Origin of the sequence: Comamonas endophytica, from assembly GCF_023634805.2 — a bacterium.
Taxonomy (GTDB): Bacteria; Pseudomonadota; Gammaproteobacteria; order Burkholderiales; family Burkholderiaceae_C; genus Comamonas; species Comamonas endophytica.
Genome location: NZ_CP106881.1, coordinates 3,574,585 through 3,631,146, shown reverse-complemented (window position 1 = coordinate 3,631,146; position 56,562 = coordinate 3,574,585). Strand labels below are relative to the sequence as shown.

The window sequence follows — 56,562 nt, the reverse complement described above, 5'->3', positions numbered from 1 at the left end:
GCACAGTCCTACAAGGGATGGAGTGCCGCATCGGCTCAGTCCTGCACGGAAGGCGCGGTACGCGCCAGCGCCATCACCTCGCGCGCCGGCAGGCCCTTGAGCCGGTGGTCGCTCCAGGCCTGGCGCCAGCGGCGCGCGCCCGGCAGGCCGTGGCGCAGGCCGAGCATGTGGCGCGCGATGCTGTACCAATGGGTGCCATGCTCGCGCGCCTCGCGTTCCATGTACTCGACCATCAGCTCCTCCACGGCTTCGCGCGTCAGCGCGCTCGGGGCCGCGCCGTAGAACTCCTCGTCCCACCCCGCCAGCCACCAGGGATTGTGATAGGCCTCGCGGCCGACCATCACGCCATCGACCACGGCCAGCTGCCCGGCCACTGCCGCGCTGTCCTTGAAGCCGCCGTTGATGGCGATGGTGAGACCCGGAAAATCGCGCTTGAGGCGCGCCACGACCTCGTAGCGCAGCGGCGGCACCTCGCGGTTTTCCTTGGGCGACAGCCCCTTGAGCCAGGCATTGCGCGCATGCACGATGAACACTTCGCAGCCGGCCCCGGCCACGGTGCCGATGAAGTCGCGCACGAAGTCGTAGCTCTCGTCCTTGTCGATGCCGATGCGGTGCTTCACGGTGACGGCAATGTCCACTGCATCGCGCATGGCCTTGACCCCATCGGCCACCAGCGGCGCCTCATTCATCAGGCAGGCGCCAAAGGCGCCGCGCTGCACGCGCTCGCTCGGGCAGCCGCAGTTCAGGTTGATCTCGTCGTAGCCCCAGTGCGCGCCCAGCCGCGCGGCGCGCGCCAGGTCCGCCGGCTCGCTGCCGCCGAGCTGCAGCGCCAGCGGATGTTCCTCGGCATTGAAGCGCAGATGGCGCGGCACGTCGCCATGCAGCAGCGCGCCGGTAGTGACCATCTCGGTATAGAGCAGCGTGTGGCGCGTGAGCAGCCGGTGGAGGTAACGGCAATGCCTGTCGGTCCAGTCCATCATCGGCGCGACGGACATGCGCCAGTTGAGCGCAATGGGTTGATTTTCTTGGGTTTCGTGCGAGTTCATGGGCAATATCCGGGGCCTGTAGCACCGCCTGTGGCACTGCGGTGGTCGACGCCTGGCCCCCCTTGTGGACGTGAGGCAGCGCGGCAGGCAAGGGCGGTATTGTGCACATGGAGACGCAAACCCCGATGCCCAAGGCTTTGACCCTGGCGCGTCGATGGCTGATCGGGCGGCAATTTGCCAGTGGGGCATCGCCGACTTGGCCGGCCCCCAACCCTGCCTCGAGCCCGCATTGCAGCTTTGGCCGCCGGCATGCCGGAGCACTGCGACAATGCTGCCCACTGCCGGTGCGCCGAAATCCACCATCTCGACTGCGAAGTACGCTGACGTCGATGTCGACGGTGCACGTATGGAGGGTGTGTGCGGTGCGCAGGCCAGGGCCGTGGTTACCCGCCCGGGTGCGCAAAGATTTTCATATTCCAAGCGAGTCAAGCTGATGCAAAAATTATCGGATATCGAAGGTTTGATCAGAAAGTCTGGGAATGTCAGCTTTGATGTTGCCGGGACTTCAATTTCCTTTGATTTGAGCAACAGGCATGAGCGTGCCTATGCGGCGCGCTTGCTGCTCGACGTCTGCCATCCGCAGGCGGATATCGATTTGTTCTTGTTTCAGCATTTCCTGAGGCCGTCCGACACCGTGCTCGATGCAGGAGCGAATATCGGGATGACTGCCCTGGAATGCCTTGAAGCCGGAGCCGGGAAAGTGGTTGCGGTCGAAGCACTGCCCGTTTTGTACGAACGCTTGAAAAAGTTGAATCCGCCTGGATTGATTGCAGTCAACAAGGCAATATCCTCCTCCCCAGGCAAGGCTGACTTCTATATATCCACTGCGCACAACCAAGGTTCCAGCCTGAATTCGGAAATGATCGGGATATTTCCGTCGGTATTTGGCGAGGTGGTGAAGAAAACCGAGGTTGAACTCACCACCATCGATGAGCTGGTGGAGAGTTTTGGCGCATTCGACGTGTGGAAACTTGATATCGAGGGCGCGGAGTTGGACGCGGTGAGAGGGGCGCAAAAGACACTCGGGAAGTGTCCGCCGCGCATAGTCATCGTGGAGCTGTACGATGATTTCTATGACGATTTTCGTTCCGGCATGATCGATTCCCATCCTTTTGTGGGCAGGGCATTCCTATCGATCGATGGCTATGAACTGAAAATCTTGCCTCCAGTCAAGGGGTTTCCCGAGGGTTATCACGTCACCAGTCCCATGTACGTGTTCTCGAGGTTTCCCCTCGAATGATCAGCGCGGCACGAATTCGATGCCCGTGCGCCGCACCAGCTCCTCGTAGCTGATCGGCTCGCTGACCTGGCGCCGCGGGGCATTGGGCTGCCAGTGGACCCAGCTTCTGCCGCTGCTCGGGTCATACACCAGCTTGTAGAAGTACTGCGGCACGCGCACCCGTCCTGCCCCGATGGAGGGGGCGGCCTGCGAATACACCGGCCCGGTGAATACATAGACATCGGCCTGGGCACGCCGCACATATCTGCGCGTGTCTTGCTCGATGTCGTTCCAGGCGCCGTTGTTGAGCTCCACATCCTGCGGCGCCATGTTCGCCAGGCTGAAGCTCTGGGCCTTGGCCGCAGCGGTGCCCATGTCGCCTGCGGGAGCCATATGGCCGAGCGAATAGCCCGAATGGCGATAGTCGGCCGCCTCCGCGCGCTCCTCGGCGGGAAGCCGCGCTTCGGCATAGAAATGGTTGCTGCGCCGCAGCCTGCCCGCTTGCTGAAGCACAGACCGGTCCAGATGCTCGGCAACGAAAACCGGGGTCTTGGTCTGCCCGTCGTGCAGGATGGCGAAGCCGTCGAAGCACAGCTCGCGCTGCAGCGGCGCCTTTGGCACGACGGGAGGCAGGCCTGCCGGAAAGAAATGCTTGCATTGCGCGAATTCGGTCCATACGCGCTCTGCAGGCGCCGCGCTGCGCAGCGCACTGGGCGCGTTCAGAGCCAACAGCACCGTGGCAAGAAACGGCCACCATCCGGGGTTGCGGCGCGGGAGCGCGCCGGTAGGGCGGGCCATGGTGCAGCTCCTTGGAGTGGGCGTGGCTCCAATGTGCACCCGGGCCCGCGCGCGCCAAGCCGGGTGCGCGCGGTATGGGATGTAGGCACCGCGGTTGCCGCCCGGGCATTGCGGCCAGCCGGCCCCCTCAGGGATGCACCGCCTCGCCCAGATTGAGCATCAGCCTGTTGGCCCACGCGAAGATCGCCGCTGCATGCAGCGCGTCGAGGATCTCCAGGTGGCTCAGGCCGGCTTCGCGCAGGGCCTGCAGGCGCTGGCCGCTCAGCTGGTTCGGGGCTTCGGTCAGGTCGATGGCGAACTGCACCAGCGCCTTCTCGCGCGCGTTGGTGCCGGCCGTGTGCGGGTTCTCGAAGACCTGGGCGATCACGTCGTTGCGCTTGGCCAGCTGCTCGAAGCGCTGGGCGTGGACCGAAGCGCAGTAGACGCAGCCGTTGATGCGCGAGACCACCGCGCTGACCAGCTCGCGCTCCGCGCGCGACAGCCCACCCGGCGCATACATGATGGCGTTGAAGACCACCGAGCGCTCCTGCAGGATCTGCGGCTGGTGGATCAGCGCCAGGTAATAGTCGCTGGTCTTGGCCGACGGATGGCTGGCTTCGAGAATGGCCAGCTGCTCGGGCGTGGCTTCGTCGAGTTTGACCACCGGCACCCAGGCCTTCCAGCCCAGCGTCTCGCTGGTGAAGCCATTGATGCGCAGGACTTCACCGGGCTTGGGCAGGTGGTGCGGGTGCACGAAGGGCTCGTCAGGGGACGCGGCGGCTGGCGCTGCCAGCAGGTCCTCGCCCAGCGCGTCCAGCGCCTGCAGGCCGGCCACCACGCGGATCTGGTAGCTGAGGAAGGCAATGAGCTGCGCCAGTGCGATGATTTCCGCCGGCTGCAGGCCCGCGGCCAGCAGCGCGTCGATGCTGCTGCGGTCGCCTTCGACGGGCTTGTGTGTCAGCAGCGTGGCAAAGCGCTGTAGCGCGGCTTCGCGCGCTTCGTTCGCGGGCGCGGGCTGCTGCTCCAGCGCCCGGGTGTAATGCTGCAGCAGGGACTGGCTGCCGCTGAGCCGGCAAATGGTCTGCGCAACGCGCAGGCGCTCGCCCAGCGTCAGGCCGGGCAGGGACGGGTCGAAGAGCTGGCGGTAGCTGCCTTGGGTGGCGTCGACGACCTTGTTGCGCTGGTGGCGTATGGCGTGGACGGGGGAGGATGGGTCCAGGTGGGCCAAGGTATCGATGAGGTCGAGGTGCGAGAGGTCAGTCATAACAGAAAAGAGAAATTGCTTGGCTTGAGGTCGGGCCATCCATCCTTCGACAAGCTCAGGACGAACGGAAACACCGCTGGTGGCGGATCAATCCGTTCGTGGTGAGCCTGTCGAACCATGAACGTCCTCGCTATAGGACCGCGATGATCATCCGCAGCGCTCTGCGCGAACGTGGGTTCTGGCTGCATGCGCCGCAGTAGCCCGCGCCAAAAACGCCTGCACCGCCGCCCACGATTCCTCGTTGGCTTGCGCGTTGATCGCCGGAGTGCCCCCCGTGGTGCTCAGCCGCTTCGACACCGGATGGGCATAGACCAGATGGGTGGTGGGCACATACGGGAACAGGATCGCATGCCCCCCGCCCTCCCAGTCGTGGTGTTCGACCGGATAGGGATGGCCGTGCGCGGCCAGGTGCTCCTTGACCATCCTGCCGTAGAGCGAGGAGGGCCAGGAGCCATCGTCGGTGGCCGACAGCAGCAGCAGCGGTCCGTCGATGCGCTCCACGCGGATGCGTGCGCGCTCCACGGCCTCGGGGTCCTGCAGTGCCGTGAGGATGGCGGCGGTATGGCGGCGCGGTTCGGGTCCGTCGTCCCAGGGGGCCCAGGTCGCGGTGCGGTTGCCGCTCCAGACATGGGGCACGGGCTGGCCGCGGAAGATCCATGCCGGGCCTTCGCGGCCGGTGGCGGGATCGCAGGCGTTCTGCGCGCAGTGCACCACGGCCCCGGGCACGTAGCCGATGACGGCCTTGACCAGTTCAGGGAACAGCGAGCCCAGCAGCAGCACCAGCTCGCCGCCGCGCGACTGGCCGCTGAGCGCGACGAAGCCGTCCCGGGGTTGCAGCTCGCGGTGGATCCAGTGCAGCGCGGTCTCGAAGTATTCGAGGTGCGTGTCGGAAATGTAGTCCGAACGGCCCGGGCACTTGAAGTAGCCCACGGCCAGCGCCGCGTAGCCGCGCGAGGCATAGAGCGCGGCGCGCGGCTCGTTGATGCCGCCGCCCGATCCATTGAGCACCATCACCACGGGATGCGGGCCTGGCGTGGCCGGGGTGAACAGCACGGCCGACAGGCCCTCGTCGCGCACCTCGCGGCGCGTGACGCCCTCGGCGGCGAGCTGCTGCACGAAACGGGCGGTGAGCACCGGCCCGTCATCGGACAGCAGTGCGCGCACCTCGGTAAGCAGCGCAGCGGCTGGCTCTGCTGCAAAGGGCTCGGCCGAAGCGTTGGCATCGGCTTTGGTCTGCGACCAGACCAGGCCCATGGCCGATACGCCGCTGTAGCTGCCAGCCACGGGCGCATCCCGCGTGAGATCCACGCAGCCTTCGGCGTCCGCGATGAAGCTGGCCTCGGAAGTCCACTGCACCTGCGGGCCGCGCACGGTGCGCGATTGCAGCGTGACGCGCTGGCCCGGTGGCAGGCCGCGCAGCGCGATGCGCCGCGGCACGTCGATGAGCGCCGTCTGCGGCGTGATCTCGAGTTCGGGATGCATCGTGCAGGCGCCTTACTTGGTGCCCGTGACCTGCAGCGCGGTCGTCCGGTCGCTCAGGATCGGAACGACCTTCAGGCCCTTCTTCGCCGCCCAGATGTTCTTGTAGTGGAACAGCGGGATCTGGCCGACATCGTCCGTGACCAGCTTGGCGGCGTGGCGGAAGATGGCTTCGCGGCGCTTGGCGTCGAACTCGATGGTCGCGGCGTCCAGCGCCTTGTCCACGTTCTCGTTGCTGTAGCGGCCCCAGTTGTTGGCGCCGCGGCCGGCCTTGGCATCGTTGGTCGCGAGGGTCTGCAGCAGGCCGTAGCCGGCCTCGCCCGTGCCGTTGCCCCAGGCAATGACGCTCACGGCGTATTCGTTCTTGCCGGCGCGGCTGGCGTACACCGACCACGGCACCACCTCCAGCTTGGTCTTCACGCCGATGCGCGTCCAGAACTGGGCCACGGCCTGCATGGCTTCGGGGGCCTGCGGATAGCGGTCGCCAGGCACGTGGATGGTCAGCTGGAAGCCCTGCGGGAATCCGGCATCGGCCAGCAGCTTCTTGGCCTTCTCGGCGTCATAGGGCGTGGCGGGGATGTCGGGGTTGTAGCCGAAGGAGCCCTTGGGCATCCACTGATTGGCTTCGGTGGCGGTGCCCTGCAGGATGCGGTCGGTGATCGCCTTGCGGTTGATGGCGATGTTCAGCGCCGAGCGCACGCGCTGGTCGGTCAGCGGGTTCTCGGCGAGGGGCTTGCCGGCGTTGTCGGTGATGAATTCGTTGCTGCCCTTGCGCAGGCTCGGCTGGATCAGCAGCGCGCGCAGGCCGGGATATTCATAGACGCTGACGGAAGAGGTCTTCTTGAGCTTGGCGACGTCGGTCACGGCCACCTTGTCGATCACGTCCACATCGCCGGACAGCAGCGCCGCGGTGCGCGCCGCGCCATTGTTGATGTAGCGGTAGGTGACCTTGTCCCAGGGTTGCTGCGGGCCGTAATACGTGGGGTTGCGCTCCATCACCGTGCGGTCGCCGGGGGTGTACGACACGAACTTGTAGGGGCCGGTGCCGACGCTGGCCTTGCCCGCGTTGTAGTCCTCGCTCTTGGCCGACGCGCCCACGTGCTTGCTCACGATGTAGATCGAGGCGATCTCCAGCGGCAGCATGGGGTTGGCCACGGTGGTCTTGACGATCACGGTATGCGGGTCCTTGGCCGTCGTGGAGGCCACGGTGCGCAGCGCGCCGCGGTAGGAGGCCACCGAGCCGGGCACGTTGCGCGCGCGGTCGAAGGAGAACACGATGTCGTCGGCCGTGAAAGGCTTGCCATCCTGCCACTTGATGTCCTTGCGCAGCTTGAATTCCCAGGTCTTGTCGTCCAGCGTCTTCCAGCTCTCGGCCAGGCCCGGCTCGAGCTTGCCGCCGTCGCGCGAGTTCACCAGCGAGTCGTAGAAGTGCAGGGCCAGCGAGCGGTCGCCGGCGTGGTTGTTGAGCTGCGGATCGGTCGAGGAGATCGGATCGGCGAAGCCGATGCTCAGCTCCTTGGCGCTGGCGCCGGACACGGCAAGCAGGGCGGCCATGGCGATGGCGGAAAGGGAAGCAGTGTGCATGGTGTGCTTTCTGTCAGGGGTGGAAATGGGGTTCAGGCGCCGGGCAGGTCGTTGAGATGGCAGGCACTCTCGTGCGCGATGGCAATGCCCTTGAGCCGCGGCACCTCGACGCTGCAGCGCGGCATCGCGTGCGGGCAGCGCGGGTGGAAGTGGCAGCCGCTGGGCGGCGCCATCGGGCTCGGAATCTCGCCGCGGATGGTCTGGAAGCTGGCGCGGCGATGGTCCAGGCGCGGGATCTCCGCCAGCAGCGCCCGGGTGTAGGGATGCTGCGGGTTGGCAAACAGCTCCTCGACCGGCGCGGTCTCGACGATGCGGCCCAGGTACATCACGGCCACGCGGTCGCACACATGGCGGATCACGCCCAGGTCGTGGCTGATGAAAAGGTAGGCCAGGCCCAACTCGTCGCGCAGATCCATGAACAGGTTCAGGATCTGCGCCTGGATGGAGACGTCGAGCGCGGCCACCGCCTCGTCGCAGACCAGCATCTTCGGCTGCACCGCCAGCGCGCGCGCGATGCCGATGCGCTGGCGCTGGCCGCCGCTGAACTGGTGCGGATAGCGAAAGCGCAGGCGCGGATCGAGCCCGGCGCGCTCGAGCTGCCGACAGACATACTCGTCCTCATGCTCGGCATCGACCAGGCCGTGCAGGCGCGCGGCCTCGCCGACGATGCGGTTGACGCGCAGGCGCGGGTTCAGGCTGGACTGCGGATCCTGGAAGATCATCTGGATGCCCAGGCGCGCCTGCAGCGTTTCCTCGGCGCTGAGTTGCGTGCGGTCCTTGCCCATGACCGCCACGCTGCCGTCGGTAGGGTTCAGAAGGCCAGTGGCAATGCGGCCCAGCGTGGACTTGCCGCAGCCCGATTCGCCGACCAGGCCCACGACCTCGCCAGGGCGCACCTGCAGGTCCACGCCATCGAGCGCATGCGTCACGACGGGGGCTTTTTGCAGGCCGATCTGGCGCATGAAGCGGCCCCAACGTCTGGGCGCGGGCTGCTGGCCGAAGCGTTTGGTGATCCCCTGCAGGTCGAGCAGCGGGGCGGTGTTTGCGGTGTCGCTCATGCGGCGCTCCGGGAAAGTTCAGGGGCGGCCCCGGGGAAGAAGCAGCGCACCGTATGGACGGTGGCCGTGGTGTCGCCCGCGGCCGCGACCGGCTCGAGCGCCGGCGGCTCCTGGCAGCGCGGCTGCGCGCGCGGGCAGCGCGGCGCGAAGGCGCAGCCCGGCGGCAGATCCAGCAGGTTGGGCGCCATGCCCGAGATCTGCTGCAGGCGGCGCTGGCGCTGGTTTGCGCTGGGCAGGCTGCCGATCAGGCCCTGGGTGTAGGGGTGCTGCGGGTTGTCGAGCACGTCATCGACGCTGCCATGCTCGACGATGCGGCCGGCATACATGACGGCGATGTCGTCGGCCAGGCCCGCGACCACCGACAGGTCGTGGCTGATCCAGATCATCGCGGTGCCGGTTTCGCGCACCAGCTGCTGCATCTCCGACAGGATCTGCGCCTGGATGGTCACGTCGAGCGCCGTGGTCGGCTCGTCGGCGATGATCAGCTCCGGGTCGTTGAGCAGCGCGATGGCAATGGCCACGCGCTGGCGCATGCCGCCCGAGAGCTGGTGCGGATAGGCCTTCAGCCGCTCGGCGGGGCTGGGAATGCCCATGCGCGCCAGCGTCTTGCGGCAGTGCTCGAGCGCCTCGAGCTTGCCCATCCTGCGGTGCGCGCGGATGGTCTCCAGCATCTGCACGTCGATGCGCAGCACCGGGTTGAGCGTGGCCATCGGGTCCTGGAAGATCATTGCCATGCGGTTGCCGCGCAGGCTGCGCAGCGCGCGCGCATCGAGCTTTGCCAGATCCTGCCCCTGGAACAGCACCTCGCCCGCGCTGATGCGCCCGGCTGCGTCCAGCAGGCCCATGATGGAGAAGCCGGTGACCGACTTGCCCGAGCCGGACTCGCCGACCAGGCCCAGCACCTTGCCCTTGTGCAGGCGAAAACCCACGCCATTGACGACCGGCAGCACGCCGGCGCGGGTGTCGAACTGGGTGTGCAGGTCCTTGACCTCGAGCACGGGGGCTGCCTCATGGGGCAGCGCGGAAGCGATGGAATCGTGGGACATCGTGCGGGGCATCATTTCTGCAGGCGCGGGTTGAGCACATCGCGCAGTTGGTCGCCCACCAGGTTGATGGCGACGATCGTCAGCAGCAGCGCAACGCCGGGGAAGAAGCTGATCCAGTATTCATTGGACAGCAGATACTGGTAGCCATTGGAGATCAACAGGCCCAGCGAGGGCTCGGTGATCGGCACGCCCAGGCCCAGGAAAGACAGCGTGGCCTCGAGCGTGATGGCGCGCGCCACCTGCAGCGCGGCAATGACCAGCAGCGGCGGCAGGCAATTGGGCAGGATATGGCCCAGAAGGATGCGCCACTGCGCAATGCCCTGGCCGCGCGCGGCATCGACATACTCGCGCCGCGTCTCGACCAGCGCCTGGCCGCGGGCCGTGCGCGCGTAGTAGGCCCATTCGACCAGCACCAGGGTCAGGATCACATTGCCGATGCCCTTGCCCATGTAGGCCAGGATCATCAGCGCCATCAGGATGGTGGGGAAGGACAGCAGCAGGTCGACCACGCGCATGATCAGCGCATCGACGCGGCCGCCCGCATAGGCCGCGATCAGGCCGATGACGGTGCCGACCACGGCAGCGATCGCCGCCGAGCCCACGCCCACCAGCAGGCTGATGCGCAGGCCGTAGACGATGGCCGAGTACAGGTCGCGCCCCTGGCCGTCGGTGCCCAGCCAGTAGGTGTAGCCATGCTCCATGCTCTGGCTGCCCGGCACCAGCCGCGCATCGAGCACATCGAGCTGCATCAGGTCATAGGGGTTCTGCGGCGTGAGGTAGGGCGCGAACAGCGCCATCAGCACCACGAGCAGGAGGATGACCAGGCCGAAGATGGCCGGCTTGGAGCGTAGGAAATCGTGCGCGATCTGGGCCCAGATCGACTGCACCTTGCCCGGGTCGGCGGCCGCACGCGCGGCCAGGGGAGAAGCGGTGGAACGCGGGTTCATTGCGCGGACTCCAGGCGGACACGCGGGTCCAGCAGTTTGTAGAGCAGGTCGACGATCAGGTTGAGCGTCACGAAAATCACCACCACGACCATCAGATAGGCCACCACGACGGGGCGGTCCAGCGAATTGATGCTGTCCAGGATCAGCTTGCCGGCCCCCGGCCAGGCGAAGATCGACTCCGTGACGACGGCATAGGCAATGGTCGAGCCCAGCTCGAGCCCGAGCACCGTGACCAGCGGGATCATGGTGTTGCGCAGCACGTGCATGCACATCACGCGGGTCTCGGACAAGCCCTTGGCGCGCGCGAACTTCACGAAGTCCTGCGGCAGCACCTCGCGCACGCCGGCGCGCGTGAGCCGCAGCACCAGCGAGATCTTGAACAGCGCCAGGTTGAAGGCCGGCAGCAGCAGATGGTGCAGGCCGTCGAGCGTCAGGAAGGACCATTCGATGCCGAACAGCGTGCGCGTGTCGCCGCGGCCGCTCGAAGGCATCCAGCCGAGCTGCACGCTGAACACCATGATCAGCATCAGCGCGACCCAGAAGGCGGGCAGCGAGAAGCCCAGGATCGAGCCGCTGACCAGCAGCTTGGACACCGGGCTCTCGGGCTTCATGCCCGCGTACATGCCCAGCGGCACGCCCAGCACGATGGCCATCAGCATGCCGACGACGGCGAGCTCCAGCGTGGCGGGCAGGCGGTCGAGGATCAGGCCGATGGCCGGCTCGTTGTAGACGAAGCTCGTGCCCAGGTCGCCCCGCAGCGCGTTCGAGAGGAAACTGAAGTACTGCTGCAGCAGCGGCTTGTCCAGACCCAGGTGGGCGATGGCTTCCAGCCGCTCCTGCTGGTTCAGGTCCTCGCCGATGAGGATGTCGATGGGATTGCCGATCGCGTGCAGGCCGGCGAAGACGATGACGGTCATGGCCAGCACCACCAGCGCGGCCTGGCCAATGCGGCGCAGCAGCCAGCCGATCATGCTTGCACCTCTTCATAGGCGGGAAGCGGCGAGTCGCTCCATTCATGGCCCTCGAGCTCGGGCTCGCTGTAGCGCTCCATCGCTGCGTAGTGGTGCGCGATGTCCTCGGCATACAACGACCCGGCCAGGCCCTGCGAGAGGCGGCGCGCGCCATCGCTGATCTGCGGGATGTCGCCCGAGATCGTGCCGAGCGAGAGCGCCGCGGGGTAGCTGAAGCAGTGGATACGGTCCAGCCCGGGGCAGCTGCCCGGCGTCTTTTCCTGGAACTCGAACAGCGCGCCCAGGTCCGGCGACAGGTTCAGTTCGCTGTCTTCCTGGCCGGCTGGCGGCGTGAAGCGATCCTGCCACAGGCGCACGTGGGGGGCGAAGGGCGCGAACTCGGGGCGCAGTTGCCAGTCGGGGCGAAAGCCCGTGCAGAAGACCACGAAGTCGGCCGCGATCGGGCCCTGCGTGGTGTCGATGCGCAACCTGCCATCGGCGCGCACCTGCGCGGCTTCGATGCCGGTGCCCAGATGGAAGAAGGCATTGCGGTGGCGCGACACGCGCAGCGTGCTGCCTTGCGGCGGGGGCACCTGCTGGCGGTTGATGTAGTTGCGCACCTGCCACTTCTGTTCGTCGGTGAGGCGTGCAAAGCCGTGGGCCGCGCCGGGATTGCCTGCGCCCTTGCCCTTGTTCACGGTGGGCAGCTGCTTGCGGCGGATCAGCAGATGCACCGCGGTGGCGCCGTTCTCCAGCGCGGTGGCAGCACTGTCCATGGCGGAGGCACCGCCACCGACCACCACCACGGTCTTGCCCGCGAAGGCATCGTTGGCCCACCGATCGGACGAATGTGCCCAGCGCTCGCGCGGCAACTGGTGCGCGACTTCAGGCACCCAGGGTCCGCCCAGGCCGTCGCGGCCCGTGGCCAGCACCACGTGGCGCGCCAGCACCGTGTAGGGGCGGTCGCCATCCTGCATGTCGACCAGGTCCAGCTGCGCCGTCTGGTCGGCGCGCGGGCGCACGGCCGTCACGCGCTGGCCGTTGTGCAGCACCACGCCGGTGGTCTCGCGGTACCAGCGCAGGTAGTCCATCCACTGCAGGCGTGGGATCTTGTCGAGCCTGGCCCAGGCTTCGTCGCCCCATTGGGCCTCGAACCAGGCACGGAAGGTCAATGCCGCAAAGCCCAGCGCCGGACCCGTGAGTTCCTTGGGCGAGCGCAGGGTCTCCATGCGCGCGGTCGTGGCCCAGGGGCCTTCGTAGCCAGGCGGGCTTTGGTCGAAAATCTCGGCGCGGATGCCGAGGTGGCGCAGCGCCGTGGTCAGCGCCAGACCGCCCATGCCGCCGCCGACGACGGCGACGTCCAGCACGGTCTGGCCATCACGCGTGATCGTGGGGGTCCAGTGCCTGGCGGGCAGGGCCAGCAGCTGCAGGTCGCGCCGATAGCGTTCCTGCAGTGCGTCAAGGTTCGGTGTCAAGGGGGAAAGCAGACTGTTCATGAAGAAGGCGGTGCCTTGCGCCCGGACGGGCCCGGCGCGCTGGTGGGAGGCGATGAAAGAGGGGAAAGGCAGATGCCGGCCATGGCCTGGGCATCGTGCAGCTGGCATTGGTCGAGCGCAGCGGCGTGGTCGCGCAGCGCTTCGAGCAGCTGCAGCGCCGGCGCCGTCAGGTTTTTTCCCTGGGCGCTGATCGCGCCGAAGTGAAACGGGATGCGCACGTCGAGATCGCGGTAGGCCAGGCCGACCAGCGGTGCGCCCAGCAGCGTGATCGGGTCGAGCACGGCGACGCCCAGGCCCGCGCGCACCAGCGCCTGGGCATTCATCGAGGAATTGGTTTCGATCTCGGCCTGCATTGCGCCGGCGCCGGCCTGGCGCAGCGCGGTATCGATATGTTGCTTCAGCCGGTGCGGGTTGTGCATGCCGATCATGCGCTCGCGTGCCAGCGCTTCGATGGGCACGACCTCATGCGCGGCCAGCGGGTGGTTTTCAGGCAGCACGGCCTTGCACGGCACCTCGGCAACCCAGTGCACGCAGATCTGCTGATGGTCCACCGGCAGGCTGCATACACCCAGGTCGGCCATGCCATGCAGCACGTCGCGCACCACCTTTTCCGGACGCACGGACAGCAGCTCGATCTTGCCGGCGGCAAGCAACGGGCGGCAGGCAGCCAGGGCGGGAGCCACCACACCCAGCGACAGCGCAGAAGTGGCGGAAACCAGCAGCGGCGGGCTGGGCACGGGAGCCGCGCGATGCGCATGCTGCTGGATGCGCCGCACGCCATTGACGATGCGCTCCGCTTCCTCATAGAGGACATAGCCCAGCTCGGTCGGCGTCACTTTGGGACCGTGGCGGTGCAGCAGCGCCTGGCCCAGGCCCAATTCCAGCTCCTGGATCTGCCGCGTGATGGCCGGCTGCGAGCGCTCGAGCAGCTTGGCAGCACCTGTGATGCTGCCAATCGTCATGACCGCAACAAAGGCTTCAAGCTGGCGAATGTCCATGCGTGGGATTATGCAAAACGCGAATGATGACGCATTTGGCATGCGCTTGTGAAATATTAAATCCGCATTTGCTTATGAGGGAACGTACATTCGACCCCAACCCGCCGGTCGACCCGCTCGTCCCGAGCTAGTCGCAGGGCATCCTGTCGAAGATGAACGGCCTATCCTCCAGTTCCTGCCATCCGCTGCAGCCACTGCGAAAACAGCTGCACCACGCCCGATGGCGGCTGCGCCGGCGTGATCAGGTAATAGCTGCGCTCCTGGCGCAAGGACAGCGAACAGGCCACGACCAGATCGCCGCGCGCCAGCTCGGCCTCGACCAGCATCGGCGGAATCAGCGCCACGCCCATGCCATGCGTGGCTGCCATGGCCAGCATGGAAAACAGCTCATAGCGCGGGCCGTCGAGCGCGCGTGCCGGCGCGAGCCCCGCCGCCTGGAACCACTGCTGCCAGCCATAGGGCCGGGTGCTCTGCTGCAGCAGCGGCAGCTGGGCAATGGCTGCGGGCGCCGCGGTCTGCCAAGCCCGGCCCAGGCCGCGCGGGGCGGCCTGGGCGAGCAGGGCAGGGCTGCACATCGGCACCACCTGCTCGTCCATCAGCCACTGCGCATGGATGCCTGGCCATTGCGTCACCTGCTCCGGCGTGCCGGCGTAGAGCGCAGCGTCGAAGCCCGTGTCGGCAAAGAGGAAAGGGCGGGTCTGCGTGTCTATATGCACCGTGATGCCCGGGTGCTCCTTGGCCAGCAGCGGCAGGCGCGGCAGCAGCCAGCGCGTGGCAAACGTCGGCACTGCCGCCAGGCTCAGCGCACCGCCTTCGCCCTGGCGCGCCATGATGTCCAGCGTGTCGCGCTCGAGGCCCTGCAGCCAGGCGCGCACCTTGCGCGCATAGCTGGTGCCCGCCGGCGTGAGCTCCATGCCATGGCGCGTACGGCGGAACAGGGCGACTCCCACGAATTCCTCCAGCGCAATGATCTGCCGCGATACCGCGCTCTGCGTCAGCGAAAGCTCCTGCGCCGCGCGCGTATAGCTGCGGTGGCGCGCGCAGGCCTCGAAGCATGCCAGGGCTTGGGTGGAGGGAATGGCGCGGCGCATGGTTCCAGTGCAGATGGGGCAGGTCGCGGGAATTAGGCCATAGAAAGTGGATGGAATGCGGATGGGCCAGGGCAAATGCCTGCCGTGGGGCCATAGCGCGACCGGGCGGCTGTGGCAGCGAATCCAAATGCGGCGGTCCTTGCTGGCCACGGGGTGCAGCCGTCCGATCCTGGCCCTCGGGCACATGCTTTCGTCCAGTCAATTCATCCACATCGGTTCATGGCCAGATTTGAATCCAGCTTACATGAAACAAACATCCAATCTCGAAACTGACCGATCCAGTGGCACCAGTCCACAAGAAAGAAACTTGCCCATCAAAAGGATCGGGCCCTCTGTGCCAGGGCGGTGCGCGCTTCCTCCGTCACGAGGTCGCGCAGGTGCAGCAAGCCGTTGACATTCTTCAGCCCGGCGCGTTCCACGACCTCGGCCAGTGGCATGCCCGCGTTCAGCCAGCGCACGATGGCCGTATTGCGCACGATCTGCGGCCCCAGCCGTGCCGGCGTGGGCAGGCCCGCCGAGCGGGCCGCTTCGGCCAGGGTCTTGGTCACCAGATGCAGCAACGTGTGGTTGGAAAGCGTGCGCGACTTGCGCGAGCAGAACAGCGAGGGCTCGCCCTGCATGGCAGGGTACTGCGCGCGCGCGCGCAGCCAGTGCGCCAGGCCTTGCGCCAGGGCAATGCTCACCGACAGCTTGCGCTGCTGGTTGTCGCGCTGGCCCTCCACATGCACGCCGATGATCTGCTTTTCGCCGCTGCCTTCGAGCGGCTCGCTGTAGAGGATATTGTCCACGCGCAGCATGCGCAGTTCCTCGGGCGCCAGGCCCAGCTCGAACAGCAGCATCAGCACCGCGCGGTCGCGCGCGCCCACCAGATCATCGCCCGCTGGGATCTGGGCGATACCCGCCTGCCACATCGCTTCGGACAGGATCGCGCCCTTGGGATCCTCACTGGGCGGGCGCTCGCCGCGCGCCACCGCATGCACCGGGTTGACCTCGATCCAGCCATTGAGCAGGGCATGGTCATAAACGCGGTCCAGCACGCGCCAATAGCGCCGGCGGGTGATGTCGCTGACCTTGCGACCCTTGACGGTCTGGGGAATGTGGTTGATGAAATGCAGCACCTGCACCGCGCTGGCGTCGTGCCATGCCACCGGCGGCACCAGCTGGCCCGCCAGGTATTTGCTCCATGCGCCCCAGATGAAGCGGTAGGGCTTGGCAGCCTCCGCCGTCAGCGGCGTCCAGGCATCGTTGCCGCGCGCCGCCAGCCAATGGTCGAACAGTGCCTCGGCATGGGGCACAGTGGCGGTATCGGGCGTGGATTCAGGGTGGGCGGCAGTGGGCATGGTGCGAAGATAACTTGAAAACACGGCGTGGCACCGGATGTCTTCCCGCGAAACCGCAAAGCGGCCTCGGGGCCCGAGGATTGACCGTGCGTGGCGGGCCCATCGAGCCATGAACAGGCCCTTGGTTTGCTCAAGGCACCGCCGCCACCAGCCCGTTGGCAAAGTGCTGCTGCATCGCCGCACGCGCGCCTTCGGGCGAGCGCTCGAGCAGCGCCTGCATGATCAGCGCGTGTTCCTGGAACGATTCGTCGATGCGCCCCTGGCGGAACAGCGACTTGTGCCGGTTGAGCTTCATGACCTTGCGCAGATCGGCCACCACCTGGTCGCACCAGCGGTTGTTGGCCAGCGTCAGCAGGCGTGTGTGAAAGCGCTCGTTGATGGCGAAGAACAGCTGGGCGTCGCCCCGCTGCGCCGCCAGATCGTCGTGCAGGGCCTTCAGCGAGGCCAGTTCCTCATCGCTGGCCGATGCCGCCACGGCCGCGGCGGCATCGCTTTCGAGCAGTGCCAGCAGGTGGTAGACATCGCGCACGTCCTTGGCCGAAACTTCGGTCACGTAGGCGCCGCGCCGCACCTTCATGGTGACCAGGCCCTCGGCCGCGAGGACCTTCAGCGCCTCGCGCAGCGGCGTGCGGCTGATGCCAAGCTCCTCGGCGATCTTGAGCTCGTCGATCCAGGTGCCGGGCTCGAGCACATGCTGGAAAATGCGTTGGCGCAGCTGCTCGGCCACCTGTTGGTAGAGCGCGGAAGGGGCTAGGGTAATCACTGACATGAATCTTGGATTGTAGTCTGGATTATTTTGAATCAATAATTATGAATCATGTACACTGATTTGGTCACAACCTACCGTGGTCTCACCGATGGACAAGCCTACCGATATGCGCCAAAGCGCGCCGAACGCTGCTGAACCGGAATTTGCCCCAGCCGATCTGAATGCCTGGGCCAAGGCCGCAGCCAAGTCGGCCCCCGGTGGCGATATGCAGGCCCTGAACTGGATCACTCCCGACGGCATCACCGTCAAGCCCCTTTATACCGCCGCCGACACCGCGCAGCTGCCCCATGCCGATACGCTGCCCGGCTTCGAGCCCTATGTGCGCGGCCCGCAGGCCACGATGTATGCGGTGCGGCCCTGGACCATCCGCCAGTACGCGGGCTTCTCGACGGCCGAGGAATCCAATGCCTTCTACCGCAAGGCGCTGGCGGCGGGCGGGCAGGGGGTGTCGGTGGCATTCGATCTGGCAACGCACCGCGGCTATGACTCCGACCATCCGCGTGTCACCGGCGACGTCGGCAAGGCCGGAGTGGCCATCGACTCGGTCGAGGACATGAAGGTCCTGTTCGACCAGATCCCGCTCGACAAGGTGTCGGTCTCGATGACCATGAACGGCGCGGTGCTGCCGGTGCTCGCCGGCTATGTCGTGGCCGCCGAGGAGCAGGGCGTGCGCCAGGATCAGCTCTCGGGCACGATCCAGAACGACATCCTCAAAGAGTTCATGGTGCGCAACACCTATATCTACCCGCCCAAGCCATCGATGCGCATCATCGGCGACATCATCGAGTACACGAGTCTGAACATGCCCAAGTTCAACTCGATCTCGATCTCCGGCTACCACATGCAGGAAGCCGGCGCCAACCAGGCGCTCGAGCTGGCCTTCACGCTGGCCGACGGCAAGGAATATGTGAAGACCGCCACCTCCAAGGGCATGGATGTCGATGCGTTCGCCGGCCGCCTGTCCTTCTTCTGGGCGATCGGCATGAATTTCTACCTCGAGATCGCCAAGATGCGCGCCGCGCGGCTGCTGTGGTGCCGCATCATGAAGGAGTTCGGCGCGAAGAACCCCAAGAGCCTGATGCTGCGCACGCATTGCCAGACCTCGGGCTGGTCGCTGACCGAGCAGGACCCCTACAACAACGTGGTGCGCACCACCATCGAGGCGATGGCGGCGGTGTTCGGCGGCACCCAGTCGCTGCACACCAACAGCTTCGACGAAGCCATTGCGCTGCCCACTGAATTCTCGGCCCGCATCGCGCGCAATACCCAGCTGATCATCCAGGAAGAAACGCATATTCCCAGCGTCATCGACCCCTGGGCCGGCTCCTACATGATGGAGAAGCTCACCCAGGACATGGCCGACGCGGCCTGGGCGATCATCGAGGAGGTCGAGGCCATGGGCGGCATGACCCAGGCGGTGGACAGCGGCTGGGCCAAGCTCAAGATCGAGGCTGCCGCGGCAGAGAAGCAGGCGCGCATCGATTCGGGCAAGGACGTGATCGTCGGCGTCAACAAATACAAGCTGGCCAAGGAAGATCCGATCGACATTCTCGAGATAGACAACGTCAAGGTGCGCGACGGCCAGATCGAGCGGCTGAAGAAAATCCGCGCCGAGCGCGATGCAGCCAAGGTGCAGCAGGCGCTCGACGCGCTCACGGCCGCGGCCGAAAGCGGCGAAGGCAACCTGCTGGACCTGTCGATCCAGGCGGTGCGCCTGCGCGCCACCGTGGGCGAGGTCAGCGATGCGCTGGAGAAGGTCTACAGCCGCCACCGCGCCGATACGCAGAAGGTGACCGGCGTCTACGCCGCGGCCTATGACTCGGCCGAAGGCTGGGACAAGCTCAAGACCGAAATCAACGCACTTTCCGAAGAGCTGGGCCGGCGTCCGCGCGTCATGATCGCCAAGCTGGGCCAGGACGGGCACGACCGCGGCGCCAAGGTCGTGGCCACGGCCTTTGCCGATCTGGGCTTCGACGTGGACATGGGCCCGCTGTTCCAGACCCCCGAGGAATGCGCGCGCCAGGCCATCGAGAACGACGTGCATGCGGTGGGCGTCTCCACGCTGGCCGCGGGCCACAAGACCCTGGTGCCGGCGATCATCGCGGAGCTGAAGAAGCAGGGCGCCGACGACATCATCGTGTTCGTCGGCGGCGTGGTGCCCGCGCAGGACTATGAATTCCTCTACCAGGCGGGCGTCAAGGGGGTGTACGGCCCGGGCACGCCGATCCCGGCCAGCGCCAAGGACGTTCTCGAGCAGATCCGCCAGGCCGCCGCGCTCTGACAACGGCATGACTCCATCCGAACTGCTCGATGGCATCCTGCATGGCGGGCCGGCGCAGCAGCGCCGCGCCATGGCCAAGGCCATCACGCTGCTGGAATCCACGCGCGCCGACCACCGCGCCCAGGCCGACGCCCTGCTCACCGAGCTGCTGCCGCACACCGGCAAGGCCTTCAGGCTGGGCATCAGCGGCGTGCCGGGCGTGGGCAAGTCCACCTTCATCGAGACTCTGGGGCTGTATCTGATCGGGCTGGGCCACCGCGTGGCGGTGCTGGCGATCGACCCGTCCTCCACCGTCTCGGGCGGCTCGATACTGGGCGACAAGACGCGCATGGAGCATCTGTCGGTCAACCCCCAGGCCTATATCCGGCCCAGCCCCTCGAGCGGCACGCTGGGCGGCGTGGCCGAGAAGACACGCGAGGCGATGCTGGTCTGCGAAGCCGCGGCCTACGACGTGGTGATCGTCGAGACCGTGGGCGTGGGCCAGAGCGAGACCGCCGTGAACGGCATGACCGACATGTTCGTGCTGCTGCAGCTGCCCAATGCGGGCGACGACCTGCAGGCCATCAAGAAGGGCGTGATGGAGCTGGCCGATCTGGTCGTCATCAACAAGGCCGACATCGACCGCAACGCCGCGACGCGCGCCGAGGCGCAGATCACCTCGAGCCTGCGCCTGCTGGGCATGCACGGCAACCCCGACCATGCCACGCACGGCGCGCTGTGGCAGCCGCGCGTGCTGCAGATCAGCGCGCTGCTGGGCCAGGGCGTCGAGGCGTTCTGGCAGGCGGTGGGCCAGTTCCGCGACTTGCAGACCGCCAACGGCCGGCTGGCGGCGCGGCGCGAAAAACAATCGCTGGCATGGATGTGGGAGCGCATCGATGCCGGGCTGAAGCAGGCGTTTCGCCAGCATCCGCAGGTGCAGGCCTTGCTGCCGCAGATGCTGGAAGCCGTGGGCCAGGGCCGATTGCCGGCCTCGGCCGCGGCGCGCAGCCTGCTGGCGGCGCAGTCGCAGCCGCCTGTGCCACCATAGACACCGATACGCAGGCTTTTTCCTTGTTTCCCAGAAGTGCGCGCACCCTCGGGCCGGCGCAGACCCAGAAAGAAAGACAGGCACCATGCAGGACATTCTCGAGCGACTTGAACAGCAGCGTGAACGCGCGCGACTCGGCGGGGGCCAAAAGCGCATCGACGCGCAGCACAAAAAGGGCAAGCTGACGGCACGCGAGCGCATCGAGCTGCTGCTCGACGACGGCACCTTCGAGGAATGGGACATGTTCGTCGAACACCGCTGCACCGACTTCGGCATGCAGGACAACAAGATCCCGGGCGATGGCGTCGTGACCGGCTACGGCATGATCAACGGCCGGCTGGTGTTCGTCTTCAGCCAGGACTTCACGGTGTTCGGCGGCGCCCTGAGCGAAACCCACGCCGAGAAGATCTGCAAGGTCATGGACCAGGCCATGAAGGTCGGCGCGCCGGTCATCGGCCTCAACGACTCGGGCGGCGCGCGCATCCAGGAGGGCGTGGCCAGCCTGGGCGGCTATGCCGATGTGTTCCAGAAGAACGTGCTGGCCAGCGGCGTGGTGCCGCAGATCAGCATGATCATGGGCCCCTGCGCCGGCGGCGCGGTGTATTCGCCGGCGATGACCGACTTCATCTTCATGGTCAAGGACTCGTCGTACATGTTCGTCACGGGCCCCGAAGTGGTCAAGACCGTGACGCACGAGGAAGTGACGGCCGAGGAGCTCGGCGGCGCCATCACCCACACCACGCGCAGCGGCGTGGCCGACATGGCCTTCGACAACGACGTGGAGGCGCTGATGATGCTGCGCCGCCTCTACAACTACCTGCCGCTGAACAACCGCGAGAAGGCTCCGCTGCGCGCCACCACCGACCCCTCGGACCGTGCCGACCTGTCGCTCGACACGCTGGTGCCAGAGAACCCGAACAAGCCCTACGACATGAAGGAGCTGATCGCCAAGACCGTGGACGATGGCGACTTCTTCGAGCTGCAGCCCGACTACGCGAAGAACATCCTGATCGGCTTTGCGCGCATGGCCGGCCAGACGGTGGGCATCGTGGCGAATCAGCCGCTGGTGCTTGCCGGCTGCCTGGACATCAAGAGCTCGATCAAGGCGGCGCGCTTCGTGCGCTTCTGCGATGCGTTCAACATCCCGGTGCTGACCTTTGTCGACGTGCCCGGCTTCATGCCCGGCACCAGCCAGGAGTACGGCGGCATCATCAAGCATGGCGCCAAGCTGCTGTATGCGTATGCCGAGGCGACGGTGCCCAAGATCACCATCATCACGCGCAAGGCCTACGGCGGCGCGTACGACGTGATGGCCTCGAAGCACCTGCGCGGCGACGTGAACCTGGCCTGGCCGCAGGCCGAGATCGCCGTCATGGGCGCCAAGGGCGCCGTGGAGATCATCTTCCGCGAGGACAAGAACGACCCTGAAAAACTCGCCGCGCGCGAAGCCGAATACAAGGCGCGCTTCGCCAACCCGTTCGTCGCCGGCGCGCGCGGCTTCATCGACGACGTGATCCTGCCGCACGAAACGCGCAAGCGCATCTGCCGCAGCCTGACGATGCTGCAGAACAAGCAGCTCGAGAACCCGTGGCGCAAGCACGGCAACATCCCGCTCTGACAACGATCGCGCCAGGAAAAACCATGTTCACCAAGATTCTGATTGCCAACCGCGGCGAGATCGCCTGCCGCGTGATCGCCACTGCCCGCAAGATGGGCATCGCCACCGTCGCCGTGTATTCCGACGCCGACAAGGACGCGCGCCATGTGCAGCTGGCCGACGAGGCGGTGCATATCGGCGCTGCGCCGAGCCGCGAGTCCTACCTGCAGGCCGACCGCATCATCGAGGCCTGCAGGAAGACCGGCGCCGAGGCCGTGCACCCGGGCTACGGCTTCCTCAGCGAGAACGAGGCCTTCGCGCGGCGCGTCGAGGAGGAGGGCATTGCCTTCATCGGCCCCAAGCACCATGCGATCGCGGCCATGGGCGACAAGATCGCTTCCAAGAAGCTCGCGGCCGAGGCCAAGGTCAACACCATTCCCGGCTACAACGATGCGATCTCGGGCGCCGAGCAGGCCGTGGAGATCGCGCGCGGCATCGGCTATCCCGTCATGATCAAGGCCAGCGCCGGCGGCGGCGGCAAGGGCCTGCGCGTGGCCTACAACGACCAGGAAGCCTTCGACGGCTTCGCCAGCTGCCAGAACGAGGCGCGCAACAGCTTCGGCGACGACCGCGTGTTCATCGAGAAGTTCGTCGAGGAGCCACGCCACATCGAGATCCAGGTGCTGGGCGATGCGCACGGCAACGTGGTGTTCCTCAACGAGCGCGAATGCTCGATCCAGCGCCGGCACCAGAAGGTGATCGAGGAGGCGCCGTCGCCCTTCATCTCCGAGGAGACGCGCGCCGCGATGGGCGCGCAGGCCGTGGCCCTGGCGAAGGCCGTGCAGTACCAGAGCGCGGGCACGGTGGAATTCGTGGTCGGCAAGGACCAGTCCTTCTACTTCCTGGAAATGAACACCCGGCTGCAGGTCGAGCACCCCGTGACCGAAGCCATCACCGGCCTGGACCTGGTCGAGCAGATGATCCGCGTGGCGGCCGGCGAGAAGCTGTCCTTCGCGCAGGCCGATGTGCGCCGCGACGGCTGGGCCATCGAATGCCGCATCAACGCCGAGGACCCGTTCCGCAACTTCCTGCCCTCGACGGGCCGGCTGGTGCGCTTCCAGCCTCCCGCGCAGAGCATGTGGCAGGGTGACACGGAACACCTGCACGGAGTGCGTGTCGATACCGGCGTGTACGAGGGCGGCGAGATCCCGATGTTCTACGACTCGATGATCGCCAAGCTGATCGTGCACGGCAAGGACCGCGCCGAGGCCATCGCCAAGATGCGCGAGGCGCTCAATGCCTTCGTGATCCGCGGCATCAGCTCGAACATTCCCTTCCAGGCCGCGCTGCTGGCCCATCCGAAGTTCATCAGCGGCGACTTCAACACCGGCTTCATTGCCGAGCACTACGCCGGCGGCTTCCACGCCGAGGACGTGCCGCACAGCGATCCGCAGTTCCTGGTGGCGCTTGCCGCCTATATGAACCGCCGCTACCGCGAGCGCGCCTCGACCATCACCGGCCAGATGCAGGGCCACGAGCTGCAGCTGGGCCTGCAATACACCGTGGTCACCCTGGGCGCGGAGGGCCGCCACCGCCACACGGCGGTGCGCGTGGAGGATTTCGATCTTTCGCGCCATGCCAGCAAGGTGACGGTGCAGGACGAGGACGCAGGCCGGGTCTACGAGATCAGCAGCGCCAGCCATCTGCGCGACACGCGCATCGAAGGGCTGGTCAACGGCCGGCCCTTCACCGTGCAGATCGAGCGCGGCACGGGCAAGAACCCGCTGGCCCTGCGCATCGCGCACAACGGCACGCAGATCGAGGCCCTGGTGCTCTCGCCGCGCGGCGCCGAGCTGCACCAGCTGATGCCCTACAAGGCGCCGCCGGACCTGTCGAAGTTCCTGCTCTCGCCCATGCCGGGCCTGCTGATCGATATCGCCGTGCAGCCCGGCCAGAAAGTGCAGGCGGGGGAGAAGCTGGCGGTGATCGAGGCGATGAAGATGGAGAACATCCTGTTTGCGACGCAGGATGGGGTGGTGGGGAAGATCAGCGCCAGCAAGGGGGATTCGCTGGCTGTTGATGAGGTGATATTGGAGTTCGTTTAACGGGTGACCCAGGGCGTGCGCATAACCAGTTCGCGCGGGGCATATCGAAGTGCACTTGAGAACTAGAGAACAGGCCGCTCATCCTTCGACAAGCTCAGGACGAACGAGAGAGTGGAGCGATCGCCTTGAACGTGCCTGAGCGCCCCGTCTGCTAAGTCTGCTAAAACCGTTCGTCCTGAGCCTGTCGAAGGATGAAGGGCCTGTCCTCCAGTTTCGCGACATGTCCCAGCCACGCCCCCATGAAAACCGACACCCTCACCATCCAGCTGGCCCTGGCCATCGCCGAGGAAGGCAGCATCTCCCGCGCCGCCGACAAGCTGCAGCTCGCCGTGGCGGCCGCCTCCAAGCGGCTCACGGATCTGGAGCGCCAGCTGGGCACGCCGCTTTTCAAGCGGGTGCCGCATGGCGTGAAACTCACCGAATCGGGCACCAAGCTGCTGGCCCATATCCGCCAGATCGACAGCCTGATCGGCCGCCTGGGCGACGATGCGCATTCGATGCGCGAAGGGCAGGACGGGCGCATCATCATCGGCGCGCCCAAGGCCGCGATCATCGAATTTCTCGCGCGCGATCTGGCGCGGGTGCAGCGCAGGTACCCGCAGATCACGCTGCAGATCATCGAGGAGAACAGCAAGATCATCCAGCAGCTGCTGCGCGACAAGGTGATCGACATCGGCATCTACGAGAAGAAAAGCGGCTTCATCGACATGGAGAAGCACGATTACCGCGCCGACGAGCTGGTGGCGGTCTATAGCCGCGCGCATTTTTCCTTCGAAGACGCACCGCTCGAAGCCGACCCGCTGCTGGACTCCCCGCTCGTGAGCCTGGGCGAAGGCTCGGCCGTCCTGGCCAGCCTGCAGCGGCTGCACCAGAGCCGGGGCCGCGCGCTGGGCCGGCATTTCACCGTGAGCGGCTTCGACACCATGCTGGCCCTGGTGCGCCATGGCCTGGGCGTGGGGCTGATGCCGCCGGCGGTGCTCGACAGCCTGCATCCGGAGCCCGGCATTGGCCGGGCGACGCTGGCGGGCGACTGGCACCAGCGCTCCTATGTGCTGTCGAGCGTGCAGGGCCGCGCGCAGGAGCAGACGCTGCGCAATGTCGTGGCGCAGCTGCTCGAATCCTGAAAAGTCGTCCGGACAGCTTTTTTGTTTTTGGGGTTTACCCCATCTGGATTTCGCAAAACGCGAAGCCAGGCATGCTGATTGCGGTCTTGCCGGTGACCCCGCGCTCGGCGAGCATTGCTCCAAACAGAACATTGGAGACAAGCATGAAACGTCGCGACTTCATCGCCGGCAGCGCGGCTGCACTGGCGGCCCCCTGGGCCATGGCTGCCGCCGAGCTGCCCAAGGGCCCGGTCAAGATCCTCGTGGGCTGGGCACCCGGCGGCGGCACCGATGTGTTCGCGCGCATCGTCGGCCAGAAGCTCACGGAGATGTGGGGCCGCTCGGTCATCGTCGAGAACAAGCCAGGCGCCACCGGCGCCCTGGCGGCCGACTATTTCGCCAAGACGCGCTTCCACGACGGCCTGACGCTGCTCATGGCGCACGTCAACACCCATGCGATCTCGCCGCAGATCTTCAAGAGCATCACCTACGATCCCCTCAAGGATTTCGCTCCCATCGTGCTGATCGGCGCCACGCCGCATGTGCTCGTGACCAGCCACAAGAACAGCTATGCCTCCGTCAAGGAGGTGGTCGAGCTGTGCAAGAAGAACCCCGGCAAGATCAGCTTCGGCTCCTCGGGCACGGGCTCGGTGCAGCATCTGGCGGCGGAAATGTTCAACATGGCCGCCGGCGTGAAGACCATCCACGTGCCCTACAAGGGGTCGGGCCCGATGCAGACCGACCTGATCGGCGGCCAGATCGATTTCAGCTTCGACACCATGACGGCCGCCACGGCCCAGGTCAAGGCCAAGAAGATGAACGCCATCGCCCAGACCCGCGTGAACCGCGCCAAGGGCTTCCCTGAAGTGGTCACCATGGACGAGCAGGGCTTCAAGGGCTTCGACGCGTCGAGCTGGTACGGCCTGGTGGGCCCCAAGGACATGTCGAAGGAGTTGGCCCAGCGCATCAACGCCGACGTCAACAAGGTGCTGGCGATGCCTGATGTCATCGCGCGCTTCGATGGCTTTGGCGTCGAGGACGGCGGCGGCAGCGTCGAGAAGTTCGCGGCCTTCATGGCCACCGAATACAAGAAGTGGGGCGAAGTCGTGCGCATCGCCAAAGTGACCGAGGAAAGCTGATATGAGCCAACAAAACACCCAACTGCCGCTGCAAGGCATCCGCGTTCTCGATGTGAGCCAGGTGATGGCCGGCCCCTTTGCCTGCATGCTGCTGGCCGACCTGGGCGCCGACGTGATCAAGGTCGAGCCTCCGACGGGTGACCAGACGCGCGGCGCCATGGGCTTCAAGATGAAGGGCCCCGACAGCATGGGCTTCCTGAACATGAACCGCAACAAGCGCTCGCTGACGCTGGACCTCAAGAGCGAGGAGGGCCGCGAGTTCTTCTACAAGCTGGCCGAGACGGCCGACGTGATCGTCGAGAACTACCGCCCCGGCGCCGTGCAGCGCATGAAGATCGACTACGAGACGATCCGCAAGATCAATCCGAAGATCGTCTACGTGAGCATCTCCGGCTTCGGCCAGAGCGGCCCCTGGGCCACGCGCCCGGGCTTCGACCTGATGGCCCAGGCCATGTCGGGCGTGATGAGCGTCACCGGCTACAAGGGCGAGAAGCCCGTCAAGGCCGGCGTGCCGGTGGCCGATATCGGCTGCGCACTGTTCGCCACCTACGGCTTGCTGTCGGCCTACATCGGCGCGCAGAAGACGGGCCAGGGCCAGCATATCGATGCCTCGCTGTTCGACTCGGCCATGGCCTTCTCGATCTGGGACATGTCCGATTACTGGGGGACGGGCGTTCCCCCGTCGCCGCTGGGCACCAGCAACAAGATGAGCGCGCCCTACCAGGCGGTGAAGGCGCGCGACGGCTATTTCGTGATGGGCGCCACCAACCAGAAGCTCTGGGCCAAGCTGTGTGCGCTGCTCGAGCGCCCGGAACTGGTCGAGCACCCGGATTACGCCACCGTGGCGCTGCGCCTGAAGAACCGCGAAGCGCTGATCGAGGAGATCGAGAAGAGCTTTGCCGCGCGCGACAGCGCCGACTGGGTGGACACCATGCTGGAAGCCGGCATTCCGGCCGGCCCGCTGCTGACCTACCCCGAGGCCTTCGAGGGCGAGCACGGCACGCACCGCAAGATGTGCATGGAGATCGACCATCCCATCGAGGGCAAGGTCAAGAACATTGGTTTCCCCGTGAAGATGCTGGGCACGCCTCAGCAGGTGCGCCGCCATCCACCGCTGCTGGGCGAGCACAACGAGGAAATCATGGCCGAAATCTACGCTTTGTCGGCATGAGCGAGCAGGTCCAACTCACCCTGCAGCCCTCGGGCGCGGCGGAGATCACCATCCACCGCCCCGAGCGCCACAATGCGATGACGCAGGCGATGTACGAGTCGCTGCTCGAGCGCATTGCCGAGTGCGGGGCCAACCCGAAGGTGCGCGCTGTCGTGTTCCGCGGCGCAGGCGGCAAGTCCTTCATCTCGGGCACAGACATCGCGCATTTCGCCGAGTTCCGGCAGGGCGAGCAGGGCGTTGCCTATGAAGCCTTTGTCGAGCAGGTGGTCGGCAGCGTCGAGCGCATTGCCGTGCCGACGATCGCGGTGATCGACGGCTGGGCCGTAGGCGGCGGCTTGGCCCTGGCCACGGTCTGCGACTTCCGCATCTGCAGCAACGGTGCGCGCTTTGGCGTGCCCATTGCCAAGACGCTGTCCAATACCCTGTCGTCGCGCAACCTGGCGCGCCTGCAGGCCGCCTTCGGTGCGCCGCGCGTCAAGAGGATGCTGCTGCTGGCCGAATATATCGATGCCGCCGAGGCGCTGTCCTGTGGCTATGTATATGAAACCTGCACGACCGAGCAGCTGGGCGAGCGCGCCGACGCGCTGGCCGAACGGCTGATCGGCTTGTCGGCCGTGACCCAGGCCGCGGTCAAGGAAAGCCTGCGGCGCATTCTTGTCGAGCAAAGCCTCGAAGACGATGACCTGGTGCATCGGGTCTATGGCAGCGAAGCCTTCAGGCAGGGGGTAGCCGGATTCCTCAAGCGCTGACACAGCGCGCTTCATGGTTTTTCCACCGCCGCCTGCATTTGCGCAGCGGCGGTTTTTTCATGCGCGTGCAGGCATTTCCCGCAAAATGGCTGGACGGCATCAAAACAACATGAGGAGCAATATGACGGCAGCGCAGCAGCGCCCATTCAAGGTTTTGGGCATCCAGCAGGTGGCCATTGGCGGCACAGACAAGAGCCGCATGAAAAAGCTCTGGGTCGACATGCTCGGCCTGGAGCAGACCGGCACCTTCCAGAGCGAGCGGGAGAATGTGGATGAGGACATCCTGTCCATGGGCCGCGGCGCCATGAAGGTCGAGGTCGACATCATGCAGCCGCTGGATCTGGACAAGAAGCCAGCGGTGCACACCACGCCGCTCAACCATATCGGCCTGTGGATCGATGATCTGCCGCGGGCCGTCGAGTGGCTGACCGCCCAGGGCGTGCGCTTTGCGCCGGGCGGCATCCGCCCGGGTGCGGCCGGCTATGACATCTGTTTTCTGCACCCCAAGAGCAACGACGAATTCCCCATTGCGGGCGAGGGCGTGCTGATCGAGCTGGTGCAGGCGCCGGCGGATGTCATCGCGGCGCTGGGCTGAGAAGCCTCAATGGCAGCCCCGGCAGGGCGCCGGGGCCTCGGCTGGCTCAGGCCAGAGTCAGGTTCACGTCGATGTTGCCGCGCGTGGCGTTGGAGTAGGGGCAGACCTGGTGCGCGTCGTCGACCAGCTTCTGCGCCTGCTCCTTGTCCATGCCGGGCAGCTTCACGGCCAGGCGCACGGCAATGCCAAAGGCCTGGCCCACGGGGCCCAGGTCGACTTCGGCGGCGATCGACGTGTCCTCGGGCAGCGTTACGTTCTGGCGTTTTGCCACGGCCTTGAGCGCGCCGATGAAGCAGGCCGAATAGCCGGCCGCGAACAGTTGCTCGGGGTTCGTGCCCTTGCCGGCGCCACCGGGCGACGACAGGTCGATGTCCAGGCGGCCGTCGTCGCTGCTGGAGGCGCCGTCGCGGCCACCGGTGGTGTTGGTACGGGCGGTGTAGAGAACTTTGTCGAGCGATGCCATGGAACGGACTCCTTCTAGGGTCAAAAAAGCTTCCGGGGAAGCAAGTATAAAGCACGGCGGTCGCGGCGGTTGTGCCGCAGACCGATGCCGGGATGGTTCGAGGGTAGCAGCCTTCGCGCCTGCCAGGCGTCAGCGCATGCCGTAATTCCGGGGACGTGATGCATTCAGCCGGCTGGACGCAATGCTGCACCGGCGGCCTTGTGCGAGAGCCAGGCGCCGCGCACGAAAGGGTCGGTGACGCAATACATGCCATGGCTCTTGCGCATGATGAGGTTGGCGTTGCGCAGGTCATCGGCGACGCGCTGCACCTGGTCCGTGCTCACCTCATGCCCTACTAGCGCGCCATAGGCAGCGATGGACTCCGCCGAAAACAACCCGCGCACGCCTTCTTCCTCCGCCGCCACGCGCCCGAAAACGGCCATTGCCAGCAGGCCCAGGTCCTCGATCTTGCGCAGTTCCACATCGGCGGCGGCCGTCTTCAGCGTCAATGCAATCACTGGAAAGAACGCGTCCACCTGTGCTTCGTCGTACTGCTGCACCATGCGCAGCGCGCGGAGCATCTCCTCGGGACGGTGGTCCAGGGCCTTGAACGCGGCCACGGCCACCGACAGGCTGGGCACCTTCGCGCCCTCGGCGCCGACGGCGCCCAGCAGATACTCCACATAGTCGTCGCCCAGCGTGGGGTAGCCCAGCGAGGTCGCGCCGGCAAAGGCCTGCTTGCCCTGCAGCGTCAGGCTCGACACCTGGGCGCGGTGCGAGCCCGTGCCGATGAAAAGAAAATAGCCCGGCGTGTGGGGCCGGGGGTTGATGGCATCGCGCGCCGCCTTGAGCGCCAGCATCAACTGCGCCCCCTGTTCCGTGGCCAGCACCTGCTGCACCTTGTCGACGATCAGCACGACATGGGTCTGGGCCTTGTCCACGACTTCCATCAGGGCCTGGGCCAGCGTGGGCCCGTCACGGGTGCCCAGATCGGCCAGCTCGAAGCCGAACTTCAAGCCCAGCGCCTCGACATCCAGGCCCTTGATCCGCGCCAGCCGTGCCAGGACGCCAGAAGCCGGGGTCTGCAGATCCTGCAAGGCAGAGCGGATGGCTGCATGGACCAGCGCACCAGGGTCCGCCTGGGTGTCGGACCAGAGGTCCACATAGACCACGACTGCATCGTGTGCCTCCAGCGCCGGCATCAGGTCCTGCTGCAAGAAAGTGGTCTTGCCCGTGCGCCGCGACCCCGACAGGAACAGGCCCGAACGCAGCCCCTGATCGAGGATTCCAGGGCGCAGCAGCTGCTGCGCCATCTGCCGGGCAAGGGCCTCGCGGCGAAAGTAGCCAATTCGCATGAATTATTCCATATGGATAATTATTGATTTCAAATAATTTACCATAATGCATCCGCCATGCGACAAGAGGCGGGGGCTTCAGGAGCGTGGCGCTTCACCATCGTCCATCATGCGCGCTGCCTTGTTGCCCGTGGCGGCCTCGGCACGGAAGTAACCCAGCACGGTGGCAACGCTCTGGTGGCCGGTCATGGCCATGGTGTCGGCCAGCGGCACGTTGCGGCGCCCCGCCTCGGTCACGAAACCCGAGCGCAGCGAATGCGCCGAGAAATCGCCATCGACGCCTGCCAGTTCGCACCGCTCGCGCACGATGTTGCGCACTGCCGGGGGAGTGAGCGGCTCGCCCAGATGCCCGCCCTTGCGGATGCGCCTGAAGATGGCGCCTTCACCAATGCCGCTGGCCTCCAGCCACGCACCCAATGCCTCTGCGGCCGCGCCCAGCACGGGCTTGTGGTTTTCCGGCGCGTCGATTCCCGCCTGGTTGGTCTTGGAATGCGCCAGCGTATAGAGATAGTCGCCCGAGGGCAGGCGCCGCAGGTACTGCATGTCGGCGCCTGCCACCTCGGAGCGCCTGCGCCCCCCGCTGGCCCAGGCAAACAGGAGCAGCGCCCGGTCGCGGCGCCCGCGCAGGCCGTCATCGCAGGTCTCGAGCAGGCGCGTCAGCACATCGCGCGTCAACGCATCCTTCTTCTGCGGCAATGCGCCGCGCTTGGCATAGGCCTTGCGCGTGCGCGACAGCAGCTCGCGCACGCGCGGGTCGCGGCAGGGGTTGGGCAGGTCCCTGACCTGATGCACCTTCGACAGCACCGACACCCGATGCACCAGCGTGTTGTGCGAGGGCGCACCGGAGCGGGACTTGTAGCCCGCCTCCATCAATGCCTGGTCCATGGATGGCGGCATTTCGCAGACCAGCCCTTGCGGCGTGCTGCGCTGCGCATGGTCCACCACGAACTGCAGCACGCACTCCACCGACAGCGGCAAGGCGATCTGGCTGCCGTAACGCAACGCATGCCAGGCAGCCCAATAACGCAGGGCACTCTGGTAGCTGGCACGGGTATTGAGCGACTCGCCCTCGCGCAGCAGATCCTGCATGGCGCGGCGCGCCTTTTCATCCAACCGGTGCCCCGGCAAAGGTGCAGGAAATGCCTCGACTTCCGCAGAAACATTGGGGGCATCGGAATCCCGGGCAGCAGGCGCCATGGCATCAAAAACAACAGGCTGCATCTATGAATTTCAACTTATGTATTATTTAATACGTATTACGTATTGTATAATACGTGAAAATAAAATAACTCGCGATAACAATTTCTTATCGATACCTATCCTAGCAGGATGCCCAGATGAACCCTCCCAAAGTCACCCGCGGCGTGCAGGAAGCCGATGTCTGGGCCGCAGCCGATGCGCTGTTGGCCCAGGGGCTGCGCCCGACCATTGAACGCGTGCGCCAACAGATCGGCCGCGGCTCGCCCAACACCGTGAGCCCGATGCTCGAATCTTGGTTTGCCACGCTGGGCCAGCGCCTGGGCGTGGTCCAGACGGACACGCCGCAGGGTGGGGTGCCCGAGCCGGTGCTGCGCCTGGCACAGGAACTATGGGAAAGCGCCAGCGCCCAGGCCATGGACCGTGCGCAGCAGGCGCTGCACGAGCGTGAAGCCGCGCTGCAGGCCAGCCGCCTGTCGCACGAGGCAGATCTGGAACACATGGAGCAGCGCGAAAAGGCCTTGCACCAGCAGAAGCAGGCCATGGACGAGGCCATGAAACTGGCCCGTGCCCAGGCGCAGGAACTGTCGCGCCGGCTCGACGAAATGCAGCAACTGGCCCAGGACCGCGAGGCGCAGCTCAGCAGCCTGCGCGCAGAACTGGCGGCCGCCAGCAAGGCACGCGAGCTCGAGCGCAAGGAACACAGCGAGGAGCAGCAGGCCGCGGCCCAAGAACGCCAGCGCCTGGCCGAGCAGTTTGCCGGCAACGAGCGCCGCATGCTGACCGACCTCGACCGCGCGCGCCAGGAGGTTGCCAGTGCCAAGAAAGCCCAGGCCGAGCAGGAACGCAAGTCCGAAGCCCGGTTGGCTGAATGGCAAACCCGTCAGCAGCATCTAGAAGAAGAATTGCTGCAGGCACGCTCCCAGCTGCTGGGCGCGCAGCAAAGCGCCCAGGCGGCGCAGGATCGGGTGGCCGATCTCAAGGCCCTGCTGTCCGCGACGCAGAGCAGTTCCGCGCCGGCCTCCGCCACAGACAAGAACGCCGCGCCACGCACCGGCAGCCGCTCGCTGCAGCGCCGCGCCCTGGCCCAGCGCGCGCGCAATCTGCCGCGCAAGTAGGCTGGGATCCACCCATGCCGGGTTGACCGGCGTGGACCCAGAGGCAAGGGCGCCAGCGCGGGCATTGCTTGCGAAAAGGCGGTTCTGGAGCCACGCTCCTTGCGCTTTGGCCCACGCCTGCGGCCACTGCACTCCGATGGAAAGGAACAGTGCCATGCGGTCTTTTGTTCTTGCCTTGCTGTATCTGGCGACCAGTCTCGCCCACGCCACGCCTGGCGGCCTGGATGCCAACGGCTGCCACAACTCGAAGAAAAAGGATTTCCACTGCCATGCGCCGCGCGACAAAGCCAAGGCCAAGAGCCAGGGCAGCGGCGAAACTCCGACCCAACGCGAGACCCGCCTGCTGCGCGAATGCCAGGGCCGGCCCAATGGGGGAGCCTGCCTGGGCTATGCGAAGGAGGCAGCCGATCCCGCACGCTAGACATGTACGGTCTGCGCGCAGAGCTGGCCAAACAGCGCCCAGGTGGTGAATGCGGCGCCTATTCACCGCAAACCGTCCCATCCGAACCCGCGCCCCTATCTTGCAGCAGCCTGATTGGCCAAGACCTCGACCGATAACCGCATTGCGGGATATCGACGCGCTGGTCGATGCCGCAATGATGGTCAAGACGCCCGGCGGAAGCCGGGAGTCAGATCTACGAACCGCCAGCCGAATTCGCAAGACGCGCCTTTGGTGGCGCCTTTGTTGGCGCCTGTCATGGCGACTTCAGCGCCCGGCCCAGAATGCCTTCTGCTGTGCGGCAATTTCGGCCTCGAGCGCAGGCACGGGCCCGATCAACTCGACCGGCTTCTGACAATGGTCGAACACATGGCGCGACGGCACGCTCATCGTCGGATTCTCCGCATGGTTGCCGGTATGCTGCAGCAGCGCATGCTCGGTCATGCCAAACACCACGCGGCCGATATTCGCCCAGTAGGATGTTCCCGCGCACATGCAACAGGGCTCGACCGAGCTGTAGAGGGTGCAGTGCCAGAGATAGTCGGCTGGATAGCTGGTGGCTGCCACGCGCGCCAGTGTCGACTCCGCATGGTTCACGGTGTCGATGTTGCATTGCTCGAGCAGCACGGTCTCGTTGTCGGGCGCGACCAGGATCGCGCCAAAAGGATGGCGGCCCATGCCGACGGCGCGGTTGGCGACTTCGATAGTGCGGCGCAGATGGCGTTCGATCTGCTCGGAGGTAGGGGGGAGGGGAGTCGTCATACGGTCTGGACAGAAGGGGCGCATAGCGCCGATGCAAGCAGCTTGCATGCCAGAGCTTCTTAGAATCGCTGCGATGCACAGCAAAGACGAACATCACATCGCCTCGCAGCCCCCCATCGTAGTGGTGCTGGCCGCGGGCCAGAGCCAACGCTTTCGGGATTCGGGAGCGCAGACGGGAAAACTTCAGGCGCAACTGCATGGGCGAAGCGTTTTGGAACATACCCTGGCAGCCGTTGGTGCCAGCGGCCTGCGCGCGGTGCTCGTGGAAAACGGCCCGCAGTGGCGCAGCGAAGGCATGGGCCATTCGATCGCGCGTGGCGTGGCGCTATCGCCAGATGCCTGTGGATGGTTGATCCTGCCGGGCGATCTGCCCGCGGTTTCGCCCGACAGCCTGAATGCAGTGGCCCAAGCTTTGCGGGAATGCGGCGGCGTCGTGCGCCCACGAGTAGATGGTCAATGGGGCCATCCAGTGGGATTTTCCGCCGCGTGGAAAAAGCAGTTGCTGGAGTTGACGGGCGACAGCGGCGCGCAGAGCCTGGTTCGGGCAGCGCAGGCGCAGGACGAATTGCACGCGTTGATGCTGGATGACTGGGGGACGCTGGCCGATACCGACACTTTGGACGCGCTGTCGGAGGTGGCGGCTCGCTGGCACGGGCGTCGAGCCTAGCGGACCCCTTGAACGGACGCCGGCTCAGACATTGCCGCCAGTGACTGTGTCGGCACCGGCTTGGTCACATTGCCGAGCCCAAAATCGTCCCGTATACGGTCGATGTCGGGAATATTGGCATATCTCAATACCCGATAACCGGCCTGGACGAGCATGGCATCTCGGGCACCGTCTCTCGCGGCTTTGCCCTTGTGACCTGCATCATCCAGTTCGATGACCGCAAGCACCTGGAACGCCTTGTCGCAGACCACGAAATCGGCGGTCTTGCGGTCGAACGTGTTGCGCACCGCATAGGCTCTTGCCGTCAACAGCGCGCCAAAGCTGACCTGGGAAAGAATCACCAGCTCCGGCAGGGATTGCGATAGCCGGTGATGCATTGCCTGCTCGCGTTCCGACAGCAACTGCCTGCGCCGTGGCTGCTCGGTCGGACCAGCTTTGCCGCCTTCGGCCGAACCCGCTGCTTTCTTGGCCGCTCGAATGAAAAAGACCAGCGCGATCACCGCTACGACCACGACCCACAATAAAGTTTTCATGTTGACTCCGTTTCCAGAGGAGTGTGCATGAACCCCCAAGTGGTCGGGAGTCGCCGGGAGCTCAACCAACTACCGGGCAACACGTTCCATTTAACATAATATACATCGTATCTATCCAACCAGATCATCAACACGGCAGCCGCAAAAGTTCCCCATCTTTACCTACGGTTAAAAAATCTACAAGGAAAAGCAACTACATTGAGACCCATTCGCATTTAAGAACCCATATGACAACTGCAACCACCAACGGTTGGCATGACCGCGCTCGTCTTTCCTTCACTTCGGCGTCCAGGCGGCCAGGCCATGAGTGAAGTCGCGCCACCCCATAAAGCCGTGCTGCCACTTGGCCGTTATCGCTGGGCAATTGCCTCGCGCCTGTTGGCTGCAGTGGCCGCAGGCCATGCACTGTCGTCGGCAACCGCTGCCGGCATCGGCCTGTTGCTGGCACGCTCCGGCAGCACTTCCGTCGATGCGGTACTTTGGGCTTCCATGCTGGCGTTCGTCGCCCAGGCCCTGGCCGCCCTCTGGGCCTTTGGTTGCGTCAATGCGCGGCGCGCCTGGCTGGGCATCTGCATTCCTGCCGCACTGCTGGGTGCGCTGGCTTTTGCGTTTCGGGGAGCCGCAGTATGAGGCCCGATGGCAAACCCGAAGGATTGCGCCAGTCCATGTCCTGGCTGCACACCTGGTGCGGCCTGCTGCTGGGATGGCTGCTGTATGCGGTGTTTTTCACCGGCACGCTGAGCTATTTTCTCGACGAGATCAACGACTGGATGCGGCCCGAGCTGCACCGGTCGATTCCCGGCCCGCAGACTGCGGCGCTGGCCATGGCGGCGATGCAGAAGATTGCGCCGGATGCCACGACCTGGACCATCAATCTGCCCGGCGAGCGCCAGACTGCCGTCGAGGCCAGCTGGCGCAAGCCTGGTGCGGCTGCCGGCCGGGCCGGGACGCAGCGTGTGCACCTGGATGCCGGCACGGGCGAAGTGATAGAGCCGCGCGAGACCCGCGGCGGCAGCTTTCTCTACCGCTTTCATTTCGAGTTGCATGCGATGCCGCGCATCTGGGGGCGCTGGATCGTGGGCATCGCCACCATGTTCATGTTCGTGGCGATCATCACCGGGGTGATCACGCACAAGAAGATCTTCAAGGAGTTCTTCACCTTCCGTCCGCGCAAGGGCCAGCGCTCCTGGCTCGATGCCCACAACGCCACCGCCGTGCTGGCGCTGCCGTTCCATGTCGTCATCACCTTCAGCGGGCTGCTGCTGTTCATGAGCATGCTCATGCCCTGGGGTGTCAAGGCGGTCTACGACGGCGATATGCAGAGGTATTTTGCCGAAAGCCGCGGCCGCGCTGCCGGCGGCGCGGGCGAGCGTGAAGGCGCCGGGCGTGCCGGCCGGGCGCAGGCGGCAGAGCCCGCGGCGCTGGCCTCCATTGCGCCGATGATGGAAATCGCGCAGGCCCACTGGCCCGAGCGCGGCGTGGGCAGCATCGTGGTGCAGCGCCCCGGAACGCCGCAGGCGAGCATCGAGTTGCGCGAGCAAGGCGCACGCTCCGTCGTGCGCGGCGCCGCCGGCGAGCGGCTACTGTTCGACGGGGTCACGGGAGAGCCTAGGAATGCGCCCGAGGCCCGGGTCCCATCGACGGCACAGGCGGTTTCCGGCGCCATGATGGGGATCCACCTGGGGCGCTTTGCAGACCCCGGGCTGCGTTGGCTGCTGTTCCTCTCCGGTGTCGTCGGCACGGTGATGGCCGGCTCTGGACTGGTGCTGTGGGTGGTCAAGCGGCTGCCCGAGCGGCGCAAGCTCGGGCGCACGCCGCACGGGCACCGGCTGGTCGAGGTGCTGAACATCGGCGCGATTGCCGGGTTGTCGGTGGCAACGGCGGCGTATTTCTGGGCCAACCGGCTGCTGCCGGTGGATGTCGCCCAGCGCGCGGATGTGGAAATCCGCTGCTTCTTCATTGTCTGGGGCCTGTGCCTGGCGCATGGACTGTCGCGCACGCACCGGCGCGCCTGGCTCGAGCAGCTGTGGTTGGCAGCCGTGGCTTTTGCCGCGCTGCCGCTGTTGAATGCGGCCACTGGTGGCATTGCACTGCCTGCGGCCATGCTGCAGGGGCAATGGAGCGTGGCGGGCTTCGACCTGGTCGCGCTGGCCTTCGCGGTACTGCATGGTTTCGCCGCCTGGAAGCTGGGTGCATCGGCCGGCCTCGCGGCCGCGCCCCGCCCCGCCGGAGGTGCAGGTGTGCGAATTCCGCGCCCTGTGGCGCAGTCGGCGGAGAAGCAGGCATGAGCGCGTGGATTGCCGGGGCCCTTGCCCTGCCCGCCTTCACCGCCCTCAGCCTGGCCATGGAGCGGCACCAGGAACAGGTGTTTGGGCGTGCGCTTGTGCTGCGCGCCAGCGTGATCTGGCGATTGGCCGGCATTGCCCTGCTGTCGTTGTCGCTGGCTTGCTGCCTGGCGGCGGGCTGGAGCGGCGCCGTGGCCGTCACCGCATGGCTCGGCATGCTGAGCTTCGCAGCGCTGTTGACGGGCTGGATGCTGAGTTACATGCCGCGCCATTTGCTGCGTGCGGCATGCGCCGCCCTGGCCCTGGCAGCGTTGGCATTCATCTCGAGGACATACGGCCAGTGATGGAGGCAGCGGAGCGCCGGTCTGCCGGCGCTCCGCTGCCTGCACGGGGTTTTTTCTCGCGGCACAATCGGGCGCATGAGATTCCTCCACACGATGCTGCGCGTTGGCAACCTTCAACGCTCTATTGATTTCTATACCCAGGTGCTGGGCATGCAACTGCTGCGCACTTCCGAGAACCCCGAGTACAAGTACTCGCTGGCGTTCCTGGGCTTCGACGGGGGCAACCCGGGCCAGGCCGAGATCGAGCTGACCTACAACTGGGGCACCGAAAGCTACGATCTGGGCACTGCCTATGGCCATGTGGCGCTGGGCGTGCCCGATGCCTATGCGGCCTGCGAGAAGATCAAGGCGGCGGGCGGCAATGTGACGCGCGAAGCCGGCCCGGTCAAGGGCGGCAGCACCGTCATTGCATTCGTGACCGATCCTGATGGCTACAAGATCGAGCTGATCCAGGAAAACTCGCGTGCGCATGCCGCGGGTTCCAACGCGGACCCGCTGCGCTCGGCCTGAGCACTACGGCGGGGAACCGCCGGCCTAGGGTCCCGGCTGGGCCCTGTTCAAGACAGCACGCAGCTCGGGCAGATCGTCGGATTCGCGGTTCACGCTGGCCAGCACCTGCAGGCTGGTGCGCGCCTGGCCCCATGCACCCTGGCCCAGCTGCGCCCGCGCATCGGCGGTGGCCTTGCTGGCCGTTGCCTGCATGCGATCGAGCCGAGCGATCAGCGCCCGGGTTTGATCCAGCTGGCGGCAAGCCTGGGGGATACGTTGCAGGTTCCGGCCCGCACTCACCAGGCGGCCGGAGCTCAAGTGGCTGGCGGTCTGCCGGTTGCTTTTCTCACAGGCTGCCTGCTGCGGCCGCGGATGCTGCACCCATGGCCGCGGCGGCTGCCTGGCGCGGTCCTGGGTTCTGGCCTGTGCATGGAGCAATGTCCGGGCATCGTCACTCGCGGCCTTGGCGCGACGCGCCCGCTTCTCGTCCTCGCATGCGGCAATGGCAGCGCGGGCATGCTGGCCGGCCTGCCGCGCATCTTCCTGTTGCAGCGCCAAACGGGCCAGGGCCAGCGACCGGTCGCAAGCGTCGGGCGTGGAATTCGAGATCCAATGGCCCAGCGTGCCCAAGGCCACCAAGCCGATCAGCAGCTTGTGGGTCCGCTTGCGCGGCGGTGCCGGCGCGCGAGCGGATGCGCGCGCAGGCTTCCGCGCCCTGATTTCAATGGGCTTGGGATGGGCCGGGGGCTGGACTTCGGGCGCCGGCGATGGTGCCGGTGGCGTGGCATCTGCCGCGGCGGCGCCTCTCGGCGCTACCGCTGGCCGAGGTGGCGGTGACGCTTCGACCCTGGGCTCGGAAGCAGCCTCCGGCTCCCCGGGCACGGCGGCCGCGATCCCGGCGGCCTGCGGCGCTGCGCAAAACGGGCAGTGGCGCACCGCGCTCCAGAGCGTCTGGCCGCAGATGCTGCATTTTTCCATGGGAACGGCTCCTCGATGCGGCTCATGGCAGCGGCGGCATGGCCGAAGGCACGGCCATCAGCGGCTGCAGTTCAGCGCTCTGGTTCAGGTCCACCCAGGCGCTCCAGCCTTCACGCCAGACCTTGGAGCTGGGCTGGATCCGGCCGGTGCACAACATCTGGCGCAGCATGGCGGCATCGAAGGGACCATAGGGCTGCCCATTGGCAGCAACGTAGTACTGGCGGGCCGGTATGGACGGCGTGATGCCGACAGGAATGGGCGGCACAGCCGCCGCCGTTCCAGCGATCGCAGCCTGTGGCGGCTGCATTGCCAGCACGCGGTCGATCAGGCCGGCCGACACGGCGTCGGCGCGAAGCCGGTATTTGAGGCGCGGCGCATCGTTCTCCCCGGCTTCGCGCACTTCCCATGCATAGGCATCGCCATCGGAGAACTCCACAGCCTCGGCCCAGACCGACAGGTGCCTGCGCAGCACATCGGATTGGCTCCCGAGCTCCTCCTCGGACAGCCCGCAGCGGCGAATCCGTGCCCGGATTTCATTGCCGATCTCGGCGCAGATCGCGCTGGCAAACCCCTGGTGCAGCGTCTCGACCAGGTTGGAGTCCTGGACGAGGCGCGGCGCGTAGACGTTGCGCTCGTAATGGCGGCTGAGCGCATGGAGCGCGATCAGTTCGGGCAGCCTTGCGGCCGTGACGCGGTCCTGCACACGCGCCATGATCGCGCCGCGGTATGCGGGCGGCAGGCCGTTCAGGCGCAGCATGCGCTCGTTGCCGATGCGCCGGCGCTCACCCTCTTCCACGCTGAACAGGTATTGGCCCGGCGGCACGCTGCGCCGCTCGATGCGCTCCACCTCGCCGACCATGACCGCCAGCAGGTAATGCTTGAAGTCCTCGGCCAGCGCGTTGATTTCTTCGGTCGACGGGGCGATCGGATGGGTGAACTGGCTCAGGTCTATATGGGTGTGCGTCGGGCTTCTGTCGGTTTGCTTGCGGTAGCTGGTGCGCCAGCCCTCGATGCCGCGCAGCACCGTGAGGGGCACGCCCGACAACTCGCAATAGCAGACCGCGCGGCCCGGCATGCCGCTTTCGACCACCGCGATCTGCGTGCCGGTCAGGCCCGCATGGGTGGGCACGCAGGCTTCGATTTCGGCGCCGAACGCGCGCATGAACGCGCTCGCGCCGGCAACGCCGATGAAGCACTTGAACTGGTCGGCGTTGGCGGCAAAATCGCCTTCCAGACGGGCGTCGATCCACGGCATGGCGCAGTCCAGCAGCTTGCCGAAGATGGCGCCGCGCTGGACCGGGTCGAGTTGCTCCAGCGCCTGGATCAGCGGATCCTGCGCAGCGGCACCCGCGTCACGCCGGGCCGCCAGCAGAAGCTGGTTGTGCGCCATGCGCAGCACCTTGGCCTGGAGAGTGCGGCGCTGGTCGTTGTCGGCCAGCAGGGGAAAGAGCGCCTTGGAACCACCCAGGTCCCTGAACGCCTCATCGGCCCATTCCCTCAGTTGCGCCGCGCCGGGCATGGCAATGAGGGGTTCTGTGGTCGCCAGCACGATCGAGGAGGCGTGCGATGCGTTCAGCTCCACCTGCAGGATGTCGTCGGCGTGCTGCAGCTGCTCGAGCACCTGCAACACGGCTTCGCGGCCGGCCTGGAATTCGCCGACCAGGCCGTTCCATTGCGCACGGCCCTGGGCATCGATGCCGGTTTTGCGGCCCAGCCAGGCCGACAGTTCCTGCATCAGCAGCACGGCCTCGCCGGCGGCCCTGGCACGCAGATGGAACTTGAGGCCGTTGGCGATTTCGGTGCGCAACTGGTCCATGATCAGGCCGGCTTGCTTCTCGCCGCTGCCGAACAGCCCGCCGCGGGTCTGCCCCAGGTGGTCGAGCAAACGTTCGATCTCGCGGCTGCGCACGGCGTCCCTGATCTCGCGGTAGCGCTCGGCATTGACGCCAAGGGCATCGAGCAAGCCGGTACCCGGGGCTTCGAGCCGGTCCTTGATCTGCTCTATCAGCGACAGCACGTATTCCAGGCCGCCGAACTGCTTGTTGTCCAGATAGCCGTAAAGCTGCTCGCGCACACCCGAAAGCATGCCGTCCAGCAGTTCGCGGCGGCGCCTGGCGATGCGGTCTTCGGTCGTATCGGCGCTGGAGTCCTGATCGCGCACAGCGTCGCGTTCGAGCTGCCGGATCGCGTCGCGCACCTGCGTGGCCCATTCCTTGCGGTCGAAGCCAGCCCGGATGTCGTTGATGCGTTCGTTGACGCGCTGCTCCACGCCGCCGAGCAAGGCACCGTGCCGGTCCTGCAGCAGGTCGTCGACGACGAGGTAATCGATGAACTCGCCGCTCGAGCGCTTGAGTTGGATGCCCCTGTCCGAGAACTCGGGAAAGTCGCCGAATGTGGTCGGGCGCAGTGCGAGATGCGCGGCCATGAAGTCGTCGCGTTGCCTGTCGGTCGCGCGGTTCGCCGCCGCATCGCTGCAGCCCACGCCGAAAAAGGCCCGCAGCATGGCACCGGCCCACTCGTGGGCCTGTTTCTCGCGGCGTGATTGCTGGCGCGTGTCGAGCACCGATTGGCCGAAGGCCGAATAGCGCCTGGAGAATGACAGGCGCATGCCGGGGAAGCGGTTGCGTGGCACCAGCGCGTCGTGAAGGTGGTTCTTGTACTGCGCCTGGTTCACCGCCACCGAGCGCTTGCGGCGCGCGAACTCGCCCGAGGCGAAGTCCTCGAACAGCGAGTCGGCCACCAGATGGTAGACATCCTTGAGGTCTCTGGTGTGCTGCTGCGCGAGGTTGCCGGTGTCGATCAGGAACACCTCCTTGTAAGGCTCGCGGTCGAGCAGCGGGTGGTCATGCGGGTCCCAGCGTCCGACGAAGGCACGGTTGCCGCGCATGGCGGACTCCAGCTCCATCAGGGCGGCGTAGCCGTTGGCTTCGGTGCGGTCCTTTCCGGCCTGGTGGTAGCCGGTGGGCATGAACAGCATCAGGTCCACATCGGCCGAGCCGACTTCCGTCTCCGCGAGCCAGCGCGCGAGCCAGCCCATGTCCAGGAAAGCGCCCGACCCCGTGCCACCTGCGACCGAGGCAACGACCACGATGCGGAACTTGCTGCGTTCCATCTTCAGACCGAGATGGTGCAGTTGCTGTTCATGGGACAGGCCGGATTTGAGCGTCCTGAGCTTGAGGCGGATCCTGTCGCGGATCTTCGCGTACTTGTCGAAGAAGTACAGGCGCGAGACCGCGCGGATCTGGCCTGCGCCCTTGCCCGGGTCGATGCCCAGGTTGGCAATGACGCCAGGCGTCAGAGGCAGCCATTCCTTGATGTGCGGGTACTTTTCCAGCGCGTCTTCGTCGCGGCTGTATTTCTCGATATCGAAGGCCTCGACGATCTTCTCGTCATCGCTGAACTTGACCTGCTCGTATTGCAGATCCGCGCCTTGCGCATGGCCCGAATCGATGACGGCGCCGCTGTCCAGATCGAGCTGGATGAACTGGGCCACGGGGAATTCGCTCAGGCTGTCGAGGTGCACGCGGCGATCGGCCTGGCCCCACGGATGGTTCAGAATGCGCCGGCGCAAGCGCATCAGCACCTCCAGGCCGGTGCCGCCGACGCCGATGAACAGCGTGGGACGCACGTCCATGCGCGTCTCCTGCCTGGGGGATGCGACGCCGGTCTGGACGGAAGGGTTCTGTTCGGTCATGGATCTGCGGGCCAAGACGCAGTGGCACGACCGCCGCGTCGGTTGAGGAAACAGGGCTGGCGCTGCTTACCTGCGGCCCATCGCCAGGGCCAGCACCAGGCCGGCCAGGCCCATGGCGGCCAACGGACCCAGCACCAGAGGCGTCATGAACCTGGACGCATCGACTATCGACAGCAGCGCGGCCGTGGACAGGCTGGCCAGGAACACGAAGAGCCACCAGGCCGCCGCGTTGGCCCGGTTGGGCGACACGCGCCTGGACACCAGGGCATTCGCGTAGGCGTTCTTGGCGAAGAAGAACGCCACCAGCAACACCAGCAGGACGCCTCCACCGACCAGCAGGTCGCGCGAGGAGGTGTCCACTCCGGGCGCGCCTTGCGCCACGGCCACTTCACCGAAAGCCTGTGCGCCCGAGCCGTCGGCAGGCAAAGGCAATGCGAATCCGCTGTCGTTCGACTCTTGCTGTGACATATTCTGCGGCCTTTCAGGTTGAATGGGGAGAGGCAAAACCGGTTTTCGGCCGGTGCTGATCTCAGGATTTGCCCAGGGTCAAGCTGTGGCCGTCATTGACCGATGCGACCCGGGGAGCGCCCAGCTGGCGCTGGAGCACGCCTGCTTCCTCGCCGTGCAGGTTGCGCAGCGGCAGGCGGGAAAACACCTTGAGCATCACCTGGCGCGGCTGACCGTCGACGACCACTGCACAGCGCCGGGTGCGCCCTCCCAGCAGACCCAGTGCCGCCAGGCCGCCCACGAGCAGCAGCACGCCGCCGACGACCGCCAGCACCGGCGCCAAGGGATATTGAACGCGCAGCAGCAAGGGCACCTGGACCCGTGAACTGCGCACCAAAGCGGGCGGCATGAACACGTCGGAGAGCGGATCGCCGGGAAACAGCGCATGCATCTCGTCGCGGAACGCCTGGGACACCTCCAGATGCTGGTCACTCAGGCCGAGCTCGACCTGCAGCGGAATCAGCATCTGCTTGCCCATGGCGGACAGGGCCGGCATGGACCAGGCCGAAGGCACCTGCTCGACCGGCAGCGTCAGCTGCACCTGGACGGGACGCGACGCCGCGGGGTCAAGCGACTGCACCTGCGCGGGCTCGAGCTGCAGCACGGTGCTTGCCTGGGGCGCGATCAGCCGGCCATGGACGCGCGCGCTGGCGATGGCGTAGGGATAGAACCGGTTCTGCAGCGACGCCTGCAGCGTCACCCGGGGAGCGAGATAGGCGGGGTCGACATCGAGCACCAGCGTGCGCTGGTCGTCCGCCAGACTGATCTGCATGTGCGGTGCATTGCTTATCGATCGCGGCACGACGCGCAGCGCATCCTGGTCCACGGGCTTGAGGCGCGCGGGCGGCCTGGTCAATACCTTGGCAAGCCGGCCTTCGGCCAGGATGCGGTCAAGCGCCTGCGCCGCCGGCGCGCCATAGGCCAGCGCATAGACCATCAGGCCCTGCGCTTCGAACCATTTTCCCTTGACCGGCATGCGCAGCGGGAAAGCCAGCGTCTTGGTGATCGACGGGTCGGAATGCAGCAGCTGATAGAACTCGCGGTTGCGTTCGGCAGTGCGGGAGTCGTTGTTCGGGCTGTTGCGGTTGTTGGTGAAGATCCACAGCACGCCCGACGCCTGCTGGAATGGGCCATTGATGGTGCCCAGGATGGCCTCACGGAAATCGGTGTCTGCCAGAGCCGCGCCGCGGCCCTTGCGAGCCACCTGCAGCGCTGCAAGGCCCGCCGCCACCTGGCCCGCACCCTGCGACTGGGACAGCAGGCGTGGCGACGCATTGGCGCCCGCGCTTTGGTTGAAGGCCAGCGTGCTCGCCTCGTCGTGCGGCTGGACTACGGCTGCGGCCACTGCTGCCACCAGTGGTTTGAGCTGCGAGCCCGCATCGGTGTAGAACGGCTCCATCCAGCCGGAGTTCTGCACCAGGAAGGCGTGCTGCACCGGGGCCCGGGCCATGGCGCAGCTGCAGGCCACGATCGCACATGCTGCCACTGTCTGGAGCTTCATGGCTGCAGCTCCCAGCCATGGATCTGCTGCAGCTGCGCATGGAATGCCCAGAGCATGCCGTCATGCACGAACCAGCGCAGACGCCAGGGCATGGCCACGTTCAGCGTGAAAAATGCCGTTTGTCGCGTGCCCTCGTCGAGCACCAGGACGGCGCGCACGCGCTCGGTCGAGCGCAGCATGCCCGCCAGGCCGGATGTGTTTTCCAGGCGCAAGCCCAGGATGCTCCCGCTGGCCGTGGATTCCAGCATCGGCAGCACGATCTCGACTTCCGTGCCATCGTGTCCATGTTCAGGCTCCTCCCAGGGCGGCGTGCGCTGGCGCCGGGCAAAGCGGAAGTTCACGCCGCCGGTGCCCATGCGCGGCTGCAGCGCGGGCATGCGTGCTTCCTGAAACGGCGCAAGGCTCAGGTACTCATAGGAGCGCCGGGATGCATTGCGGCACAGCTGCCAAAGCTCGCCATCGCTGGCCAGGTAGGGCGAGCCAAATTCAAATGCTGGCTTGAGATCGGCGGGCCATGGCACGAACACCGCATCGACAGTGCCGGTGGTGCGGCGGTGGAGCTCCAGGCGGCCGGCATCGCCGAGCCACATCGCCCTTCGCGCATCGGCCACCGGTGCCTGCATGGCGTTGAGAACCAGAGGCAACTCCGCTGTTTCCAGTACCACGCCATCGCCAGCCCGGCCCTCCAGGTCACAGCATGCGAACTGCACTGCACCACCGGTCGCGCGCAGCGGCGCCCAGATCCGCCCCATCCACTGGATGGGCGCGCCGATGGAGGGCAGCCGGCCCACATAGCCGACCGTGAATGCCAAGCCCGGCACGTCGGGGGTGAGGCAGGCCAGGCCCTCTTCGGTCGGTATGAAGAGATGGCTGCAGCCCGCGGCACCAGTGCCGACTTCCGCACGCCAGGACATGCCAAGCGTTTTCCGGCAGCAGGCCAGCAGATGCTCCCGCGCGTGGGTCAGCAGCGCCCATTGCCGCGAGTCGGGCAACCAGGCGTAAAGCAGGCCTTTGCCAGGCTCGAGGGCCAGCAGCACGGGAACGGCCGTGCCAGCCGGCACGGAAAAGAACTCGAAATCGCCGGCCGCTGGCGGTTTGAGCAGCTGGTCGGCGGAATCCGTTTGCCGGCGCAGCGCAGTCCCCGCGAGCTGCAGCGGCTGGGACGTCTGGCACAATCCGTTGACATCGCCTAGCCGTACATGCGGTGCCTGGCCGAACGGTGGAAGCCAGGTAGGATGCGGGGCGGTCACCGGCGCCGATCGCAAGGGCCGGCCCCATTCGGGGTCAAACAGGAACTCGGGGGGAAACAGCGCCGAGGCGTCTTCTGCAAGCCATGGGAGACACAGCAGCAATTGCAGGTCGGCTGCCGACACGCTTGCCGCTGCGTGGCCCAGCCGGGTAGTGACCGGCTCGAAGCCGGATGAGCTGGCGGATGGCCGCCATGTGCCGGATGCCAGCTCCCAAACCTCTTGCACCTGCGTGGACATAGGCATGCATATCACTCCAAGTTACAAACCGCTTCTTGGGACGGGACAGCGCGAAGGGTTTGAAACGCACTCCACGGCCGCAGCAGGCAACGCTTCCTGGATGTGTCCGGGCCGTAGCGCGACGGGTGCCGGAGGCTGCAGTTCCACCGGAAGGCTTGCTCGCATGCACAATGGCGCAATGAGCCAAATCTCCTCTTCCATCGCCGATCTGCGCAAAAGCTATGAGCGTGCAGAACTCAGCGAAGACGCTTCACACGCCCGTCCCATGCAGCAGTTCGATCAGTGGCTGCAGGAGGCGCTGAATGCCCAGGTGCCCGAGCCCAACGCGATGACGCTGGCGACCGTGGGCGCAGACCAGCGCCCGAGCACGCGCATCGTGCTGATCAAGGGCTACGATGAGCGCGGCATCGTCTGGTACACCAATTATGACAGCCGCAAGGGACGCGAAATCCAGGGCAATCCCTTTGCCGCGCTGCAATTCCACTGGGTCGAGCTGGAACGCGTGGTGCGCATCGAGGGCCGCGTCGAAAAGATCAGCGCCGAGGATAGCGACGCGTATTTCCAGAGCCGCCCGCTGGATTCGCGCATCGGCGCCTGGGCCAGCCCGCAAAGCCAGGTCATCTCCGGCCGCAGCGTACTGGTCGCCAATGCAGCGCGCTATGGCGCGCAGTTCCTGCTGTCGCCTCCGCGGCCACCGCATTGGGGCGGTTTTCGCCTGGTGCCCGAACGCTTCGAATTCTGGCAGGGCCGCAAAAGCCGGCTGCATGACCGGCTGTGCTACCGCCTCGAGGGAACCGAGTGGGTGCGCGAGCGGCTCGCGCCCTGATGGCTACAAGCCGGCACCCTGCCCGGCCATGCCTGGCCGGGGCGCTTTGTCGGCCGGCCGCGCCTAGCCGGCCGCGCCCGGCCCACGCGGAGCGTGGGACCTCAAAAGCAGGCATGGAACATGCCTGCTTTTCTATTGGTGGTTTCTTTGTGTTGCCATTCCAATGATTCTTATGTTTTACCCAATTCATGTAAGTTACATTCAAGGAATGACAAAACCTGTGCTTGAACGTAGTGCGACCCAGCCGGCGGTTCCAGCTGCTAGCCCACCGGATGCTCTCGCTGCCTTCGTCCACTGGCAGCACGCCGAACTGCATGGCGAATGCCATGCAGCGGATGGCGTCGATGTGGAATTTCCCGATACTGGCTATGCCCTGGTCTGGAAAGCCTGGACACAGCAATTGCAGGCCCATCCGGCACGCGTACGGACATCCCGCGCCGGCGATGGAAACGCCCTCCCCTCCAAGCCAGTGTCTGGCCGCGCCTGGCATGAGGCCACGGCCGAGGATGTGGCGCACTTCCTGCAGATCCGCCCGGGGCAACGTGCCCATCACCAGCCGGAACGCCAGATCAGCGAGGTCACGCGCCGGCGCTACTGGCGCCTGCTGGACCGCATCTACGCGCATGCCCTGCTCCAGGGCTGGGTGGCCAGCAACCCGGTGCAGGCCGTGCATCCATTCGAGCGCCCTGCCCCCGAGCAGCCCACCGGCCATGTGTTGCCCCCGGCGCTCTGGGCCGCGCTGCCGCGCCACTTCCCCGGCAGTGATGACCTGCAAAGCGCACGCGACCATGCCGTGCTGCGCCTGCTGTACGACCTGGCGCTGGCACCCGAGGAAATACGCCTGCTGACCATTGGAGCACTTCGCGATGCCGGGAAGGCGGCGCTGGGCATGGGCGAACGGCCTTGTTTCGTGCAGATGGAAGGCCAGCGCCCGGCGCAGCAGCGCTGCCTGCCGCTGCCCTCGCCCACCGCGCAGGCGCTGGCTGCATGGATGGCCTTCAGATCCAGGAACGGAACGCCGGCGCTTGCGCAGGCGCCGCTTTTCGAGTCGCGCAAAGGCGGGCCGCTGACCATTCGCGCGCTGTTCCATATCGCGTCCAAGACCATCGCACTGGCCCAACAGGCCCATCAGGATCAGGCCGTACCCCTCGCGCGCATGGGACCGCAGGTGCTGCGCAACACGGCCATCGTGCATTGGCTGCACCAGGGAATGGCTCCGACCGAAGTGGTGCAGCGCATCGGCGTGGACCATCCACGGGCGCTGGCACATCTGCAGCACTGCGTCGATGCGCTGAATCCGGTGAGGTTCAGCTAGCCAAACACCACGGTCTGTATGGGCCTACACCTCCGATGTGGATACCGCTGAAACGCATCTCCCCGATTCCAGCATTGTTTTGATCGGCCTGTTCCAGACCAGCCCTCTTCTCAGCAGCCAAACGCTAGCCAACCAAACATGTAAGTTACATCGGCTTGATTCGCGGTTTCCGGATGACTGTATCTATATACAAATACATCAAGCAGTGCCTTTCTCCCTCGACAGGCTCGTGCCAACGGAGCCAAGGATCCGTTTGCGCCGAGCATGCCGAAGGATCGACAGGAAGGGAAGCCGCAGCCCCCCGTGCCACCTCAGAAGTCCACCTTCACTCCCACCGTGACATTGCGTCCCATCAGTGGCGCAGCCGATTTGATGAAGGAGGTATGCGCATAGGCCAGGCGGTCGGTCAGATTGCGCGCCTTCACATAGACCTGCCACGGCGTGCCGCCGGCAGTGCGCATCTGGTAGCTGGCCGAGAGATTGAGCATGCCGTAACCCGCAGTGGTGCTCTCGAATTCGGCCACGCGCCTTTGCTTGCCGACCTGCACCCATTCCGCCATGCCCTGCCAGCCGTTCCAGCGCGCATCCAGCCGCAGGCCCACGCGTGCCGACGGAATGCGCGGCAGCGCGCTGCCATTGTCGAGACGTGCGCGCACCGTGTCGCCAAACAGCGTCACCCCCCAGATGCTGTTCAGGCGCTGGCGCACATGGCCTTCGAGGCCGGTGAAGCGCGCATCGGCCTGGCTGTACTGCAGCAATTGCAGGCCGTCGTGCTCGTCCAGCGTGCGGCCGTAGATATAGTTGTCCACGCGGTGCTGGAATGCGCTGATGCCGAAGGTGGTGGCGCCGCTGGTCTTGCGCAGGGACAGGTCCCAGGCGCGGGACTTCTCGCGCTGCAGATCGGCATTGCCGACTTCATAGGTCGAGGTTGCCATGTGCAGGCCTTCGGCATAGAGCTCCTCCACCGTGGGCAGGCGGCTGGAATGCGTCAGCGAGGTGGCCAGCTGATAACCCGGTGCCAGCTGCCAGACCGCGCCCAGCGATGCCGAGGTACCGCTGTGCTTGCGCTCGATCCCCGAGGTGCGTGCCTCGGCCGTCTGGCGCTCGTGGCGCAGCGCGCCTTCGAAGCGCCAGTCCTGCCAGCGGTATTCCTCGAGCAGGAACAGGCTGTGCCGCCGGGTTTCGGTGGGCTGCACGTAGGCTTCCTCGCCCTCGGCGCTGAACTTGCGCTGGGTGGTCTGGAAACCAACCACGCCACGCAGCCCGCCGATCGGCAGGTGCTCGAGCTCGACGCGCGCATCGTGCGCCTTGTTGCTGAAGGTGGTGGCCACCGCGCCCTCCTCGATCTCGTCGTGGCGGTAGTCGGTCACGCCTGCGCGAAAGCGCAGCGCCGCCGCGCCGGCAAAGGGCTGGCGCAGCTCGCCGCGCACATCCACGCGCTCGCTCAGCAGATCCACCACCGGCACACCGTGCGCGTGATCGTGATCGTGATCGCCGTGTTCATGGTCGTCATGGTCATGGTCATAGTCATCGTGACCGCCGCAGTGCAGATGGTCGCCATGGGTGTGGCAACCTTCGAAGCCGTGGCTGTGGCCTGGCAGGCCGTAGCGCGACGACTGGCGCGTATAGGCCGCGCCCAGGTAGCCCTGGCTGCCGATCCACGACAACCCCAGGCTGCCGGTGTCGGTTCGATTGAAGCTGCCGTCCACGCGCGAGCCCCCGCTCCAGCCGCTGCCCACGCGGTAGTCGCCGGCATCGCGCGCCAGGCCCTCGGCATGGACCGCGACCTGGCCCGAGCCGCCCGTCACGGAGAAGGCGCCGGCCTTCTCGCGTGCGCCGCTGCCGTAGCGCATCTCGAGGCTGCCCTCATAGCCCTTGTCGGGAATGGCGGTGGGAATCTTGTTGTCCAGGATATTGACCACGCCGCCCATGGCGCCGCCGCCGTGGATCAGCGCCGAGGGGCCGCGCAGCACTTCGACCTGCGTGGCAAGCAGTGGCTCCACAGCCACCGCGTGGTCGGGGCTGATGGTCGAGGCATCGTGCAGCTCGACGCCGTCACTCAGGATCCTGACGCGCGGTCCATCCATGCCGCGGATGATCGGGCGGCTTGCGCCCGCGCCGAAATGGCTCGAGTGGATGCCAGGCTCGCTGGCCAGCGTCTCGCCCAGCGTGGCCTCGCGGCGCAGCACCAGTTCCTGGCCTTCGAGCACGCTGGCAGGTGTGGTCATCTCGCTGCCCGACTGTCCCAGCCCGCTGGCAGAGACCCGGACTTCGGACAAGGTGCCTTCGGCGGCAACGGGCGCCAACGCCTGCGCCGAAGCCAGGGTGGAAAAGGCCCAGGCGGCCACGGCGGCGCAGGCCATGGCGATCTGCGTGGGGCGTGGAGCCAGGAGAGTGGCGGACGCGGAATCACCCCGGAGGGCTTGGATGCGGTGCATGGAAATGCTTTCAGAAACAGGCATGGCGCAGCGCCCCAGGGGAGCGCGCAGCGCCAGCGCAGGCCACCAGAGGGCCTGCGCAAAAAATCAGGGAAACGGGGAGTTCGGCGCCGTGAAGCTGGCGCCAGGATCAGACGGCAGCAGCGGGAGGTGCGCGCGGATCGAAGAAAGCGGCAGAACCGGCGGATGCGGTCCTGCCTTCCACATGGCATGGAAGTTCCCGGGGCAGGCCCTGTGGCAGTGGAGCGCCTGCGGATGGCGGACCGGCCCAGGCATTGAGCTGATCGTGCAGCTGGCAGTCGCTGTGGCCATGCCCGGAAAACAGCGCCAGCAGCCAGTGTCCGGCGAGGTCCCGGCCCGGATCAGCCTGGATGGCTGCAGCTGCAACCGCATGCACATGCATGCCCGCGCCCTGCCATTTCGCGGGGTGCACGACCTGGTGGATGCGCCCCAGCGCCGGCGCCAGCAGCATGGCCAGCGCCAGCCAGCACAAGAGCAGGCGTGCGCGATGCGGGCGGGGCGCGGACAGCGTCATGAGGAAGGGAATCTACCGAAAATGCCGGCTCAATGCACGTGGCGCATGCCGCAGTATTTGCCGATGGCCAGGCCCTTGCAGGCTTGGACCAGCTCCTTCTGGCACACGGAGTGGCCCTTGCCCGAAGCCAGGCACTGGGCCGCCGCCTGGTGCGCGGCGGCCATGGCCTGATGGCGCTCGATATCGGCCTTCACTTCCTGGGCGGTATGCTTGTCCTTGCCATCGTGGTCATGCGCATGCGCCACGGGCAGCGCCGACAGGCTCAGTGCGGCAAACAACAGGGCAAAGGTACGAAGGGCTTTCATGGCAGGTCTTTCAAGAGGAAGGGATCGGGTGGGCGGCTCAGGCGGACGGCTGTGCACAGCCGGCACAGCGGCCACGCACCGCAAGCTCCAGCTGCAGCGCTTCATGCCCGGCGGCCTGCAGTTCCTGGCGCAGCGCGCGCAAGGCACTCTGCAGCCGGTCCTGGTGGCCCGCCAGCCGGATCTGCTGATGGCAGCCATCGCACTCGAAGCGCGGCACCGCTGCGCCGCCTTCCGCCGGGGCACGCATATAGCGCGCGATGCGCTCGGCATCGACACTGCGCTGCAACAGCCCGGCAGCATGCAGCTTGTTCAGCAGGCGGTAGACGGTGACGCGATTGACGTGAAGCCCCTGCGCCTGGAGGCTGCGCTCCACATCGGCTTCGCTGTAAACGGCATCGGGCTGCGTGGCAAACAGCGCCAGCACGGCCTGGCTGGCGCGCGTGGAGCGCATTCCGGCAGGCAAGGTCAACGGAGCGTGGGCAATGGGCATGGGCAGGTATGCAGGAGAAGGCGGTTGGCGCGCGCCAGGGAACGCGCTAACGCAACCGCGTTGCATTATGCCCAGTTTTCAAGAGATTTTTTACAAATGCCGCAGCCCGTTGCGAGCATCCGGCACGCGCCGCGTCAGGCGCCCGGCTTCATCCATTCGGAAAAGCTCTTGCGGAACTTCTGCACCTTGGGGCTGACCACGAACGCGCAGTAGCCCTGCTCCGGATGCTGGCGGAAATAGTCCTGGTGATAGTCCTCCGCGGGCCAGTAGCTCTGCAGCGGCAGCACCTCGGTCACGATGGGGCCTCCGGCTTCGGGCGCGAGCTCGTCGATCACTGCGCGCGCGACCTCGGCCTGCAATGCGTCGACGAAGTAGATGCCGCTGCGGTACTGCGTTCCCACGTCGTTGCCCTGGCGGTTGAGCGTGGTCGGGTCGTGCGTGGCGAAGAAGATCTCCAGCAACTGGCGCAGGCCGATGACCTGGGGATCGAAGACCAGGCGCACGACTTCGGCGTGGCCGGTCGTGCCGGTGCAGATCTGCTCATAGCTGGGGTGGTCGACATGGCCGTTGGCATAGCCGCTTTGCACGTCGATCACGCCGCGTACGCGGTCGAAAACGGCCTCGGTGCACCAGAAGCAGCCACCGGCGAGGTAAATGGTTTCTTGCATGCCTTGCTTGTACACGAATTGCAGGGGTCGAAGCAATCAGCCAGAGGCGCTCGACGCTACTGCCGGCTGGATTGACGCTCCCCGAGCCCGTGGATATATTAATAACCACTCAGTCATTAAGATGCCGTATACCTCCTCCGGTTCCATGAAGCCCCATCCCGCGCCATCGCAAGACCTGCCGCAGCCTGCAAGGAGGCAGCGCCGCGTGCGCCGCAAGGATGCCCGGCCCGGGGAGCTGCTGGACGCGGCGCTGGATCTGTTTGTCCAGAAGGGCTATGCCGCCACCCGCGTCGAGGAGGTCGCCGCGCGCGCCGGCGTTTCCAAGGGCACGCTGTTCCTTTACTTTCCCAGCAAGGAAGACCTTTTCAAGGCGGTGGTGCGCGAGAACATCGCCGGCCGCTTCAGTGAGTGGCAGCTCGAGCTCGACAGCTTCGAGGGCGACAGCGAGGCGTTGCTGCGCCGCTGCTATGCGGTCTGGTGGGAGCGCATCGGCAGCACCCGGGCATCGGGCATCACCAAGCTGATGGTCGGCGAGGCGCGCAATTTCCCGGCCTTGGCGCGTTTCTACCACCAGGAAGTGACCGAGCCGGGCACGGCGCTGGTGCGGCGCATCCTGGAGCGCGGCATCGCGCGTGGCGAGATCCGTACGCTGGATCTGCAGACCGGTGTCTATCTGGTGCTGGCGCCCATGGTGTTCCTGACGCTGTGGCAGAACTCGATGGCGCCCTGCCTGCCCGGCCAGGATGCCGGCGCCAGCCTGCCCTTCAGCCCCGAGGCCTATCTGGAAACGCAGATCGACAATCTGTTGCGCGGTCTGCGCCCCTGACTTCCCATCCCATGTCACGCCGCAAACTCATTCTCCTGTCCCTGATCGCCGTGCTGGCCCTGTCCATAGGCATCGGCCGCGCGCTGCTGACGCGCAAGCACCAGCAGCAAGCCGTGCAGCAAGCCACCACGGCGCCTCCGGTGGCGCTGCGCCTGCAGCCGGCGGAAGTGCTGAACTTGCAGCGGCGTGCCCTGCCGCTGGGCGTGCCCGTCTCGGGTGTGGTCGAAGCGCTGCAGGTGGCCAGCATCAAATCCTATGCGGCAGGCACGCTGCAGGACCTCACGGTGCGCGAGGGCGACAGCGTACAGGCCGGCCAGGTGCTCGCGCGCGTCGATGCAGCGGATGCCAGCGCCCGGCTGCGCCAGGCCCAGCAGGAGGCCGAGGCGGCGCGCGCGCAGCGCTCCATCCAGGAGCGCCAGCACAGCAACAACCAGGCGCTGGTCGAGCAGGGCTTCATCTCGCAGACCGCCCTGCGCACTTCCGACGCCAATCTGCAGGCGGCGCAGGCACAGTACCAGTCGGCGCTGGCCCAGGCCGAGGTGGCGCGCAAGGCGGTGGCCGACACCGTGCTGCGCAGCCCGATCGCGGGACAGGTCGCCGAGCGGCTGGTCAACAACGGCGAGCGCGTGGCCGTCGAGACGCGCGTGCTGGAGATCGTCGACCTGCGCCAGCTGCAGCTCTCGGCGCTGCTGCCCCCCGCCGATTCGCTGCAGGTGCGCCCCGGCCAGCGGGCGCGGCTGCGGCTCGACGGCAGTGCGCAGGAGTTCGCGGCGCGCGTGGTGCGGGTCAGCCCGCGGGCCGATGCCGCCACGCGCAGCGTTCCGGTCTATCTGCAGCTCGAATCCGCGCAGGGCGCGGTGCTGCGCCCCGGCATGTTCCTGCAGGGGCAGATCGACATCGGCGCCGCGCAGGCGCCACTGGCATTGCCGCTGGACGCGGTGCATAACGACAAGCCCCAGCCCTATGTGCAGGTGCTGCAGACTGTGGACGGCCAGCCGCGCATCGCGCACCAGACGGTGACGCTGGGCGCGCGTGCGCTGATCGACGGCCGCGCCTGGGTCGCGGTCGAAGGCCTGCCCGAGGGCAGCCGGATCGTGGGCGCCAGCGCCGGCGCGCTGCGCGAGGGCACGCGGGTGGAGATCGCCGCGGACCCGGCTGCGGGCGCGCCCTCCAGCCCCGCGCAGTAAGGGCCCTCCTCCATGTGGTTCACCAAAGTCAGCCTGCACAACCCGGTCTTCGCTACCATGGTCATGGTCGCGCTGATGGTGCTGGGCATGTTCTCCTATCAGCGGCTCAAGGTCGACCAGTTCCCCAACGTGGACTTCCCGGTCGTGGTGGTGACGGTGGATTATCCCGGCGCCTCGCCCGAGATCGTGGAGAGCGAGGTCACGCGAAAGGTCGAGGAAGCGGTCAACTCCATTGCCGGCATCAACGCGCTGACCTCACGCAGCTATGCGGGCACCAGCCTGGTGGTCATCGAGTTCCAGCTGCACATCGAGGGGCGGCAGGCTGCGGACGATGTGCGCGAGAAGGTGGCCTCGGTGCGGCCATTGCTGCGTGACGAAGTGGAGGAGCCGCGCGTGCTGCGCTTCGATCCGGCCGATGCGCCGGTATGGTCTCTGGCCGTGCTGCCCACAGGGGGTGCAGGTGGCCAAGGCAAGGCGATGTCCGCGGTCGAGCTCACCAGCTGGGCCGACCAGGTGCTGAAAAAGCGCCTGGAGAACGTACGCGGCGTCGGCGCCGTGAACCTGGTGGGCGCCACCCCGCGCGAGATCAATCTCTATCTCGACCCCCAGGCGCTGGAAGCCTTCGGCATCAGTGTGGAGCAGGTGGCGCAGGCCGTGCGCAGCGAGAACCAGGACCTGCCGGTGGGGGCGGTGCGCTCGCTGGCGCAGGAGCGCATGGTGCAGATCGACGCGCGCATGCAGCGCCCCGAGGACTTCGCCGAGATCATCGTCGCGCAGCGCGGCGGCAGCACGGTGCGCCTGGGGCAGCTCGCGCGCGTGCTGGACGGCCCGCAGGAAGTCGAGAGCCTGGCGCTGTACAACGGCCAGCGCAGCCTGCTGCTGTCGGTGCAGAAAGCCCAGGGCGACAACACCATCGAGGTGGTCGAGGGGCTGCGCCGCGCGGTCGCCGGCATGCAGGCCGAGCTGCCGCCGGGCGTGCGCCTGGAGCCCATCGGCGACATGGCGCGGCCGATCCGCGTGGCGGTGGACAACGTGCGCCAGACGCTGATCGAGGGCGCGGTGCTCACGGTGCTGATCGTGTTCCTGTTCCTCAATTCCTGGCGCTCGACGGTCATCACCGGGCTCACGCTGCCGATCGCGCTGATCGGCACCTTCCTGTTCATGCACTGGCTGGGCTTTTCCATCAACATGGTGACGCTGATGGCGCTGTCGCTGTGCGTGGGGCTGCTGATCGACGACGCCATCGTGGTGCGCGAGAACATCGTGCGCCACCTGCAGATGGGCAAGACGCCCTATGCCGCGGCCATGGACGGCACGCAGGAGATCGGGCTGGCGGTGCTGGC

51 protein-coding genes (1 of these 51 only partly in view) are annotated in these 56,562 nt (G+C 66.4%); 22 read left to right on the top strand and 29 right to left on the bottom strand.

What is annotated here, in order from left to right:
• Window positions 1-35 precede the first annotated feature (35 nt).
• Complete coding sequence (dusA, locus tag M9799_RS16530; RefSeq protein WP_231042706.1) at window positions 36-995, bottom strand: tRNA dihydrouridine(20/20a) synthase DusA; 960 nt, start codon at window positions 993-995, stop codon at window positions 36-38.
• A gap of 319 nt (window positions 996-1,314) precedes the next feature.
• On the opposite strand from dusA, the gene M9799_RS16525 reads away from it, so the two are divergent.
• Complete coding sequence (locus tag M9799_RS16525) at window positions 1,315-2,286, top strand: FkbM family methyltransferase (RefSeq protein WP_231042403.1); 972 nt, start codon at window positions 1,315-1,317, stop codon at window positions 2,284-2,286.
• Here the strand turns inward: M9799_RS16525 and M9799_RS16520 are convergent, their stop codons facing one another.
• From M9799_RS16520 to M9799_RS16460, 13 genes are all read right to left on the bottom strand, one after another.
• Window positions 2,287-3,063, bottom strand: a complete 777-nt coding sequence (locus M9799_RS16520; protein WP_231042402.1) for a DNA/RNA non-specific endonuclease — start codon at window positions 3,061-3,063, stop codon at window positions 2,287-2,289.
• A gap of 127 nt (window positions 3,064-3,190) precedes the next feature.
• Window positions 3,191-4,306: a CMD domain-containing protein gene (locus M9799_RS16515; protein ID WP_231042401.1), complete on the bottom strand. Its 1,116-nt coding sequence runs from the start codon at window positions 4,304-4,306 to the stop codon at window positions 3,191-3,193.
• A gap of 147 nt (window positions 4,307-4,453) precedes the next feature.
• On the bottom strand, window positions 4,454-5,788 hold the full coding sequence (locus tag M9799_RS16510) for an acyl-CoA thioesterase/bile acid-CoA:amino acid N-acyltransferase family protein (RefSeq protein ID WP_231042400.1): 1,335 nt from the start codon (window positions 5,786-5,788) through the stop codon (window positions 4,454-4,456).
• Window positions 5,789-5,800: 12 nt separating this feature from the next.
• Window positions 5,801-7,369 (bottom strand): ABC transporter substrate-binding protein, encoded by a 1,569-nt coding sequence (locus M9799_RS16505; protein WP_231042399.1) that lies wholly within the window; start codon window positions 7,367-7,369, stop codon window positions 5,801-5,803.
• 32 nt (window positions 7,370-7,401) lie between these two features.
• Entirely contained in the window at window positions 7,402-8,427 is a 1,026-nt protein-coding gene (locus M9799_RS16500; protein WP_231042398.1) for an ABC transporter ATP-binding protein, read from the bottom strand.
• On the bottom strand, window positions 8,424-9,473 hold the full coding sequence (locus tag M9799_RS16495) for an ABC transporter ATP-binding protein (protein WP_231042397.1): 1,050 nt from the start codon (window positions 9,471-9,473) through the stop codon (window positions 8,424-8,426). The genes M9799_RS16500 and M9799_RS16495 overlap by 4 nt, the downstream gene beginning before the upstream one ends.
• An 11-nt stretch (window positions 9,474-9,484) precedes the next feature.
• Entirely contained in the window at window positions 9,485-10,420 is a 936-nt protein-coding gene (locus tag M9799_RS16490; protein ID WP_231042396.1) for an ABC transporter permease, read from the bottom strand.
• Window positions 10,417-11,391 carry an ABC transporter permease gene (locus tag M9799_RS16485; RefSeq protein ID WP_231042395.1) on the bottom strand — a complete coding sequence of 325 codons (975 nt, stop codon included), beginning with the start codon at window positions 11,389-11,391 and terminating at the stop codon, window positions 10,417-10,419. Before M9799_RS16485 ends, M9799_RS16490 begins: the two co-directional genes overlap by 4 nt.
• Window positions 11,388-12,866, bottom strand: a complete 1,479-nt coding sequence (locus tag M9799_RS16480) for a flavin-containing monooxygenase (protein WP_231042394.1) — start codon at window positions 12,864-12,866, stop codon at window positions 11,388-11,390. Before M9799_RS16480 ends, M9799_RS16485 begins: the two co-directional genes overlap by 4 nt.
• On the bottom strand, window positions 12,863-13,828 hold the full coding sequence (locus M9799_RS16475; RefSeq protein ID WP_422692625.1) for a LysR family transcriptional regulator: 966 nt from the start codon (window positions 13,826-13,828) through the stop codon (window positions 12,863-12,865). The genes M9799_RS16480 and M9799_RS16475 overlap by 4 nt, the downstream gene beginning before the upstream one ends.
• A 197-nt stretch (window positions 13,829-14,025) precedes the next feature.
• Window positions 14,026-14,955 (bottom strand): LysR substrate-binding domain-containing protein, encoded by a 930-nt coding sequence (locus tag M9799_RS16470; RefSeq protein ID WP_231042392.1) that lies wholly within the window; start codon window positions 14,953-14,955, stop codon window positions 14,026-14,028.
• 314 nt (window positions 14,956-15,269) lie between these two features.
• Window positions 15,270-16,295, bottom strand: a complete 1,026-nt coding sequence (locus M9799_RS16465; RefSeq protein WP_231042391.1) for a tyrosine-type recombinase/integrase — start codon at window positions 16,293-16,295, stop codon at window positions 15,270-15,272.
• A 130-nt stretch (window positions 16,296-16,425) separates the two neighbouring features.
• Window positions 16,426-17,064 carry a GntR family transcriptional regulator gene (locus M9799_RS16460; protein WP_231042390.1) on the bottom strand — a complete coding sequence of 213 codons (639 nt, stop codon included), beginning with the start codon at window positions 17,062-17,064 and terminating at the stop codon, window positions 16,426-16,428.
• A gap of 88 nt (window positions 17,065-17,152) precedes the next feature.
• Between M9799_RS16460 and scpA the strand changes: the two genes are divergently transcribed.
• The 9 genes from scpA to M9799_RS16415 all read left to right on the top strand — a co-directional run bounded on the left by scpA (window position 17,153) and on the right by M9799_RS16415 (window position 28,831).
• Entirely contained in the window at window positions 17,153-19,345 is a 2,193-nt protein-coding gene (gene scpA / locus M9799_RS16455; RefSeq protein WP_422688663.1) for a methylmalonyl-CoA mutase, read from the top strand.
• A gap of 7 nt (window positions 19,346-19,352) precedes the next feature.
• Window positions 19,353-20,372 (top strand): methylmalonyl Co-A mutase-associated GTPase MeaB, encoded by a 1,020-nt coding sequence (gene meaB, locus M9799_RS16450; RefSeq protein ID WP_231042389.1) that lies wholly within the window; start codon window positions 19,353-19,355, stop codon window positions 20,370-20,372.
• Window positions 20,373-20,457: 85 nt separating this feature from the next.
• Window positions 20,458-21,990: an acyl-CoA carboxylase subunit beta gene (locus M9799_RS16445; protein WP_231042388.1), complete on the top strand. Its 1,533-nt coding sequence runs from the start codon at window positions 20,458-20,460 to the stop codon at window positions 21,988-21,990.
• 23 nt (window positions 21,991-22,013) lie between these two features.
• Window positions 22,014-24,074: an acetyl-CoA carboxylase biotin carboxylase subunit gene (locus M9799_RS16440; protein WP_231042387.1), complete on the top strand. Its 2,061-nt coding sequence runs from the start codon at window positions 22,014-22,016 to the stop codon at window positions 24,072-24,074.
• 239 nt (window positions 24,075-24,313) lie between these two features.
• Window positions 24,314-25,198, top strand: a complete 885-nt coding sequence (locus M9799_RS16435; RefSeq protein WP_231042386.1) for a LysR family transcriptional regulator — start codon at window positions 24,314-24,316, stop codon at window positions 25,196-25,198.
• 143 nt (window positions 25,199-25,341) lie between these two features.
• A complete protein-coding gene (locus tag M9799_RS16430) occupies window positions 25,342-26,316 on the top strand; it encodes a Bug family tripartite tricarboxylate transporter substrate binding protein (RefSeq protein ID WP_231042385.1) in 975 nt (324 codons plus the stop codon).
• 1 nt (window position 26,317) lies between these two features.
• Window positions 26,318-27,487 carry a CaiB/BaiF CoA transferase family protein gene (locus M9799_RS16425; protein WP_231042384.1) on the top strand — a complete coding sequence of 390 codons (1,170 nt, stop codon included), beginning with the start codon at window positions 26,318-26,320 and terminating at the stop codon, window positions 27,485-27,487.
• Window positions 27,484-28,236: an enoyl-CoA hydratase gene (locus tag M9799_RS16420; RefSeq protein ID WP_231042383.1), complete on the top strand. Its 753-nt coding sequence runs from the start codon at window positions 27,484-27,486 to the stop codon at window positions 28,234-28,236. Before M9799_RS16425 ends, M9799_RS16420 begins: the two co-directional genes overlap by 4 nt.
• Window positions 28,237-28,357: 121 nt before the next feature.
• On the top strand, window positions 28,358-28,831 hold the full coding sequence (locus tag M9799_RS16415) for a VOC family protein (RefSeq protein WP_231042382.1): 474 nt from the start codon (window positions 28,358-28,360) through the stop codon (window positions 28,829-28,831).
• Window positions 28,832-28,877: 46 nt separating this feature from the next.
• Here the strand turns inward: M9799_RS16415 and M9799_RS16410 are convergent, their stop codons facing one another.
• From M9799_RS16410 to M9799_RS16400, 3 genes are all read right to left on the bottom strand, one after another.
• Window positions 28,878-29,294, bottom strand: coding sequence for an organic hydroperoxide resistance protein (locus M9799_RS16410; protein WP_231042381.1), 417 nt, complete (start codon window positions 29,292-29,294; stop codon window positions 28,878-28,880).
• A gap of 164 nt (window positions 29,295-29,458) precedes the next feature.
• Entirely contained in the window at window positions 29,459-30,628 is a 1,170-nt protein-coding gene (locus M9799_RS16405) for a P-loop NTPase family protein (RefSeq protein ID WP_231042380.1), read from the bottom strand.
• 78 nt (window positions 30,629-30,706) lie between these two features.
• Window positions 30,707-31,825, bottom strand: coding sequence for a site-specific integrase (locus M9799_RS16400; protein ID WP_422688781.1), 1,119 nt, complete (start codon window positions 31,823-31,825; stop codon window positions 30,707-30,709).
• 140 nt (window positions 31,826-31,965) lie between these two features.
• On the opposite strand from M9799_RS16400, the gene M9799_RS16395 reads away from it, so the two are divergent.
• Together M9799_RS16395 and M9799_RS16390 are read left to right on the top strand one after the other, a co-directional pair.
• The gene (locus M9799_RS16395; RefSeq protein WP_231042379.1) at window positions 31,966-32,943 is read left to right on the top strand and encodes a DNA-binding protein; all 978 of its coding nucleotides are present in this window, start codon (window positions 31,966-31,968) and stop codon (window positions 32,941-32,943) included.
• 154 nt (window positions 32,944-33,097) lie between these two features.
• Complete coding sequence (locus M9799_RS16390; protein WP_231042378.1) at window positions 33,098-33,364, top strand: hypothetical protein; 267 nt, start codon at window positions 33,098-33,100, stop codon at window positions 33,362-33,364.
• 285 nt (window positions 33,365-33,649) lie between these two features.
• Here the strand turns inward: M9799_RS16390 and M9799_RS16385 are convergent, their stop codons facing one another.
• Entirely contained in the window at window positions 33,650-34,144 is a 495-nt protein-coding gene (locus tag M9799_RS16385) for a nucleoside deaminase (RefSeq protein WP_231042377.1), read from the bottom strand.
• A 73-nt stretch (window positions 34,145-34,217) separates the two neighbouring features.
• Between M9799_RS16385 and M9799_RS16380 the strand changes: the two genes are divergently transcribed.
• A complete protein-coding gene (locus M9799_RS16380) occupies window positions 34,218-34,811 on the top strand; it encodes a nucleotidyltransferase family protein (protein WP_231042376.1) in 594 nt (197 codons plus the stop codon).
• On the opposite strand, the gene M9799_RS16375 is transcribed toward M9799_RS16380, so the two are convergent.
• Window positions 34,808-35,344 carry a DUF2726 domain-containing protein gene (locus tag M9799_RS16375; RefSeq protein ID WP_231042375.1) on the bottom strand — a complete coding sequence of 179 codons (537 nt, stop codon included), beginning with the start codon at window positions 35,342-35,344 and terminating at the stop codon, window positions 34,808-34,810. The two genes, M9799_RS16380 and M9799_RS16375, sit on opposite strands and share 4 nt — an antisense overlap.
• 255 nt (window positions 35,345-35,599) lie before the next feature.
• Here M9799_RS16375 and M9799_RS16370 point away from each other — a divergent pair, with 255 nt between their 5' ends.
• The 4 genes from M9799_RS16370 to gloA all read left to right on the top strand — a co-directional run bounded on the left by M9799_RS16370 (window position 35,600) and on the right by gloA (window position 38,483).
• The gene (locus M9799_RS16370) at window positions 35,600-35,974 is read left to right on the top strand and encodes a DUF3649 domain-containing protein (RefSeq protein ID WP_231042374.1); all 375 of its coding nucleotides are present in this window, start codon (window positions 35,600-35,602) and stop codon (window positions 35,972-35,974) included.
• A gap of 35 nt (window positions 35,975-36,009) precedes the next feature.
• Complete coding sequence (locus tag M9799_RS16365) at window positions 36,010-37,632, top strand: PepSY-associated TM helix domain-containing protein (protein WP_479690843.1); 1,623 nt, start codon at window positions 36,010-36,012, stop codon at window positions 37,630-37,632.
• On the top strand, window positions 37,629-37,973 hold the full coding sequence (locus M9799_RS16360) for a DUF3325 domain-containing protein (RefSeq protein WP_231042372.1): 345 nt from the start codon (window positions 37,629-37,631) through the stop codon (window positions 37,971-37,973). Before M9799_RS16365 ends, M9799_RS16360 begins: the two co-directional genes overlap by 4 nt.
• Window positions 37,974-38,048: 75 nt before the next feature.
• Window positions 38,049-38,483, top strand: a complete 435-nt coding sequence (gene gloA, locus M9799_RS16355) for a lactoylglutathione lyase (protein ID WP_231042371.1) — start codon at window positions 38,049-38,051, stop codon at window positions 38,481-38,483.
• Window positions 38,484-38,507: 24 nt separating this feature from the next.
• Here gloA and M9799_RS16350 read toward each other — a convergent pair whose 3' ends face one another.
• From M9799_RS16350 to M9799_RS16330, 5 genes are all read right to left on the bottom strand, one after another.
• On the bottom strand, window positions 38,508-39,440 hold the full coding sequence (locus tag M9799_RS16350; RefSeq protein ID WP_231042370.1) for a hypothetical protein: 933 nt from the start codon (window positions 39,438-39,440) through the stop codon (window positions 38,508-38,510).
• Window positions 39,441-39,462: 22 nt separating this feature from the next.
• Window positions 39,463-43,134 (bottom strand): tubulin-like doman-containing protein, encoded by a 3,672-nt coding sequence (locus M9799_RS16345; protein ID WP_231042369.1) that lies wholly within the window; start codon window positions 43,132-43,134, stop codon window positions 39,463-39,465.
• Window positions 43,135-43,200: 66 nt separating this feature from the next.
• Window positions 43,201-43,602: a hypothetical protein gene (locus tag M9799_RS16340; RefSeq protein ID WP_231042368.1), complete on the bottom strand. Its 402-nt coding sequence runs from the start codon at window positions 43,600-43,602 to the stop codon at window positions 43,201-43,203.
• Window positions 43,603-43,663: 61 nt separating this feature from the next.
• Entirely contained in the window at window positions 43,664-45,142 is a 1,479-nt protein-coding gene (locus M9799_RS16335) for a hypothetical protein (RefSeq protein WP_231042367.1), read from the bottom strand.
• A complete protein-coding gene (locus M9799_RS16330; protein WP_231042366.1) occupies window positions 45,139-46,317 on the bottom strand; it encodes a hypothetical protein in 1,179 nt (392 codons plus the stop codon). Before M9799_RS16330 ends, M9799_RS16335 begins: the two co-directional genes overlap by 4 nt.
• Window positions 46,318-46,807: 490 nt before the next feature.
• On the opposite strand from M9799_RS16330, the gene pdxH reads away from it, so the two are divergent.
• Together pdxH and M9799_RS16320 are read left to right on the top strand one after the other, a co-directional pair.
• The gene (pdxH, locus tag M9799_RS16325) at window positions 46,808-47,455 is read left to right on the top strand and encodes a pyridoxamine 5'-phosphate oxidase (RefSeq protein WP_377008520.1); all 648 of its coding nucleotides are present in this window, start codon (window positions 46,808-46,810) and stop codon (window positions 47,453-47,455) included.
• A gap of 469 nt (window positions 47,456-47,924) precedes the next feature.
• Window positions 47,925-48,770: a tyrosine-type recombinase/integrase gene (locus M9799_RS16320; RefSeq protein WP_231042364.1), complete on the top strand. Its 846-nt coding sequence runs from the start codon at window positions 47,925-47,927 to the stop codon at window positions 48,768-48,770.
• A gap of 311 nt (window positions 48,771-49,081) precedes the next feature.
• Here M9799_RS16320 and M9799_RS16315 read toward each other — a convergent pair whose 3' ends face one another.
• The 5 genes from M9799_RS16315 to msrA all read right to left on the bottom strand — a co-directional run bounded on the left by M9799_RS16315 (window position 49,082) and on the right by msrA (window position 53,206).
• On the bottom strand, window positions 49,082-51,208 hold the full coding sequence (locus M9799_RS16315) for a TonB-dependent receptor domain-containing protein (protein ID WP_422688652.1): 2,127 nt from the start codon (window positions 51,206-51,208) through the stop codon (window positions 49,082-49,084).
• Between the two features lie 130 nt (window positions 51,209-51,338).
• On the bottom strand, window positions 51,339-51,743 hold the full coding sequence (locus tag M9799_RS16310; protein ID WP_231042363.1) for a hypothetical protein: 405 nt from the start codon (window positions 51,741-51,743) through the stop codon (window positions 51,339-51,341).
• Window positions 51,744-51,772: 29 nt separating this feature from the next.
• A complete protein-coding gene (locus M9799_RS16305) occupies window positions 51,773-52,048 on the bottom strand; it encodes a hypothetical protein (protein WP_231042362.1) in 276 nt (91 codons plus the stop codon).
• Between the two features lie 37 nt (window positions 52,049-52,085).
• Entirely contained in the window at window positions 52,086-52,538 is a 453-nt protein-coding gene (locus M9799_RS16300) for a Fur family transcriptional regulator (protein ID WP_231042361.1), read from the bottom strand.
• 134 nt (window positions 52,539-52,672) lie between these two features.
• Window positions 52,673-53,206 carry a peptide-methionine (S)-S-oxide reductase MsrA gene (msrA, locus tag M9799_RS16295; protein ID WP_231042360.1) on the bottom strand — a complete coding sequence of 178 codons (534 nt, stop codon included), beginning with the start codon at window positions 53,204-53,206 and terminating at the stop codon, window positions 52,673-52,675.
• A gap of 145 nt (window positions 53,207-53,351) precedes the next feature.
• Here msrA and M9799_RS16290 point away from each other — a divergent pair, with 145 nt between their 5' ends.
• The 3 genes in view from M9799_RS16290 to M9799_RS16280 are tightly spaced (at most 12 nt apart) and all read left to right on the top strand, a layout consistent with a single transcriptional unit that may run on beyond the window.
• Entirely contained in the window at window positions 53,352-54,032 is a 681-nt protein-coding gene (locus M9799_RS16290) for a TetR/AcrR family transcriptional regulator (RefSeq protein WP_231042359.1), read from the top strand.
• Between the two features lie 11 nt (window positions 54,033-54,043).
• Window positions 54,044-55,219 carry an efflux RND transporter periplasmic adaptor subunit gene (locus M9799_RS16285; protein ID WP_231042358.1) on the top strand — a complete coding sequence of 392 codons (1,176 nt, stop codon included), beginning with the start codon at window positions 54,044-54,046 and terminating at the stop codon, window positions 55,217-55,219.
• A gap of 12 nt (window positions 55,220-55,231) precedes the next feature.
• Window positions 55,232-56,562, top strand: partial view of an efflux RND transporter permease subunit gene (locus tag M9799_RS16280; RefSeq protein WP_231042357.1) — the 5' end (the start) only. 1,861 nt of this gene lie beyond the right edge of the window; only the first 1,331 of its 3,192 coding nucleotides appear in the window; the start codon lies at window positions 55,232-55,234; its stop codon lies beyond the right edge, outside the window.

Bases quoted from the DNA above. Each gene is read 5' to 3' on its own strand.
- M9799_RS16285 (WP_231042358.1), top strand. From the start codon at position 54,044: ATGTCACGCCGCAAACTCATTCTCCTGTCCCTGATCGCCGTGCTGGCC.
- M9799_RS16390 (WP_231042378.1), top strand. From the start codon at position 33,098: ATGCGGTCTTTTGTTCTTGCCTTGCTGTATCTGGCGACCAGTCTCGCC.
- M9799_RS16300 (WP_231042361.1), bottom strand. From the start codon at position 52,538: ATGCCCATTGCCCACGCTCCGTTGACCTTGCCTGCCGGAATGCGCTCC.
- M9799_RS16335 (WP_231042367.1), bottom strand. From the start codon at position 45,142: ATGAAGCTCCAGACAGTGGCAGCATGTGCGATCGTGGCCTGCAGCTGC.
- M9799_RS16525 (WP_231042403.1), top strand. From the start codon at position 1,315: ATGCTGCCCACTGCCGGTGCGCCGAAATCCACCATCTCGACTGCGAAG.
- pdxH (WP_377008520.1), top strand. From the start codon at position 46,808: ATGAGCCAAATCTCCTCTTCCATCGCCGATCTGCGCAAAAGCTATGAG.
- M9799_RS16340 (WP_231042368.1), bottom strand. From the start codon at position 43,602: ATGTCACAGCAAGAGTCGAACGACAGCGGATTCGCATTGCCTTTGCCT.
- M9799_RS16480 (WP_231042394.1), bottom strand. From the start codon at position 12,866: ATGAACAGTCTGCTTTCCCCCTTGACACCGAACCTTGACGCACTGCAG.
- M9799_RS16485 (WP_231042395.1), bottom strand. From the start codon at position 11,391: ATGATCGGCTGGCTGCTGCGCCGCATTGGCCAGGCCGCGCTGGTGGTG.
- meaB (WP_231042389.1), top strand. From the start codon at position 19,353: ATGACTCCATCCGAACTGCTCGATGGCATCCTGCATGGCGGGCCGGCG.
- M9799_RS16510 (WP_231042400.1), bottom strand. From the start codon at position 5,788: ATGCATCCCGAACTCGAGATCACGCCGCAGACGGCGCTCATCGACGTG.
- M9799_RS16375 (WP_231042375.1), bottom strand. From the start codon at position 35,344: ATGAAAACTTTATTGTGGGTCGTGGTCGTAGCGGTGATCGCGCTGGTC.
- M9799_RS16505 (WP_231042399.1), bottom strand. From the start codon at position 7,369: ATGCACACTGCTTCCCTTTCCGCCATCGCCATGGCCGCCCTGCTTGCC.
- M9799_RS16420 (WP_231042383.1), top strand. From the start codon at position 27,484: ATGAGCGAGCAGGTCCAACTCACCCTGCAGCCCTCGGGCGCGGCGGAG.
- scpA (WP_422688663.1), top strand. From the start codon at position 17,153: ATGGACAAGCCTACCGATATGCGCCAAAGCGCGCCGAACGCTGCTGAA.
- M9799_RS16435 (WP_231042386.1), top strand. From the start codon at position 24,314: ATGAAAACCGACACCCTCACCATCCAGCTGGCCCTGGCCATCGCCGAG.
- M9799_RS16380 (WP_231042376.1), top strand. From the start codon at position 34,218: ATGCACAGCAAAGACGAACATCACATCGCCTCGCAGCCCCCCATCGTA.
- M9799_RS16410 (WP_231042381.1), bottom strand. From the start codon at position 29,294: ATGGCATCGCTCGACAAAGTTCTCTACACCGCCCGTACCAACACCACC.
- M9799_RS16440 (WP_231042387.1), top strand. From the start codon at position 22,014: ATGTTCACCAAGATTCTGATTGCCAACCGCGGCGAGATCGCCTGCCGC.
- M9799_RS16360 (WP_231042372.1), top strand. From the start codon at position 37,629: ATGAGCGCGTGGATTGCCGGGGCCCTTGCCCTGCCCGCCTTCACCGCC.
- M9799_RS16415 (WP_231042382.1), top strand. From the start codon at position 28,358: ATGACGGCAGCGCAGCAGCGCCCATTCAAGGTTTTGGGCATCCAGCAG.
- M9799_RS16460 (WP_231042390.1), bottom strand. From the start codon at position 17,064: ATGTCAGTGATTACCCTAGCCCCTTCCGCGCTCTACCAACAGGTGGCC.
- gloA (WP_231042371.1), top strand. From the start codon at position 38,049: ATGAGATTCCTCCACACGATGCTGCGCGTTGGCAACCTTCAACGCTCT.
- M9799_RS16315 (WP_422688652.1), bottom strand. From the start codon at position 51,208: ATGCACCGCATCCAAGCCCTCCGGGGTGATTCCGCGTCCGCCACTCTC.
- M9799_RS16365 (WP_479690843.1), top strand. From the start codon at position 36,010: ATGTCCTGGCTGCACACCTGGTGCGGCCTGCTGCTGGGATGGCTGCTG.
- M9799_RS16395 (WP_231042379.1), top strand. From the start codon at position 31,966: ATGAACCCTCCCAAAGTCACCCGCGGCGTGCAGGAAGCCGATGTCTGG.
- dusA (WP_231042706.1), bottom strand. From the start codon at position 995: ATGTCCGTCGCGCCGATGATGGACTGGACCGACAGGCATTGCCGTTAC.
- M9799_RS16500 (WP_231042398.1), bottom strand. From the start codon at position 8,427: ATGAGCGACACCGCAAACACCGCCCCGCTGCTCGACCTGCAGGGGATC.
- M9799_RS16430 (WP_231042385.1), top strand. From the start codon at position 25,342: ATGAAACGTCGCGACTTCATCGCCGGCAGCGCGGCTGCACTGGCGGCC.
- M9799_RS16405 (WP_231042380.1), bottom strand. From the start codon at position 30,628: ATGCGAATTGGCTACTTTCGCCGCGAGGCCCTTGCCCGGCAGATGGCG.
- M9799_RS16345 (WP_231042369.1), bottom strand. From the start codon at position 43,134: ATGACCGAACAGAACCCTTCCGTCCAGACCGGCGTCGCATCCCCCAGG.
- msrA (WP_231042360.1), bottom strand. From the start codon at position 53,206: ATGCAAGAAACCATTTACCTCGCCGGTGGCTGCTTCTGGTGCACCGAG.
- M9799_RS16475 (WP_422692625.1), bottom strand. From the start codon at position 13,828: ATGACGATTGGCAGCATCACAGGTGCTGCCAAGCTGCTCGAGCGCTCG.
- M9799_RS16465 (WP_231042391.1), bottom strand. From the start codon at position 16,295: ATGCCCACTGCCGCCCACCCTGAATCCACGCCCGATACCGCCACTGTG.
- M9799_RS16520 (WP_231042402.1), bottom strand. From the start codon at position 3,063: ATGGCCCGCCCTACCGGCGCGCTCCCGCGCCGCAACCCCGGATGGTGG.
- M9799_RS16290 (WP_231042359.1), top strand. From the start codon at position 53,352: ATGAAGCCCCATCCCGCGCCATCGCAAGACCTGCCGCAGCCTGCAAGG.
- M9799_RS16490 (WP_231042396.1), bottom strand. From the start codon at position 10,420: ATGAACCCGCGTTCCACCGCTTCTCCCCTGGCCGCGCGTGCGGCCGCC.
- M9799_RS16445 (WP_231042388.1), top strand. From the start codon at position 20,458: ATGCAGGACATTCTCGAGCGACTTGAACAGCAGCGTGAACGCGCGCGA.
- M9799_RS16385 (WP_231042377.1), bottom strand. From the start codon at position 34,144: ATGACGACTCCCCTCCCCCCTACCTCCGAGCAGATCGAACGCCATCTG.
- M9799_RS16470 (WP_231042392.1), bottom strand. From the start codon at position 14,955: ATGCGCCGCGCCATTCCCTCCACCCAAGCCCTGGCATGCTTCGAGGCC.
- M9799_RS16310 (WP_231042363.1), bottom strand. From the start codon at position 51,743: ATGACGCTGTCCGCGCCCCGCCCGCATCGCGCACGCCTGCTCTTGTGC.
- M9799_RS16305 (WP_231042362.1), bottom strand. From the start codon at position 52,048: ATGAAAGCCCTTCGTACCTTTGCCCTGTTGTTTGCCGCACTGAGCCTG.
- M9799_RS16425 (WP_231042384.1), top strand. From the start codon at position 26,318: ATGAGCCAACAAAACACCCAACTGCCGCTGCAAGGCATCCGCGTTCTC.
- M9799_RS16350 (WP_231042370.1), bottom strand. From the start codon at position 39,440: ATGGAAAAATGCAGCATCTGCGGCCAGACGCTCTGGAGCGCGGTGCGC.
- M9799_RS16370 (WP_231042374.1), top strand. From the start codon at position 35,600: ATGACCGCGCTCGTCTTTCCTTCACTTCGGCGTCCAGGCGGCCAGGCC.
- M9799_RS16515 (WP_231042401.1), bottom strand. From the start codon at position 4,306: ATGACTGACCTCTCGCACCTCGACCTCATCGATACCTTGGCCCACCTG.
- M9799_RS16400 (WP_422688781.1), bottom strand. From the start codon at position 31,825: ATGGCGCCTGCTGCCCGGGATTCCGATGCCCCCAATGTTTCTGCGGAA.
- M9799_RS16495 (WP_231042397.1), bottom strand. From the start codon at position 9,473: ATGTCCCACGATTCCATCGCTTCCGCGCTGCCCCATGAGGCAGCCCCC.